This window comes from Acinetobacter sp. C15 (genome assembly GCF_013420645.1).
Classification (GTDB): domain Bacteria; phylum Pseudomonadota; class Gammaproteobacteria; order Pseudomonadales; family Moraxellaceae; genus Acinetobacter; species Acinetobacter indicus.
This window is the reverse complement of sequence record NZ_VOXR01000021.1, coordinates 1-41895: the sequence shown is the minus strand read 5'-3', so window position 1 is coordinate 41895 and position 41895 is coordinate 1. Positions and strand designations below refer to the sequence as shown.

Here is a 41895-nt window from a genome sequence, read left to right as displayed (position 1 = left end):
AAGAGTGAACCACCTGATCCCTTCCCGAACTCAGAAGTGAAACCTCTTAGCGCTGATGGTAGTGTGGGGTTACCCATGTGAGAGTAAGTCATCGCCAGCTCATTATTCAAAATCCCCCTAGCTTAAACAGCAGGGGGATTTTTTTATGCAGAAAATAAAACTAAAAGAATTATAATTTCCAGAAAGGTATCTAGGTGTTGTATTCAATAAATAGAAAATTAATATTTGGCCGTAAAAGCCGGTCTTTAAATTGTCACTGAATCATCCCAGCACTGTCATTTTTTCCTGTTTGAATAGTTTTCCCCAATTGCTATTTTTAAACTTTATGAAAAAAAGATCTCTTGGCCTTTTTATGGCCGTTGTGTTGGGCTTGAACGGATGTAATGATTCTGATGAAAAGACGCAGGTGACGCCTACACCCTTGATCAATGAGCCAACTTTGGTGGCTTTTGCAAAACTGGATGTGGCCACCTATGCAGAAGGACCAGATTCCGGTGCATATGTGACCGGTGCAAACGGAATTTTGCCGCCATTTTCTGGGCAGCCTGTGCAAGGTTTTTCGGCTGCTTTAAAAAATAATGATGGGACTTATCTGGTGATGTCTGACAATGGTTTTGGCACGCAAGATAACTCGGCTGACTATCTGCTGCGTTTGCATGTGATTCAACCGACCTTTAGAACAAAAATAGCAACTAACACTGAAGTGAAGCATTTAAGTTATGTGCAGCTGCGTGATCCGAATAAACTCATTCCCTTTTCTATTGTCCATCAAGATACTGCCGAACGTTTGTTAACCGGGGCGGATTTTGACCCGGAATCGATGCAGCGTGCACCGAATGGCGAGATCTGGATTGGGGATGAGTTTGGACCCTATTTACTGCATTTTTCTGCCGACGGTATATTGCTGAGTCCACCAATTCCATTACCGAATCCACTGAATCCGGCGCAAGAGCTGCGTTCACCTCAGAATCAGTTCAATAAAGAGCAGCTGAATTTTGTTGAACCGCTGGTACAGCGTAGTGGTGGCTTTGAGGGTATGGCGATCTCTCAAGATGGAAAATATCTGTATCCGCTGTTGGAAAAGCCATTACTGAACGATAGTTCTAATCGTTTAATCGTGTCTGAATTTGATTTGGCAAAAAAAGCCTATACAGGCAAATATTATTATTTTCCATTGCATACTAGCGCCACCGCGATTGGTGATTTTCAGCTGTATAGCCCGACTGAAGGAATTATTATTGAACGGGATGATAGTGAAAACGATCTGCTGGGCTATAAAAAGCTGATTAAAGTCACGCTCAGCGCCGCTGGTCAGAATATGCAGAGAGAAGATCTGGTCAATTTGATGGATATTGCCAATCCGGATTTACTTTATGGCACTGCGCGAGCGGGCGATATTGCGACCGGCGAGCGCTTTGGTTTTCCGTTTCAGACCATTGAAGATATTGTCATTGAAGGTCCAGACCTGATTACTGTGCTGAATGATAATAACTTCCCGAGTTCAAGTGGGCGAAATGCCAATCTGGCCGATGATAATGAAATTATTCAGATCCGTTTGCCAAAAGTATTGTTCTAAATTTATCAGCAATTACAGAAGGTCACCTCGGGTGGCCTTTCTTTATGAAAATTTTTTTGTATATTTTTTAATAAAAGCATGCTATAAAAATTAAAACAGGCATAAAAATTGCTTATAAAATGCGGTATTAAAAAAGGTGGGTAGTATGAAGTTATCAGTGGGATTAAAAGTTGCCAACTCCCTGTCATTGACACCCCAGTTGCAACAGGCCATTCGTTTACTTCAATTATCAAGTTTAGAACTTGAGCAAGAAATTCAATTACAGCTCGATAGTAATCCATTATTAGAGAAAGTTGAAGAACAGGCCGATGTTGAGAGTCTGTCAGTGGCAGATACAGATCGTGATCAAAAAGACTTAACCAATGAATTAAATGCCGATCATCTGCCAGATGATTTACCGGTCGATACCGACTGGGCTGATGTCTATACCCATCAGCCGACCAGTTTGGGTACGCCAGAATATGAAGAGCGTGAAGATAACCGTCAGGGTGTACTGGGTTTAAAAGAACATATGCTGGAGCAGATTAACCTGCTGCATTTTTCTAAAATTGACCAGCTGATTGCTTACTGCATTATTGATTCTCTGGATGATAAGGGCTTTCTGGAAAGCGATATCAGCGAGATTACTGCTTCAGTCCAGCATCTGCTCGATTCGATGGAGTATGAAGATAACATCGAAGACGATGAAGTGCTGGTGGTATTGAAACATATTCAACGGCTGGAGCCGGTGGGGGTTGGTTCGCGTCATCTGGCGGAATGTCTGTTGATCCAGCTGGAAAGTCTGCCGGCGAATACCCCATGCCGTCAGGATGCTATGCAGCTGATGACCCATTATGAGTTATTAATCAGCAATGAAATTCCAAAACTACTCAAGCAGACCGGTTTAAACACCGATCAGCTGAAATGTGCGGTCGAGTTGCTGAAAACCCTGAAACCGCATCCGGGTATGGAGTTTGAAGATAAAGAGTCGGATTATCAGATTCCAGATGTGGTGGTGATGAAGAAAAATGACAGCTGGCAGGTACAGCTGAATCCGGATGTCATGCCAAAACTCCGGGTTAACTCGTTTTATGCCAATATGATTCGTCGTGCCGATCAGAGTGATGACAATCAGTATTTACGTAACCAGATGCTGGAAGCTAAAAACTTTATCAAGAGTATTGATGAGCGGCATAAAACCTTACTCAAAGTCGCCACCTGTATTGTTGAACATCAACGTACTTTTCTGGAAATTGGCGCAGAAGGCATGAAACCCTTGGTGCTACGCGATATTGCTGAAGAGGTGGAGCTGCATGAATCTACGGTATCCCGCGTGACCACCAACAAATATATGCTGACCCCACGTGGCCTGTTTGAATTGAAATATTTCTTTTCAAGTCATGTTGGCACTACATCGGGTGGTGAAGCATCGTCAACTGCGATTCGTGCCAAGATCAAAAAACTGATTGCTGAAGAGAACTTACGTAAGCCTTTGTCTGATAACGCAATTGCTAATATTTTAAAAGAAGAGGGGATTGATGTGGCGCGACGTACGGTTGCAAAATATCGCGAATCTTTACATATTCCATCTTCTTCTGAAAGAAAAGTCTTGATCTAGTTTTGAAAATCTGCCTATTCTAGAGATTCATTATGAAAACATAATGAATCTTTTTTTCTATGAGGATGAGTCAAAATGATTGCATGAAGGTATCACTGAGCAGCAGTTCTGGTCCTGTACGTGAATCATTTTGATGATGACTCGTCTAATCCTAACGAAGGTGAGGGATAGAATTATGCAAATAACAATTCGTGGCCATCATTTATCAATTACACCTGCAATTGAAGAAAATATAAAAGCAAAGTTCGCGCAAATGACCAAACATCTGGATCAGGTCAATAGTATGCAGGTGAAGCTCAGTAAAGATCATCAGATCGATAAGCATTCTAAAAAAGGCAGTGCCAACCATATCGCAGAAGCGATTATCCGTTTACCTGGAACGGAGCTGTTTGCCCAGGCCTGTGCTGATGATATGTATACATCGATCAAGAAAATGTCAGAAAAATTAAAACGCCAATTAGACAAGCATCGCAAAATGCAGCTGGTTTATCAGCCTGTCGCGATTTAGCTGAAACAATCGGCAAAAAGAGGTTTTTAAAAAACCTCTTTTTTTATATATATAATGTATGTGACTAATGAATTATTTTTTTCATTTATAGTAAAATGACCGGTTTTACACCGTTGGTCCTATAAGAGGTCTTGTGATGAATAATGAACAGCTCGCTGAAATTTTAAAAGCTGCTTTTCCAGAGGCAGATGTAGTCGTTAGTGGGCAGGGTGGTAAATTTGATCTTCGTATTGTCGATGATCAGTTTGAAGGCAAACGTCTTGTTGCACGCCAACAGGCAGTGTATGCGCCGATTAATGCCTTGATCGCCAGCGGTGAAGTTCATGCGGTAACAATTAAAGCAATGACCAAAGAAGAATGGCGTAAAGCAAGCTTATTCGGAGCTTAATAAATTAATGGATAAATTTTTAATTCAGGGCGGTATTAAGCTCGAAGGTGAAGTGCGCATTTCTGGTGCGAAGAATGCAGCATTGCCATTACTGGCTGCCATGATTCTGGCCGATTCACCTATTACCCTGACCAATGTGCCTAATCTGAAAGATGTAAACACACTGGTTAAACTCATTGCGGGCCTCGGTATCACCATGTCTTATGAAGGCGACACGGTAGTGGCGGATACCTCGACCCTGAACAACCAGTTTGCACCGTATGAGCTCGTTAAAACCATGCGTGCATCTATTTTGGTGCTGGGTCCATTACTGGCGCGCTATGGCAGTGCACAAGTATCACTCCCGGGCGGTTGTGCAATTGGTTCGCGTCCGGTCGATCAGCATTTAAAAGCATTAGAAGCTTTAGGTGCAGAAATCCAGGTCGAAAATGGTTATGTACATGCCAAAGTCGATGGCCGCTTAAAAGGTGGCGAAGTGGTCTTTGATATGGTGACCGTGGGCGGCACTGAAAATATCTTGATGGCTGCCGTGCTGGCGGATGGTGTCACCACCATCCGGAATGCTGCACGTGAACCGGAAATCACCGATCTGGCACAAATGCTGATTAAGATGGGTGCCAAAATCGAAGGCTTGGATACCGATACTTTAGTGGTGACCGGTGTTGAAAGCCTGCACGGCTGTGAATATGCGGTAGTGGCAGACCGGATTGAAACAGGCTCTTATCTGGCGGCGGCAGCCATTACTGGTGGTAAGATTAAAACCACGCATACCGATCCGGCCCTGCTCGAATCAGTATTAGACAAATTTGAAGAGATGGGCGCAGAAGTCACCCGTGGGGATGACTGGATTGAACTGGATATGATGGGTAAACGTCCGAAAGCGGTCAGCTTCCGTACTTTGCCACACCCAGATTTCCCGACCGATATGCAGGCCCAGTTGATGGCAGTGAATGCCGTTGGTCGTGGTTTTGCCACCATCTCTGAAACGATTTTTGAAAACCGTTTTATGCATGTTCCTGAATTGGCACGTATGGGCGCCAATATTCAGGTTGAAGGCAATGATGCTGTGGTAACCGGTGTAGAAAAATTATCTGCAGCACCTGTCATGGCTACAGATTTACGTGCTTCGTTCTCTTTAGTGTTAGCAGCTCTGGCGGCTGAAGGGGAAACACTGATTGACCGTATTTATCATATTGATCGCGGTTATGAAAATGTCGAAGCGAAGTTACAAGGTTTAGGTGCCCAAATTAAGCGAGTAAGTTAATGAGCGATATGAGAAACGATGATCCAAACTTTGACGTAATGGGCAATTTTGATCATGGTTTAACTTTAGCATTAAGTAAGGGACGTATTTTAAAAGAGACACTGCCATTGCTGGAAACAGCGGGCATTAACTTACTGGAAGATCCTGAAAAATCCCGTAAGTTAATTTTTCCAACCACTCATAAACAGGTGCGTATTCTGATTTTACGTGCTTCTGATGTGCCGACCTATGTGGAAAATGGTGCAGCAGATTTAGGTGTGGCAGGTAAAGATGTCTTGATGGAACATGGTGCGCAAAATGTCTATGAACCATTAGATTTAAAAATTGCCAACTGTAAGCTGATGACAGCGGGTAAAGTTGGTATGGTTCGTCCAAAAGGCCGCTTAAAAATTGCGACCAAATATGTGAACCTGACCCGTCAATACTATGCCAGCCTAGGTGAACAGGTCGATGTGATCAAGCTCTATGGTTCGATGGAACTGGCACCGCTGGTCGGTCTGGGTGATTATATTGTCGATGTGGTCGATACCGGGAATACGTTACGTGCCAATGGTTTAGAACCACTGGAAGAAATCTGTAAAGTATCTTCCCGTTTAATCGTCAACAAAGCCAGTTTTAAACGTAAACAGGCGTTGTTAAATCCGATTATTGCCCAGTTAGAACAGGCTGTGGCTGATCGTGAACAGGCCAAACAGGCGTAAGTTGTTCAAATAAAAGACCGCTCTTAAGAGCGGTTTTTTATGGCGGTTTATGAGAACAGTCCTGTTAATACTTTTCTTCAATTTGAGCAAAAGTAATTTTCCATAAAAGTCCGTGGCCCAATGTGTGATTGATACCCACAAAAGCCCTGAAAACAGGTAAACTAATCTTTTCCATATCAACCTTGTGGGTAAATTGATGCGACGTTTATCGACTCAAGATCAGAACTTCAAGCAGGTGTTTGCTGACTTGTTGGCTTTTGAAACAGTGAGTGATCCAGAACTGTTAAAAACCGTAGACCAAATCATTGCTGATGTCCGTCAGCATGGTGATGCTCATGTTCTTAAATTAACTCAGCAGTTCGATCGACATCCCGCGCATCAATTTTCAGATCTAGAACTAACCCAAGAACAGCTTAAAGCTGCCTTTGACACATTAAACCCTGAAGTGCGTGAGGCATTAGAGCTGGCTGCAGCACGTATCCGTGAATTCCACCAGGCACAAAAGCAGGATGGCTGGACCTATGTCGATGCCTTGGGCAATACCTTAGGGCAGAAAGTCACACCACTGGACCGCGTGGGCATTTACGTGCCGGGTGGTCTGGCGTCTTATCCATCTTCAGTACTCATGAATGCTGTTCCTGCACATGTCGCGGGTGTGCCTGAAATTATCATGGTGGTTCCGGCGCCGAATGGTGAGTTGAATCCACTGGTTCTGGCGGCGGCCTATTTAGCGGGCGTGACACGTCTGTTTACCATTGGTGGTGCACAAGCGGTCGCGGCGCTGGCCTATGGTACAGAAACCATTCCATCGGTCGACAAAATTACCGGTCCAGGTAACCGTTTTGTCGCAGCAGCAAAACGTGCGGTATTTGGTCAAGTCGGTATTGATATGATTGCCGGCCCATCGGAAATTCTGGTCTATGCCGAAGGTGAGAATAATGCAGAGTGGCTGGCGATGGATTTATTGTCGCAAGCCGAGCACGACACCGTCGCGCAAGCAGTATTCATTACACCAGATGAAGAATTATTGAATGCTGTTGATGGCTGGATTGAAAAGCACCTAGAAGCATTGCCAAAAGCAGAGATCGCTCGTACCTCGATTGAAAACCGTGGTGCATTGGTATTGGTGAAGGATCGTCAGGAAGCGATTGAGTTAATTAATCAGGTGGCACCTGAACACCTGGAATTATGCATGGATGATCCGCAAGTGATGGCAGAAGATATTCGTCATGCCGGGGCAATCTTTATGGGGCGTTATACCCCTGAAGCGATTGGGGATTACTGCGCTGGTCCAAACCACGTGCTGCCAACCTCAGGTACTGCCCGTTTCTCCTCACCGCTGGGTGTGTATGATTTCCAGAAACGTTCTAGCCTGATCATGTGTTCGCAAGAAGGGGTGAAAACTCTGGCCAAAACTGCGGATGTATTGGCGCAGCAAGAGAACCTGGATGCACATGCGAGATCAGCACGTTATCGTTATCAGTAATTAAAGAAATAGAAAACCTCTCCCTAGCCCTCACTTGCGCTTCATTTTAAAGCAGTGCTTTAAAACTTGCTCAGGAGAGGGAACTTTGAGAATTTAAAAATGAATATCACCACCGAACAAATGCGTTTCTGGAGTCCGGCAGTACGTGAATTAGAACCATACGTACCGGGCGAACAACCGAAAATCCAGAACTTACTTAAACTGAATACCAATGAAAACCCGTATCCGCCATCGCCAAAAGTGGTGGAAGCGGTGCAGAAGGTACTGGCAAACTCGGCGGATGCGTTACGTTTGTATCCAGACCCGGATGCTTCCGAGTTAAAACAGGCCATTGCCAAACAGCAGCAGGTACCGGTTGAGCAGGTTTTTGTTGGCAATGGTTCTGATGAAGTGCTGGCACATATCTTTAAAGCCTTCTTTGTTCAGGATCTGCCGCTGTTGTATCCGGATATTACCTATAGTTTCTACCCGGTCTATAGCCAGTTTTTTGGGGTTAATACCCAGGTCATCCCTCTAAATGACAATTTTGAAATTGTGGTGGATGATTATAAGCAGCCAAATTGCGGCATTATTATTACCAATCCGAATGCACCAACCAGTATTGATATGGGCCTGGCTGCCATTGAGGAAGTGCTTCAAGCCAATCCAAACTCAGTTGTGGTGATTGATGAGGCCTATGTAGACTTTGGTGCCGAATCTGCGGTCAGCCTGGTGGAAAAATACGAGAATTTAGTGGTATGTCAAACCACATCTAAATCGCGTTCTTTGGCTGGTTTACGGGTCGGTTTTGCGATTGCCCAGCCACATTTAATTGCTGCGCTGGAAGCGGTAAAAAACAGTTTTAACTCTTACCCAATGGATCGTTTCGCGATTGCAGCAGCTGTCGCATCGTTTGAAGATCAGGAATACTTTGAAGCGCAGAACCAGAAAGTGATTGCGAGTCGCGAAACACTGGTGGCACAGCTGGCTGAGCTGGGTTTTAAGGTATTGCCATCAAGTGCGAACTTTATCTTTGCATCTTTACCAAGCAAAGATGCCGGTGAATTGGCAGCTGAATTGCGCGAACGTGGCATCATTGTGCGTTATTTTAACAAGCCACGGATTAACCAATTCCTTCGGATCACCATCGGTACCGATGAGCAAAACCAGCGTTTAGTGGATACCTTGAAAAATGAGATTTTGGTTTAAGTGAATCCACCCTAACCCTCCTTTGATAAAGGAGGGGACTCTTCCCTCTAGAAAAGGTGAGAAACAATGGTTCTCAAGGGGAGGGATTCATAAAAAAGCGACTCAATTGAGTCGCTTTTTTATTTATTCAGGTGTGTACCAGGTATTGAGTAAATCCAGCATCGCCGAAACCTTATCAAAACATTCCTGATATTCTGCATCACAATCAGAGGCAATGGTAATACCACCACCGGCCCATAACGAAACTTCGTGTTGATATTTTTGAATCGAGCGAATCAGAATATTCCAGGAACCGGTACCATCAAAATTAAAATAACCCATTGATCCGCAATAGGCCCCGCGTGGTGTGCCTTCCAGCTCTTCAATAATCTGCATGGCGCGAATTTTAGGGGCGCCAGTAATCGAGCCGCCCGGAAGTGCAGACAGCAATACATCTAGTGGATTGATTTCTGCTTTTAACGTCGCAGTGATTTCACTCACCATATGATGCACTTGTTTAAATGATTCAATATTAAATAACTTCGGCGTTTTTACTGAACCGGTTTCAGCATAGACACTCAGATCATTACGTAGTAAATCGACGATCATCACATTTTCAGCCTGATCTTTTTCAGAATTTTTTAAGGTCTGTTTAGATTGTTTATCTAATCGTGGATCTGTATAGCGTGGCATGGTGCCTTTAATCGGTTTGGTGAGGAGTTGCCGATGAGGCAGAAAATCAATAAATAATTCAGGTGAACAGCTGAGTAATTCAAAGTCATTTATTTTTAAATAACCGGCATAAGGAGCATGGGTTAGCGCCCAAAAATCTGTAGCGGTATCTAATAATAATCCTTCCGCAGAACCTTTAAATTCCTGGGTTAAATTAATCTGATAACAATCACCTGCAACAATATAATCCTGGACTTGATTAAAGGCCTGTTGATATTCAGTTTTATTCCAGCGTGCGGTACAGGCCTGAGTTAATTTAAATGAATTCTCCCGTTTTTGAGCCAACAAATTTTGAATATAAGTCAATAAAAATTCGGCTTGCTGCTCATCGCTGGTGAAATACCAGTGCCCATTTTCCAGAGTTAGAAAACTGTGAAATTGTCCTAGAAATAAACACGGTTGAGCTTTGCTTTGAGTATGAATGTGCTGTTGGGCGGCATAATCGTAGCTGATAAAACCGATCAGCCCGCCTTTAAAATAACTGTCGCCAATACAACCAGTTGCCTGCAAAAAGTCATCTAAAGAAGGCGCTGCTGTTTCTTCAAGATAATGATTAAAACTGTGTTGCTTAAAATACTGCCATTTATTTTGTTGAATAAGGTAGTAATGTTTTGCCGATAAGCCAATAATCGGTTGGCCATTATTTTCTAAATAAACAAGATGTGAGAGTGAACCCAGCGCTTTTAAAATTTCTGCTGGGGTATAGGGGGATTCACAAAGTACTTGTTTGTAGAAAGATGAGGTGGCCATAAATTTGGAGAAAATCAACAATAAATATCTATTTTACCTGATTCTGCGCCAAGAAAATGCTTATGACCGTTTATTGTTAACCAGTATGATCCAAACGCGTACCCAAGGTTTCCAGATGAGTCGGGAAATGCTGGTTTTTGCGGTCTTCAAAATAATGTCTTAAGGTGTGTTCCACGCTTGGGAAGGCTAGTTCTGCCCATGGAATTTCATCTTCGCTAAACAGACGCGATTCAATAGTTTCTTCACCCGCCCCAAATTGACCTTCAATCAGCTGCGCTTTAAACAGCACATAAATCTGGCCAATCCGTGGAATGTTGTACATGCAGTACAGCTGCTCAATCTCGATTTCCGCTTCTGCTTCTTCACGGGTTTCACGTGCCGCGCCTTGTTCCATGGTTTCAAACAGTTCCATATAACCGGCAGGTAGGGTCCAGAGTCCATAACGCGGTTCAATGGCACGGCGGCATAATAACACCTGATCTTCCCACAGCACCAAAGCACCGCAAATCACTTTCGGATTCACATAATGAATACTGCCACAATGGCTGCAAACACGGCGTAACTGGTGATCGCCTAAAGGAATTTTTTCCGTTGTTTTATGTCCACACGTTCCGCAAAAGTTCATATTCAGCATCAACGATAAAGTTGCTGATCAGCATAACTGAAAAAATGAACTTTGGCATCATTTCTATCCTTTTGCCCAGAATTTCAGCTATGATGAAAGTCAGGCAATCAGGATAATAAAAGATGGTAGAGCATTCATTGACACAGGAATTGCAACAGCGCTTACGCTTCTCGCGAAGTATGCGTGAGGCGCATGCGGCCGTGTTGATTGCGATTACCGATGAAGCTCAGCCGAAAGTCCTGCTGACCCGCCGCTCGGCCTATTTAAACAGCCATGCCGGTGAGGTATCTTTCCCGGGCGGCAAGCGCGATCCGCAGGATACCAGTAATATTGTGGTGGCACTGCGCGAAGCACAGGAAGAAACCGCGCTGAATCCTTTTGATGTGGAACTGATTGGCGATTTGCCAATGCAAAAATCGCGTAATGGCATGCTGGTCAAACCCATTGTCGGCCTGATTCCACCCGAGGTGCAGCTGTCAGCGCAACCGACCGAAATTGACCGTATTTTTTTCGCCTCTTTAAAAAATCTGATGGAAGCGCCGCCGGTGCCATATGAGGTGCGCTATGCCCATCAGTCCTTATATTTTCCCAGCATGCGCGTTGAAAATGAGATTGTCTGGGGATTAACTGCACGGATGCTGGTGGCTTTATTTCAGTATGGGCTGGATTATCAAAAAGAATGGCCATTTTTACTGAATTCACCGACGTTTCGATTTAAATCATCTAAATAGGGAATTTTAATGTTGTATAAATTTCAGGGCATTGCCCCAAAAGCATTACATCAACCATGGGATGGTTGGGTCGCCGAAACCGCAACGGTCATTGGTCAGGTCGAGCTGGGCCGGCAGGTGAGTATCTGGTTTGGCGCGGTGGTGCGTGGCGATAACAGCCTGATTCGTCTTGGAGATTTTAGTAATGTCCAGGAAAATGCGGTGCTGCATACCGATGCGGGTATTGAGATGCAGATTGGTAACTATGTCACTATCGGTCATCAGGCCATGTTGCATGGCTGTACCATCGGCGATAACAGCCTGATTGGTATTAACGCGGTGGTGCTGAATCATGCCGTGATTGGGAAAAACTGTATTATTGGCGCCAATGCGCTGATTCCGGAAGGCAAAGTCATCCCGGATAATTCGGTGGTGATGGGTTCTCCTGGCAAGATTGTAAAAACCCTGGATGAAGCAGGGGCAGCCCGCCTGAAACTGAGCGCCTTACATTATGCCGAGCACTTCAAGCATTTCCAGCAACTGGAAAAAGTCGAACTTTAAGATACCTAAAGGCCAGTTTGAAACTGGCTTTTTTTCTGTGTGAAAGCCGGTGAAGTTCTCGCCTAGTGTCTAGGAGTGGAGTATGATAGCGGCCAGTTTTTAAAATTTAATTTTAAGGTTGTGCATGAAGTTACTGGCATTGGAAACTGCCAATGAGCAGTGTTCCGTTTCGATTGTAAATGACACGCAGGAACTGTTTTTTCAGTTGGATGAGCGCGCCAAGGCACAAACCCAAACCATTCTCCCGATGATTGAGCAAGGTTTTGCTCAGACCGAAACGGCCACTGCCGATTTAACCGCAGTGGCCTTTAGCCGTGGCCCGGGCTCGTTCAGTGGCGTGCGGATTAATGCCGCGGTGGCACAGGCACTGGCCTGGTCACATGATCTACCGGTCATTCCAGTCTCGACCTTGCAGGCGCTGGCGCAAGCGGCTTATCGGCTAGCAGGTTTAAGCGCGGTAACAGCAGTGCTGGATGCGCGGATGAATGAAGTCTATATCGCCAGTTTCCAGTTAGATGCAGAAGGCATTATGCAGCCGGTGAGCGAAGAACAGTTATTGGGCTATAGTGATGCGGCGGCCGTAGCGCAGTCCCCATTAGTAGGCTCAGGTTCAACCTTATTGCAACAAGAACAAACACAATACAAAGACTTAAGTGCAACGGCGCAAGATATTGCTACCATTGCACGCGTATTGGCCCAACGTGAAGCATGGGTCAGTGCGGAATACGCATTACCGGTGTATTTGCGGGATAATGCTTGGAAAAAAATTCCAGAACAAGGCAAATCATAACTAGGATTTTCTATGGATTTTCTACTGCTGCTGAAAGCGGCAATTATGGGAATTGTTGAAGGAATCACAGAATTCTTACCAATTTCCAGTACCGGCCATTTAATTTTGGCTTCAGAACTGATGAACTTCTGGACCAAAGAAAAAAGTGATGTTTTTGTAATTGCCATTCAAATGGGGGCAATTGCAGCAGTGATTTATGAATACTGGACCCGGCTTTGGGGCGCAGCCACCGGCATGTTCACCGGCGAAGAAACCGGACGCCGTCTGGGCTTTGGCCTGATTCTGGCCTCGCTGCCGATTATTCTGATTGGTTTGGCTTTCGGGCAAACCGTGAAAGCGATGTTGTTTAATGATATCGCCGTGGCCATTGGCCTGATTATTGGTGGTCTGATCATTATCTGGATTGAGAAGCATCCACCTCAAGTACGGGCGCAGGAAGTTGAAGACCTGACCTATAAAGATGCGATCTGGATTGGTCTGATTCAGGTACTGTCTTTAATTCCGGGCACTTCCCGTTCGGGCGCGACCATTATTGGGGCGATGTTCCTGGGCGTATCACGTAAAGCGGCGACGGAATTCTCGTTCTTTTTGGGGATTCCGGTGATTATTGGCGCAGGCTTGCTGGATTTATATCAAAGTTATGATGTCTTCCAGACCACGCAGGACTGGACCGTACTGAGCGTCGGGATTATTGTTTCCTTTATCTCCGCATTAATCTTAATTCGCGCGCTGGTGGCCTATGTGGCCAAACGCGACTTTATGATTTTTGCCTGGTATCGTATCGTGTCAGGCCTTCTGATTTTACTCTTTGCATATACAGGCTGGACCTTATGGTAAGCGAACTTCGCTGCTATACCGAACCCGCATTTTTTGAGAAAGCACAGCACTATCAGGCTGTGCTTTCTTCACGTGGGGTTACCCTTCAAATTGATGTCATCGACAAACTGAATGCACGTTTTTTAAGACTGCATCCAGACATGGCGCTGTGCGTTGATGCCGATGGCCTGTGGCTATGTGCGCTGGGCATGAAAATGCAGCCAGACTGGCAGGCTGAAATTCCGCGTTTAAAACGCGCGTCATTAAAGTCAGAAATGCTGGCCCGTGCCTGTAACCTGGCGGAAAAACCGCAGCTGATTGATGCAACTGCAGGTCTGGGGCATGACAGTTTGCTGATGGCGCATCTGGGGGCTGAAGTAACGCTGGTAGAACGGCATCCGATTCTGTTTAGTTTATTGGAAGACAGCTACCAGCGCGCCCTACAGGACCCGTTTTTAAGCAAGGTTGCCGCACGCATCCACTTGGTCTATTCTGATTCGGCTGATTACTTAAAAGCGCAGGCAGAAGCAGGGCAGGCTGTTGATGTGGTGTATCTGGATCCGATGTTTCCACAGCGTGACCAGAACCAGCAGGCGGTAAAAAAACAGGCACAAGTCAAAAAGCAGATGCAGCTGCTGCATTTGTTATTGCCGGAACATGGTGAAATGGATTTGGGCGATGCCTTGCTACCGCTGGCGCAAAAAATCGCCAAACGTGTGGTGGTTAAGCGACCACGTCTGGCGGTATATCTGGCCGGGCAAACACCGGATCATCAATGGACCGGAGATGCCTGCCGCTTCGATGCCTACTTCCAGCAGGACGCGACCAAAGTAAACGGGTAATCGCTTCAAAACTGGGCAAAGATTTGTTATATAGTTAAAAAAGAGCATTGATAATTATGACATCAGGCATAAACTAAGTCTGCACAAAGCGAGCCACTGCTAACGACAATCTTATGATCGACTTTAAACCCTCCATCAATTTTTGGCATGATTTTAAAAGCAACCAAACAGCGGGGATGTGGTTATTTTTTGGTTCGCGCCGATCTTTACAGATTGTCCGTCCTTCCATTCTGCAACTGATTTTCTGGGGCATTTTAGGTGGTCTGGCCAATACTTTATTTAGCTGGCTCAGCGCCGGTGAAACCGGTGATTTTAACCCGCAAGGTCTGGTCAGTTATGCCTTGTGGCCGTTTATTGCCTTAATTGTCGGGATTTTCCTGTCCCAGCGCGTTGATAATCCACGCCTCATGCTGGTACCGGCTTTACTGTGGCTGGTGTTAGACACCCACATCGCCTTATTGCAAAGCCTGATCCAATATCTGGGCATGATTGATGTGTTGCCTTATGTTTTCTATGACTATCTGCCACTGATTTTTATGGTGCTGTTTGTCTGGCAGAGTCTGGCGGTGGTCTGGGTATTTTCCCGTGAGCTGAAATGGCCGTGGTGGGAACGTGCCCTGATTGTTCTGGCCACGCTGTTTACCCTGGTGGTGTGGCAGATGTCGGTCAAGAGCCAGCCAATCTGGAAAGTGGAAGAGGTCCCGCCGACGTTTAGTGAAGAAGCCTTTTATGCACAAAGCAAGGTACTGAATCAGGCGCTGGAGAAGATTCAGTATGGCGAATTTGCGCAATCACACTGGTATTTTCTGGGGGTGGCCGGAGCCAGTTATCAGGATGTGTTTATGTCCGAAGTCGAGCGGATTCGGGAACAGTTCGATACCCGCTTTGGCACTTTTGGCCGCTCGATGATTCTGGTGAATAACCCGATGACGCGTAATGTCACCCCGATTGCCTCACGCACCAGTATGGAACTGGCACTGCGCCGTATAGGCCAGCAGATGAATCCGGAAAGCGATGTGCTGTTTTTATACATGACTTCACATGGCTTGCCGAACCAGTTTGAAATGGAAAATGCGCCGCTGGAACTGCAACAGGTTGATCCAAAATGGCTGCGCGATGCGCTGGATAAATCTGGCATCCGCTGGCGCGTAATTGTGATCTCGGCCTGTTATTCGGGCAGTTTTGTTTCGGCCCTGCAAAATGACAATACTTTGGTAATTACCGCATCGGCCGCAGATCGCGCTTCATTCGGCTGTTCCAACGAAGCCGATTATACCTATTTTGGCCGGGCTTTCTTTGATCAGGCCATGCGTGAAAATAACAGCTTTGCCGAGGCTTTTGCACAGGCCAAGCTGACCGTGGCAAAATGGGAGCAGGCACAAGGTTTTGAACCATCTGAACCGCAATGGTCGATGGGCAAGAACATGCAGCTGATGTTGCCGCAACTGGAGCAGCGTTTATTCCCGCAAGCCATGGTGGCGCAGCCAAATGAAATGCCTTTAACTTTAGACAGCCCTTAAAACAGGATAAGACGATGGAATTAATACAGAACAATCGATGCTTTGATGGCGAACAGCGAATTTACCGTTTTAATTCCAGCAGCTTAAACGGGGAAAGCCGTTTCGGTATTTTTCTGCCGGCACAAGCCTTGGCGGGTCAGGACTGTCCGGCGCTTTTTTACCTGGCAGGTTTAACCTGTACCGAAGAAACTTTTGCAATTAAAGCGCATGCTCAGCGTCTGGCGGCACAGTTGGGCTTTATCCTGATTAGCCCGGACACTTCACCCCGCGGTGAGCAGGTGGCACAGGGTGATCACTGGGATATTGGGCAGGGTGCAGGTTTTTATATTAATGCAACCCAGGCACCCTGGGCAGCGCATTACCAGATGGAACAGTTTGTTGCAGAAGAGCTGTATGCGCTGGTGTGTGAACAGTTTGCGGTGCAAACCGACAGCATTGGTATTTTTGGCCACAGTATGGGCGGCCATGGCGCTTTGACCTTGGCCTTTAAATATCCGGAAAAATTTAAATCAGTTTCTGCCTTTGCACCAATTTGTGCACCAAGCCAGTGCCCGTGGGGCGAGAAAGCTTTTAGTGCCTATTTAGGTGAGGATCGTCAAGGCTGGCAAGCGCATGATGCCACTGCACTGGTCCAGCAAAAAGGCAAGCAATTTGCCGATATTTTAATTGATCAGGGCCTACAGGATCAGTTCTATAGCCAGTTGAATCCGGCGCTGTTCCAGGCCGCCTGTGCTCAGGCCGGACAGCCGCTGAGCTTACGTGAACATGCCGGCTATGATCATGGTTATTACTTTATTCAAAGTTTTATTGATGATCATCTGCAATTTCATGCAGTCCAATTACAATCCTAATATCATCCATCGCTCAGAACACCGCTTTTGACCTGTTGCAGGGTGAAGGCGGTCTGTGATTTTTTGCTTTTTTAATTTTTAACCGTGTCTTTATTTTAAAAAATAATTATAAGGCCTGATATGCAAAACCAAGATATACATCCGACTTTTACCGCAGAGGAACAGACCCAGCTGCCGCCGGCGCTTGTGCTTGATTCACCTGAACCGCAGCTGCTTGGACAGCGCCATCCCTTTCATTTTTATGGTACTGCCATGGAATATTTCGGCATCTGGATTGTCAATATTCTATTGATTATTGTCACGCTGGGACTGTATGCGCCGTGGGCCAAAGTACGCCGCTTGCGCTATTTTTATGGCAATACCGAATTTATCCAGCGCCGTTTTGACTTTACCGGTGTGCCGAGCAAGATTTTAATCGGGCGGCTGATTGCAATTGGCCTGTATCTGGCCATTTCGCTGTTATCCAACTACTCGGTACGCGCCACCCTGATTGGGGTACTAATCCTGTATCTGGCGGTACCCTGGCTGATTCGGGCCACCATCCGCTTTAATGCACGTAACAGTAAATTTGGTAACAGCCGCTTTTTCTTTTCCGGCACTAGCAAGAAAGCCTATATCGAATTTCTAAAAGGGATTCTGGTGTATATCTTGACCCTGGGCGTATTTTTCCCGGTGCTGATCTGGCTGTATAAGCGTTATTGCCTCGATCATCTCTATGCAGGGCAATTGCAGTTTAAATTGCAGGCCGACTGGCCGGCCTATATGCGCGCCATGTATGTGCCGCTGTTTCTGTTTATCGGCATGTTGGGAGCGGCAGCACTAGTACTGGCCTTGCTGGCCGATTTTTCCAGTCTGAGTGCGGTGCAGTATGTCTGGATTTTTATGGGCATCTATTTGCTGGCGGCTTTATTCATCTGGCCATTAATGCTGGCACGGATTTTTATGACCAGCTGGAACAATACTACCCTCAGTCGCAGCCAGTTTCAGACCAGTTGCAACCAGTGGCGCTATGCCTGGATTGTGCTCAGCAACTGGATTGTGAAAATTTTAACCCTCGGCCTTATGACGCCGTGGGCAGCAATCCGTTTATATCGCTATCAGGTGGAGTCTTTAAGCCTGCATTTAAATAATGATCCGGACCTGCTGATGAACCAGTTACAGGGTGATCCAAGCGCGATTGCGGAAGAAATTAGCGATATCTTTGATATTGATGTGTCTTTATAAGGAAAGCACTGATGCAACAGATGACGGTTGAAGCCGTGTTTTATGATGGTCAGAGTGCCAAGCCTTATACTGCTCAGGTATTGGCAGCCGATGCAGACAGTATCTGGGTCCAGTATGGTGAAAACTTTGCCTTGCAGCGCCGTTATCGTTATCAGGACATGTTGCTGATAGGCGCATTGGGCCGTATCCAGCCGGTGATTGAACTCCAGGATGATGCACGTCTGGAGTTTCAGCAGCCTTTACCGGACTGGTTTCAGCTGAAGCAAAAGAATATCTATCAGTCAATCTGGAAGCTGGAGCGTACCCCCAGCCTGATTCTGTTTAGTACTGTTTTTATTGTAGCGCTGGCCTTTGCCACAGTGAAGTGGGGCATTCCGTGGGCCTCGCATGTGGTGGCCAATCAGTTACCGGAAACCACCCTGAACAGTGTCGGCAATGAAGCAGAGCACTATGTGCTGGAGATGACGGGTCCAAGCCGTTTAAGTGCAGCGCGCCAGCAGGCGATTTTACAGCAGTATCAGGCCCTGGTGGCAGAAGACCGGCCGGCAAAACTGCTGTTTCGTGAAGGGAATCGGTTAGGTGCCAATGCGGTGGCGATTCCCAACAATACTATTATTCTGACCGATGAACTGGTTGAGCTGGCACAGGATGACCGGGAAATTCTGGGGGTGCTGGCACATGAGCAGGGTCATCTGGTCGAGCGGCATAGTCTGCAACAGGCGCTGGCCAGTTTAGGTTTTGGGGTAATTCTGATTGCGATTACCGGTGATGGCTCCGATTTAATGACCAGCCTGCCTCTGGCTTTGGTGGGTGCCAGTTATTCGCGTAATTTTGAAGCCGAAGCCGATCATTATGCCTTAACCACCATGCAGCACAAGCAGGTGCCAACCATCCATTATGCCAACCTGTTACAACGGCTGGCAGATGAAAGCGGCGAAAGCGAGCAGGGCAAATCAGTCTGGGATTTTCTGCAAAGCCATCCGGCCACGCAGGAGCGTATTGAAGCAGTCAAGGCCTTTGAAGCCAAGCAATCTGCCGAAGTAAAATGAGCAGATCTAAGTAGGTTTAATCGGCCTGCTGCCAGTCAGCACTTAACTGTTCCTGTCCCATGCGTTGCAGATGATCCAGTACCACCTGTTCCAGCCGGTTCAGGTCGGTGTGTTCATCTAAAGCAATAATTTCGGTATAGAGCGCATCAGGCTGAGGCTGTAACACAATGGTCGCGCTCGGCATCAAAATACGCAGTTCCTGTGCTGTTTCCTGTACTTCAAATTTGTGTTTCCAGTGGTTACCCAGGCGTTTGGCCAGACGGGCCGCTTGTGTGGTGGCAATATGACTATAACGTTTCATGAAAAATCCTGTTCAGTAAGCCTTAAGCCTAAGAGAAAAGAGCGCCCAGACAAAGCCGTGTGTTGCAACACAGCGTTGTAGATTTGCAATCTTGGCGCAGGTGGACATCTGCCGCCCCAGAGCCGGGGACAATTTGTTATAATGGCACAGTCACTCAAATACTTAGCCAGGGTCTCCCATGTCCAAGCCATATTTAATTGCGCCTTCTATTCTTTCTGCAGACTTTGCCCGTTTAGGGGAAGAAGTAGAAAAAGTGCTTGAAGCCGGTGCTGATGTTGTCCACTTTGATGTCATGGACAATCACTATGTACCCAACCTCACCTTTGGTGCAGGCGTATGTAAGGCCCTGAAAAACTATGGAATTCAAGCGCCAATTGATGTGCATTTAATGGTCTCTCCGGTGGACCGCATGATTGGCGACTTCTTGGAAGCCGGTGCCGATATTATTACCTTTCATCCGGAAGCTTCAGATCATATTGACCGTTCGCTGCAACTGATCAAGTCGGGCGGTGCCAAAGCGGGTCTGGTTTTTAACCCGGCAACACCACTGCATTATCTGGATTATGTACTGGATAAAGTCGACCAGATTTTATTGATGAGTGTGAACCCGGGCTTTGGTGGCCAGAAATTTATTCCCATGACCCTGGAAAAATTACGTCAGGCGCGTCAGATCATTGATGCTTCAGGCCGTGATATTCGCCTTGAGGTTGATGGTGGTGTTGGCCCGGCCAATATCCGTGAAATTGCCGAAGCCGGTGCCGATATGTTTGTGGCCGGTTCAGCGATTTTTGGCAAACCGGATTATAAAGCTGTGATTGATGAGATGCGTGCCGAACTGGCCAAAGTCGGTGCCGTGAATACCTAATAAAACTGGATAAGTTATCGGCACCCTGTGGATAACTTTGTGATTAACTCTATGGATATCTATGTTGATAACAGTATGGATAACCGGATTAATTTATAAACAGTTGTGCATCAATCGTTTGCCAATTAGACATAAAATGTATAAAAAGGACTCAAATGAGTCCTTTTTATTTGAGCAAAAGCCCTAAAATTCCTGCCTTTTTATTCAGCTCTGCTTAAGAGTTATACTGCACAATAAATAACTTTATTATTTTATTGATATGTAAAACAATCTTCCCGGCAGCAGCAATTTAAAATTTAAAGCATTGTGTATAACTTTGAATTTCTCTATGCTGGTTTGCACAGGCGTTTAGCTGTTTTAAGCAGCTTCAACGCTGGGGTTTGGTCTTATGGGGTGAGGAAATCCTGTTGTATACACAGCGCAGACAACCGGTGTGGTTCAGCTATCTGATGGCATTTGTCATGGGATGGAGTAGTCTTGTGCTGGCGGTTGTACAACCAGCGCATGCAGCCATGCAACTGTCTAACTCTGCCGCGATCACCAGTGCGAAATCATCCGTTTCATCACCTACACCTTGTCATGCTGAAAAGGCTGAGACTGCTCCAGTAGAACAGCATCACCCAAGCCATCACGGCGCCAGTCCATCTGTACAGTTACCCGATTGCGAGCAGGGGCATCATCCAGAGCAGCATTTAAACTGTCAGGATTGTCCACCCCTACATTGCCAGCCGGGTCTGAGCTATCTCAAGATTGCGCTCCCTGTGCTGGAACAGGCAAGCCCGACCTTTGAGTCTGAGCCGCACTTTCATCTCTATCATGCCCAGCATTTACCCGGCTACTGGCAGGAAATCCTGCGTCCACCGAAAACCTTATCCTGACTTTAAAAACTTTTCTTTTTTTATTGTTTTAAGGATAAATCATGTCAATTCAATTGCGTCAGGCCATCGTGCTTGGCTTATGTCTGTGCGCATCGTCCTGGGCGATGGCCGCAGTCCGGGAATATCATCTGTATATTGATGAGCAGCCGGTCAAGCTGACCGGAAAAACTGTCAAAAAAATAAGTGTGAATGGCCAATTCACAGCCCCCTTGCTTGAATTTGAGGAAGGTGATGAAGCGGTGATTCATGTGCATAACCAGCTTCAAAATCGCGATTCTTCCATTCACTGGCATGGTCTGTTATTGCCGGGTGTAATGGATGGCGTGCCGGGCTTTAACGGCTTTCAGGGCATTGCGCCGAAGGGACATTTTACTTATCGCTTTCAGCTACGGCAGCAGGGCACCTACTGGTATCACGCCCATTCCAAAGGTCAGGAGCAGGATGGGCTATATGGCCCGCTAGTCATTTATCCCAAAGGCAAACAGCCTGTGGCTGCGCATGAGCAGGCCGAGCGGGATTATGTGGTGATGCTGTCCGATTTTCACGCATCTTCCAGCGACACGATTTTAAATAATCTGAAAAAGTCGGCCGAGTATTATCAGAACCAGCGTGAAACCCTGGCCGATGTGTTGCAGCAGGTGAAACAGCAGGGCCTGAAACAGACCTGGCAGCAACGTTCCATGTGGAACCAGATGCGTATGCTTAGAACCGATTTGTCGGATGTCACCGGTTATCAGTTTTTAATCAATGGTAAAACGCCGGAACAGACCTGGACCGGACTGTTTCGACCAAATGAAAAAGTACGTTTACGTTTTATTAATGCTTCGGCCATGTCGTTTTTTGATGTGCGCATTCCGCAGCTCAAAATGACCGTCATCAGTGCTGATGGTCAGCCGGTACAGCCGGTGTCTGTGGATGAGTTCCGGATTGGGACAGCAGAAACCTATGATGTACTGGTGGAACCAAAAGCCGGCCATTACCAGATTGAGGCAGAATCAATTGACCGTTCAGGTTTTGCCATTGGCAGTTTGCTGCAACAGGGCATGCAACCACCGCCACTGCACATGCCAACTGCACGACCACGTGCGGTATTGACGATGGAAGATATGGGACATGCTGCTCATGGTGCAGAAAGTACTGCGCCACATGCGGTACATAGTGCGTCATCCACATCTTCGACCCTGCAGCATCCATCGATGACGCATGCTGTTGTTAAAGAAACTGAATTTTTTACAGCCACCGAAGATCATCCTGCAGCGCATCGTACACATTCATCCCATGAAACAGAAATGAAGCCAGCAGCTGCTGTACAAGGTTGGGCCAATGCCTCGACACCTGCCGGACATAAAGCACTTCGCTATGCGGACTTAAAAGCCTTAAAGCCGCAGCATGATACGCGTGCGCCGGTGCAAGAGCTGGTGATTCGTTTGGGCGGCACGATGGAACGTTATATCTGGACCATCAATGGCAAGAAATTTAGCGAGGCTGAGCCGTTGCAGGTGGCCTATGGCGAACGGATTCGGCTGAAATTTATCAATGACAGCATGATGGCGCATCCGATGCATTTGCATGGCATGTTTATGCAGCTGGAAAATGGTCAGGCCGCTGCCGACCTGCCGAATAAACATACCCTGATTGTAGCGCCTGGAAAAACCGTGAGCGCGTTATTGACCGCCGATGAGCTGGGGGAATGGGCAATCCATTGTCATCTGCTGTATCACATGAGTTCGGGCATGATGAATAAGTTAGTGGTGGCACAGGTGATGCCAGAGCAGACGGCTTCATTACCCGCAGTTCCATCTACGCTGCCAGCTGCTGTTCAGTCTTCGGGAGATGCACATGCACATCACTAATTTTGCCCGTTTCAATCTGCTGGGAGCCATGCTGTTTGCGACACCGATGTTATCGGCGCAGACGGAACATGCATCTTCTTATGTTACAGAGCATGAAGCTGTACCGCAGACGTCAGTAAAATCTGTCGATAAACATGCACAACACGAGCAGATGATGCAGGCTGAACATCAGCAACATCAGCAACATCAGCAACATCAGCAACATCAGCAACATCAGCAACATCAGCAACATCAGCAACATCAGCAACATCAGCAACATCAGCAACATCAGCACATGAGCATGCCTCATCCGGTGGAGAAGGCTGCAACGACAACAACGCATGATCACCGGCAGGAGCATGGCGGGCAGTGGTATCAGTCCAGTATGCTGGAATCGAAATGGATGCAGCATGCGGGTGGACGCGGAGTATGGCAGTCCGAGCTGGAAAGCCGGATCGGAACTGATGAGAACAAGCTGTTTTTCAAACTGCATACCGAGCAGGCCGAGTCGCAACAAGCTGAATATGAGGCACAGGTTTTATATAGCCGGATGATTTCTGATTTTTGGGATATCCAGGCTGGTGTAGCCTACCAGCAGGAGGATCAGACTTCGGCACAGCAATGGCGTGGTGTGGTTGGCCTGCATGGGGTAGCGCCGTATTTCTTTGAAACCGAGGCCTATCTGTCCCTTGCCGAAGATCAGCAGGTGCAGCTGAGTCTGGATACTGAGCGGGATTTTTTGCTGACCCAGAAACTGATTCTGGCGCCTTATTTGCAGGCCAAGCTGGTACTTTCAGATGAATCGGAACAGGCGCAGAAAACTGGTTTAAACCAGCTGCAGACCGGGCTTCAGATGCGTTATGAAATCAGCAAAAAAGTCATGCCGTTTGTAGATGTGGCCTATGGCTATCATAAAGGGCTGGCCCAGACAGCTGAGCAGGATGCGACGGAGTCGGAACAGGGCTGGCAATATGGTGCCGGATTACGGTTGAAGTTTTAAAGCATTTATCCATACACTGGATGGGCTTTGGTTCATCCTTTTGCTTGCTGGAGAAACGACCTATGCTCCAGTAAGCAATTTATTCACTTAAGTGAAAAAGTTTGAATCGCCTTATCTGGGTTGTGATTTTTAGTCCCTCTTGAGCTGAAGGTCATTCCCCTCCAACGGTGTTTTACTGGCAGGCGGCGGATTTTTGCTATACTGATACCGTAATTCTGGAGGAACGACCTCCCTTAAAGGTGCTGTCTTTAAGAAAAATCGTCAGGACGGCCTGACTCTATCTGAATAATGGAGGAGGGCGTGATGGCCTGGATCGTATTAATTTTTGCCGGTATTTTTGAAATTGTCTGGGCTTATTTTATGAAGCTTTCAGACGGTTTTACCAAGCTTACCCCAAGCATTCTGACCATTTTCTTTATGGTGCTCAGTTTTGGCCTGCTGGCCTATGCCATGCGTAGTTTGCCACTGGGCACGGCCTATACCATCTGGACCGGGATTGGCGCGGTCGGTTCTTTTCTGGTGGGTATTTTGGTACTGGGCGAGCCGGCATCGGCCATGCGTATGCTGGCGGCAGTGTTAATTATTTCCGGTCTTGTGCTGATGAAACTTTCATCGGCATAATCAAGCTAGACTAAACTGAACAGGAGAAGGAGATGAAACTTGCATTTATGTATATGCCTTCTCCGGTCGGGCGTTTAAAACTGGTGGCCACAGACAGCGCGCTGGTCGCCGTGATCTGGGACAATGAAAATCCCAAACGGGTCCGGCAGGCCGAGCTGGTAGAGCAGCTGGATCATCCGATTTTGCTGGATGCGCAACAACAGCTGAATGAATATTTTCAGGGCCAGCGTCAGACTTTTGAACTGCCTTTAGATTTTGAAGGCACAGAATTTCAGAAAAAAGTTTGGCAGGCACTGTTGAATATTCCTTTTGGCGAAACCCGCAGTTATCGGCAAATTGCTGAGCAGGTCGGCAGTCCCAAAGCGGTACGGGCTGTCGGTGCGGCCAATGGCCAAAATCCAATTTCAATTATTGCACCCTGTCATCGGGTGATTGGCAGCGGCGGTAAACTGGTTGGTTTTGCCGGTGGACTAGACAATAAAGAGATTCTGTTAAAACTGGAACAACAGCAAAAATAAATACGGATAATCTGTGGTGTTGCATCGCCCACAGCAGGCCAATAAACAGCTTAAATCAGTAAGCATCCGTTGATTAAAAAATAGATCACCAGATTGAACATCTTCAGGTAGATAGAATCTTTCTGTATCCACCTGATAACGAAAATTAAACCAGCATTATCATTCCTGAATGAAACACCGTTTTATGCTAGAGTCGGGTCAAGATCATCACCATTAAAATAAAACCGAAATACATGATGTAAATATTTTGAGTATGTTGATTTCACAGCTGTGGTGGCTGTTGCTGGTTCTGCTGGGCTTGAGCCTGCTGCGGGTGTTCCTGCCGGACTTAAAAGGCAAAATCGGGGAGTGGGCTGTTCAGCGACAGGCCAAGCAACATCTGGATGAGCGTTATATTTTACTTAATGATTTGACCTTGCCCGATCAGGATGGTGGCACCACACAAATTGATCATGTGCTCTTAAGTCCTTTTGGCGTCTTTGTGATAGAAAGCAAAAACTATAAGGGCTGGATTTTTGGCAGTGCGCGGCAAAAAATGTGGACCCAGAAAATTTATAAAAAGAGTTATAAATTCCAGAATCCCTTGCATCAGAATTACAAACATACTCAGGTGTTGAGTCATTTGCTGGCTGATCTGCTGGAGCCGGAACATTTACATTCAATAGTGGTATTTATGCCGGGCTGCGAATTTAAAACAGAGATGCCAAAGCAGGTATTTCAAGGGACAGGCTGGGTAAATTACGTACAGGAGTTCCAGACCGAAGTCATCTCCGCCATGTGCTTAAAACGTTTGCAATTACGACTGGAAAAAGAAGTACTGGACCCGTCCTGGTAAACCCGGCGCGCGCATGTGGCGCAGCTTAAATCCAGACATCATCAAGACTGAACCCAAGTATCGTGTTGAGCTGAGTCGTCTACGCTTACCAAACTCTCCTGAACTGTTGAATAAGCACTATATTTTTCTGGCTCTCAGCTTGCTAGATTGGTGGATATTAGCCAATTTTTGCCAGATGTTCAGGCCGGAACAGGAGCGTTCACGATGTCAGAGCCGTATCTACTGTATACCCCGCAGGTTGAACAGGAACAGCCGAATGAAAGCCGCTTGATTGAAGATATTATCGAGCATATGGCCCAAGCCCGACAACAGGTGTTTGACAAGCATCGCCATGCAGTCCGCGATGCGCATGCCAAATCACATGCATTTCTGAAAGGTATTTTGACCGTGCCGGTGTTGCCGCCGCATTTGGCGCAGGGAATTTTTGCCGAGCCAGGACATTATGATGTGATGGTGCGTTTATCGGCTGCGCCGGGAGATTTACGCAGTGACCAGGTGCCAGTACCGCATGGCTTTGCCTTAAAAATCCTGAATGTGCCGGGCGCACGCTTACTGGCCGATGATCCGAGTGATGGTAAAAACCAGGATATTCTGATGGTGAATATTCCGGTGCTGGCCTTTGGCACGCTGCGTAAATACCAGCAGATGCTGCCTCTGGTGACACGCGCGGAACAGGCGCCCGATCCGATGTTAAAAGGCATGCGCAGTATGGCGCGCAGTTTAAATACACTGGTGGATAAAGCCGGTTTAGAAGTACCGGTAACTTTAAAAGGCTGGGCGCGCAGTCAGAACCATATTCTGGGCGAGACCTATCACACCATGGCCGCGCTGCGTTATGGCGACTATATGGCAAAACTCAGTGTGGCGCCGGAATCGACCTCGGTACGTCAGCTGACCAATATTCCAATGCAGATTAGCCATGACTCCAGCATCCGGGATCTGGTCCGGGATTTCTTTAAGCACCATAGCGCCGATTATGTATTGCGTGCGCAATTATGTACCAGTCTGGAACGGATGCCCATTGAAGATGCCTCGGTATTATGGCCGGAAGAAGAATCTGCGCATCAGACCATTGGCACTTTGCATTTTCCCAAACAGGACAGCTATAGTCCGGAGCGGCGGGTTTATGCCGATGATGTGTTGTCGTTTAACCCGTGGCATGGCGTGCAGGCGCATCAACCTTTGGGTTCAATTATGCGGGTACGTAAACAGGCTTATGAACGTTCCGCCTCGTTCCGGCACCGGATGAATACCCAGCCGCGAGCCGAACCGCAGCAGCTGGATGATATGCCGGATTAAAGGGCTTCAGATTCAGGTCGAAAAAATACCTGCCATGGGGCAGGTATTTTTTATAGCAGGTATTTTTTATATTAAGGATTAAAAGCGTTTTGGAATCTTCTGACCATTCGGTACCGGACTTTCTGCCTGTTTTAGTACCCCAAACAGCCAGGTTTCAGCATAATTCACAGCGGCTTGCAGTTCATCACCTAGTGCTAAACGGCCGGCAATAAAGCTGGCCAGCGAGCAGCCCGAACCGTGGTATTCGCCTTCTAAACGCGGGCAACGGGTTTCTGAAATCAGTTCACCATCTATATATAAAGCATTGCGGATGTGATCCGGGGTATCTTCATGGCCGCCTTTAACCAAAACCGCCTTGGCACCCATCGCAAACAGTTTCTGGGTGGCCAGTTCCAGATCATCTTCACCGGTCAGGGCACGCAGTTCTACCGTATTCGGGGTCAGTAAGGTTGCCAGTGGAATCAGCTCGACAAAGGCCTTGACCAAAGTCGCCTGATCACCCAGAGAGCCACCGCTGTTGGCGACCAGAACCGGGTCCAGCACATAGTAATAGTCCGGATGTTCTCTCAAGAAATCTGCCAGCGCTGCAATATTGTCGGTGGTGCCGAGCATTCCCGATTTAACACAGCGAATTGGCAGATCGTTCACCACGGCATTGGCCTGGGCCAGTAGCAATGCTTTGGAAGTGGCTTCAAAGCCAAACACCTGCTGCGAGTTTTGCACCGTGAGGGCGGTACAGGCAATGGCCGCATGTGCGCCACTTTGACCAATCGCTTCAATATCAGCCTGTAAGCCTGCGCCCCCAGAGGGATCTAAACCAGAAAAGCAAAGTACCGTTGGACGCACATCCATATCCTTCAATCATGAATTTACGTTAGTATAGGCAACTTTGAATCAAGTCTCGAGTGTATTTCACGGTCGAAGGGGGAGAAAAATTCATGATTAAACATCTGCTGATTGATTTGGATGGCACCCTGACCGATCCAAAAGTGGGTATTACCACCTCGGCGCGTTATGGACTGGCAAAAATTGGTCATCCACTACCAGAATCTGAAAATATTGACTGGATTATTGGTCCGCCACTGAAAGCTTCACTGGCAAAAATTTTACAGGTTGAACCGAATGATGTGCTGGCGGAACAGGCACTGATGGGTTATCGCGAGCGTTTTGCCGTGACCGGTTTATATGAAAATAAGGTTTATCCGACTGTGGCGGAAACCTTGCAAACCTTGAAACTCCAGGGCTATCAGCTGTTTTTAGCCACGGCCAAGCCGACCATTTATGCACGGCAGATTCTGGAGCATTTTGAGCTGGAACAGTATTTTACCGGCATTTATGGGAGCGAGCTGAATGGTGATCGGACCCATAAAGATGAATTAATTGCCTATATTCTGGAGCAGGAACAGCTGCAGGCCAGCCAATGTCTTATGGTCGGCGACCGGGAATATGATGTGCTGGGGGCGCGACATAACGGGATTGAAGCGGTCGCGGTCGAATATGGTTATGGCACGATGCAAGAGCTGGATCATGCTGCACCAAAAGCCCGTATTCAGCAGTTTTCCCAGTTGCCGAATGTGGTGGCTGACTTAAATAGTGCATTGGCATCCTGTCAGGCTTAATATAAAAAATCCATTCGGCTGATGCTGTATTCATCAGCCGGTGGCTGGATTTTCCATGCGCCTAATCACATCGATGGATCTATCGACTCTCTGAAACATCAGCCTTCAATATTTAAATACAGACTTTCTTTAACTTCTTCCATTACCACATAACTGTGTGAAGAGGCTGAGGCCGGCAATTTTTTCAGTAAATCGCCAAGTAAACGCCGGTAGGCGCTCATTTCTTTGAGCCGTGCTTTAACCAGATAATCAAACTCGCCGGAAATCAGATGACACTCGAGCACTTCCGGAATATCCACCAGATCTCGCGCCACCTGATCAAACACATCGCCCGATTTGGCCGACAGTTTAATCTCCAGAAATACCAGCAGTTTCTTGTCCACCAGTTCAGGATTCAGGCGGGCATAATAGCCCATAATAATGCCATCGCGTTCCAGCCGTTTAACCCGTTCCGAACAGGGCGTGGTGGATAAATTGACCTTGGCCGCCAGCTCACTAATCGCAATCCGGCCATTGTTTTGCAGGATGTCCAAAATCATGCGATCAATCCGGTCTAATTTACGCATCTAAAAATTCCTTTATTCCAAAAAATATCCTGAAAAAATGGGCGGATTATCTGAAAATACCCACTAAAAATAGCAAAATTCACTATTGATCCGAAAATATACTAGTTAAATAAACTGGAATGTATTTGAGGTCAAGTCTATGCGTGTAATTGTGTTGGGAAGCGGTGTCATTGGGGTGACCAGCGCATATTATCTGGCGCAGCAGGGTGCAAGTGTGACGGTGCTGGATCGTCAAACCGGGCCGGCGGAAGAAACCAGCTTCGGGAATGCCGGACAGGTTTCACCGGGCTATTCAACGCCGTGGGCAGCGCCGGGGATTCCATTTAAAGCCGTGAAGTGGATGTTCCAGCATCATGCACCTTTGGCCGTGAATTTGGATGGCAGTATGTGGCAGTTACAGTGGATGGCGCAAATGCTGAAAAACTGTAATGCGCAGCACTATGCTATTAATAAAGAGCGGATGGTGCGGGTAGCCGAATATAGCCGCGATTGCCTGAGACAGTTACGCCAAGACACCGGAATCAGCTATGAAAACCGCTCTAAAGGCACGCTGCAGCTGTTCCGTAAAGATGCCCAGCTCGATGCCGTACAGCGTGACATTGAAGTATTAAAAGAAAGCGGTGTGGAATATGAGCTGTTAGACCGTGATGGTCTGGCACGGGTTGAACCGGCTTTGGCTGCGGCCAAAGATAAACTGGTTGGTGGCTTGCACTTGCCTAATGATGAAACCGGTGATTGCTATCTGTTTACCAATGCGCTGGCCAAACTGGCACAGGAGATGGGTGTCGATTTCCAGTTTAACCAGAATGTAGAAAAACTGCTGGTTGAAGGCGACGAGATTAAAGGCGTGCTGGTCAATGGCAAAGTGCTGACCGCAGACCGTTATGTGCTGGCCTTTGGCAGTTATTCACGTGAATTCCTGAAACCGCTGCATCTGGACCTGCCGGTCTATCCGGTGAAAGGTTATTCGCTGACTGTGCCAATTGTCGATCCGGCCATGGCGCCACAATCAACAGTTCTGGATGAAACTTACAAGATTGCCATTACCCGTTTTGACCAGCGGATTCGTGTCGGTGGTATGGCTGAATTAAGCGGCTTTAACCTCGGTCTGAATCAGGATCGTCGTGCCACTTTAGAAATGGTCACCAAAGATTTATTCCCGGGTGGTGATTTACCGCAGGCCAGCTTCTGGACCGGTTTACGTCCAATGACGCCAGATAGCACCCCGATTATTGGTGGCACCCGCTATAAAAACCTGTTCCTGAATACCGGTCACGGGACTTTAGGCTGGACCATGGCCTGTGGTTCGGGCAAGTTAATCAGTGATCTGGTGATGCAGCAGCAACCGGAAATTAGCACTGAAGGCTTATCGTTACAGCGTTACGCTGCTTAAGGTATTGATTCAAGGAAGAACGATGTCCAGACCAATTCAGGCGGTGGTGCATCTCGATGCACTGCGCCATAACCTGCAGATTGCCCGGCAGTATGCCGGGGACAGCCAAGTTTATGCCGTGGTCAAGGCCAATGCCTATGGTCATGGCATCGAGCGGGTCTATCCGGCTTTTCAGTCCGCCGATGGCTTTGCCTTGCTGGATCTGGCCGAGGCGCTGAGATTACGCCAGCTGGGCTGGCAGGGCGATATTCTGTTGCTGGAAGGTATTTTCTGTCTGGAAGATTTATTTGTCTGTCAGCAACATTGCTTGAGCTTTAGCATTCACAGCGCCCATCAAATTGACTGGTTACAGCAGTTCCAGCGCCAGCATCCGGAAGCACGTTTTCATGTCTATCTGAAAATGAACAGTGGCATGAACCGTCTGGGTTTTGCACCCGCCACTTACCGGGACGCCTTCGCCCAGTTACAGGCATTGGAAATTATCGCCTCTATTACCCACATGATGCATTTCTCCGATGCCGACGGCGAACGTTTTGGCGCGCCGGGCATTGACTATCAGCAGCAGTGTTTTGAACAGACCATTGCCGGCCTGCCTGGCAAGCGTTCGCTCTGTAATAGCGCGGCGCTGCTACGTCATGCGCCGGCCCTGCACAGCGATGTGATGCGTAGCGGCATCATGCTGTACGGCAGTTCCCCCGATTTTCCACAGCACACAATTCAGGACTGGAACCTGAAACCGAGCATGAGCCTGCGCAGTGAAATTATTGCTGTCCAGCAGCTGAAGGCTGGAGAAAGTATTGGCTATGGCTCCAGCTTTGTCGCCGAAAAATCCATGCGGATTGGCGTAGTGGCCTGTGGCTATGCCGATGGCTATCAGCGAATTTCTCCAAGCGGTACACCGGTACTGGTCAATTCGCAGCGCAGCCAGACGCTGGGTCGGGTCAGTATGGATATGCTGGCGGTCGATCTCAGCCATCTTCCTGACGCCGATATTGGCGCTGAAGTGGTGCTGTGGGGCTATTCCAGCAGTGGTGCCATCTTGCCGGTCGATGAGGTCAGTCAGGCAGCCGGTACCGTTGGCTATGAGCTGATGTGCGCCATCACCGCCCGGGTGCCGTTTGTGGTGCAGGCATAAAATTTTATTCAACAGGATCACAACATGAGTTCTCAAGATATTCAACGTATTCACAGCACTGAAGTGATGAGTGCGGCAACGGTATTTAATCAGGTGGTCTATCTGTCGGGTCAGATTCCGAAAACCACTGCCGGACAGGACATCACTGCGCAAACGCAAGAAGTGCTGCAGACCATTGATACGCTGCTGGCCGAAACCAATAGCGATAAAAGCCGGATTTTATCTGCGCAACTCTTTTTAAAGAATCTGTCCGATTTCCAGACCGTGAATGCGCTCTGGATTGAATGGTTGCAGGGCCATGCCACACCGGCACGCGCCACCATTCAGGCGGAACTGGTCAACCCGGACTGGCTGATTGAAATTGCAGTGACCGCTGCACAGAAATAAGCCGTCTGGTTTGGTTTTCTCTCCCAGCCACTGACGCTGCGTACAGCCCAAGATAGGATTTGTTGGGATGTACAGGACCATCATTGCAGGATGACGTATGCACAGCCTGCGCTGATGGCAGGGTCAGGGCACAATAAGGATATTGAACATGACTTCCTCTCGTCACGATGACGTTCATTCGTCGCCACATGAATTACAACGCAAACTCTCCAACCGGCATCTGCAGTTAATTGCCATTGGCGGCGCTATTGGCACCGGACTGTTTATGGGCTCCGGCAAAACCATTGCCTTGGCTGGCCCGTCCATCCTGTTTATTTATATGATTATTGGCCTGATGTTTTTCTTCCTGATGCGCGCATTGGGTGAAATCCTGCTGTCCAATCTGCACTATAAATCCTTTATTGATATGGCGCATGAGCTGATCGGGCCGGGTGCGGGCTACTATATTGGCTGGTCCTACTGGCTGGGCTGGATTCTGGTCGGAATTGCTGATCTGGCAGCCATCATCAATTATCTCGGTTTCTGGCTGCCACCAGATACCACGTTTACTCCCATGGGGCAGGCGCTGATCAGTGTTGGTTGTGTGCTGTTTGTACTGGGACTGAATTTACTGACGGTCAAGCTGTTTGGTGAAATCGAGTTCTGGTTTGCCCTGATCAAGATTCTGGCCATCTTAGGCCTGATTGGTATTGGTGGCTATATGGTCTTTAACCAGTTTGCCGCGCCAGATGGCACCACTGCCAGTTTTCAGCATGTCTGGTCACATGGTGGTATGTTTCCACAAGGCGGTAACGGTTTTCTGGCCGGTTTCCAGATTGCGCTGTTTGCCTTTGTCGGGGTGGAGCTGCTGGGCACCATGGCGGCTGAAACCAAAGATCCGGAAAAGAATTTACCCAAAGCAGTCAATGCAATTCCGACCCGGATTATCCTGTTTTATGTGCTGTCTTTATTTGTGGTGATGTCGGTGACGCCGTGGAACCAGATTCCGGCAGACCGTAGTCCGTTTGTGTCGTTGTTTTTACATGCCGGTATTCCCACCTCTGCGATTATTATGAATCTGGTGGTGTTATCTTCGGTGATGTCTTCCATGAACAGCGGTGTGTTTTCGACCAGCCGCATGCTGTTTGGCCTGGCGCGTGGCCGGCAGGCGCCACAGGCGTTGGCGACCTTGTCAAAACGGGCAGTACCGGCCAAAGGTCTGCTGTTCTCCTGTCTGTTTATTATGGCCGGTGCAGCCTTGCAGTATTTTGTGCCGAATACCGTTGAAGCCTTTACCTTGGCCAGCTCGCTGTGCGTGATTCTGTTTATTAGCATCTGGGGCATTATTATGGTGTGTTACCTGCGCTATCGTAAACTGCAGCCGCAGTTACACGCTGCTTCACGCTTTAAAATGCCGGGCGGGGTGCTGATGAGCTATGTGGTGTTGGCCTTCCTGCTGTTTGCACTGGTGATTCTCAGTCTGGAGCCGGATACGCTGAAAGCACTGCTGGTCAGTCCGTTGTGGCTGGTGATTTTAACCGTGACTTACTATGGTCTATATAAACCGCGGCTGCGTAAATACCAGCAATATGCCCAGACCGAGCAATATGCCAAGTCAGAAACCCTTCGCTAGCCCACAAAAAAGCCTCGTATCAAACGAGGCTTTTTTTATCTGTTTTTCGATGGAGTTAGAACATTGGTTTCACCACCACCAGAATCACAATTGCAAATAACAGCACTGTCGGCATTTCATTGAAAAAGCGCCAGAACTTGTGTGATTTATAATGCGCATTGCCAATCAGTTTTTGGCGGTAATAGCCACAAACCAAATGGTAAATCACCAATAAACCGACCAATGCTACTTTCAGGTAAAACCATAACGCATCGTGGTAATTGCGGGTCGCATCGCCCCAATCTACCAAAAAGTGTGCCGTGATGAGGGTGGCAATCATAGACGGCCACATAATCCCTCGGTACAACTTGCGCTCCATGATTTCAAAACGCTGATGGCTCAGTGTATCTTCACTCATGGCATGGTAAACATATAACCGTGGCAGATAGAACAGTGCAGCGAACCAGCACACCACGGCAATAATATGTAATGCTTTTACCCATAAAAAAGCATCAGAAGGTGCATCCATCGAAAATCCTATTTAGGGATTATGCATCCCATTTCTTGAAAATCAGACAAGCGTTTACGCCGCCAAAACCAAAACTGTTACTCATCACAGTATTCAATTTTGCGTCACGTTTTTCAAGTACGATATCAAAGCCTTTCGCGCCTTCATCCAGCTCGGTCACGTTGATGTTTGGCGCAATAAAGTCGTTTTGCATCATCAGGACAGAGTAGATCGCTTCCTGTACACCGGCAGCACCCAGGCTGTGACCGGTCATAGATTTGGTCGAGCTCAGGGCTGGTACCTGGCCTTCACCAAAGGCACGTTCCATGGCTTTCAGTTCAGTCACGTCACCTGCAGGGGTCGATGTACCGTGTGTGTTTACATAGTCAATCGATTCAACACCATGCTGTTTGGCTTCATCCAGCGCCATCAGGATACAGCGTGTTGCACCTTCACCGCTTGGCGCAACCATGTCAGCACCGTCCGAGTTGGCTGCATACGCCACCACTTCTGCCAGAATGTTGGCACCACGTGCTTGTGCATGTTCCAGCGATTCCAGTACCAGGAAGCCGCCGCCGCCGGCAATCACGAAACCGTCACGGTCTGCAGAATATGGACGAGAAGCGGTTTCCGGGGTGTCATTGTATTTGGCACACAGCGCACCCATCGCATCAAACAGCAGGCTTTGTGACCAGTGATCTTCTTCACCACCGCCGGCCAGCATGAGGTCCTGTTTACCCAGTTGAATCAGGTTGTAGGCATAACCAATTGCATCGGCAGAAGTTGCACATGCGCTGGTAATTGAGTGCGCAACACCTTGTAATTTAAAGGCAACGCCCAGGTTGGCCGTAATGGTGTTTGACATGTTACGTGGTACAAAGAACGGGCCAATTTTACGCGCGCCTTTTTCTTCCAGTAATTCCACCATTTCAACCACAGATGCAGTCGAGTTACCGCCTGAACCACCGGCAATACCGTAACGCGGGTTACCGGCTAAATCTTCAACTTTCAGGCCGGCATGTTCAATGGCTGCTGCTGCTGCGTTATAGGCATACATCGCACACACGCCCATGAAGCGTTTGAGACGACGGTCGATATTGTCAAAATTCTGTTCTGCAGCTGCACTGACATGGCTCTTAAAATTCAGTTCAGCATAAGTCTGGTTAAAACGTGTGCCTGAAATACCATTTTGCAAAGAGTGGGTTACATCTTCTAATGTATTACCAATGCACGAATTAATGCCCATGCCAGTGATTACAACACGTTTCATCTACAGTTCCCTTATGGTGATATTATCGGGTCCAACCCTGGAGAGTATCGGCGCAAATGCCGGTGTCCAGTGCATTTCCCAAGTTTTTCAATTGGATTCATAATAACAGAAAGAATTTTGAATTCTTATGGCAAATCCTATGCCTCTTTGGGAATGACCAGATTTGGGGAGCAGACTACGTGAACATAACCAAAAGAAACACAATAAGGTTGAGATAAACGCAGACTATACCTAGTATTTAGCAATAAATCTTAAGAAAGAAAATGAGGAGCAAGAATGACAGATTCTAATAATAAGCAATCAGGCGGATTCCTCTCGAGTGCGTTTGGAGTGGCTAAAAAGCTCAGTCATACCGGCATTGACCTGGTTCAGCATGTGGCGCCCGGTTCGACCAGCAAAGAAGAGGTGGGTAGCAGTCAGGGGCGGGTGGTGGAAGGCAGTGCCAGCCCGGTATTCGGCCGCCATTCATCGCGTTATGACAATCCGCAGCAGGTACTGAAGGCACATTTGCCGCAGGTCTCACGTCAATTGCTGGGTCGTCATTATAATAAGGTCAATAATCTTGCCCATTTTGTCGCGCCTCAGTTTTCCGACAAGGTGTCGGATTACTTCTTTCACCAGCTAAATACCTTTACCTCCAATATCAGTTCGGTCGATGCAGTTTTAGATGAAGCCGGGGTACGTGATCTAGAAGAACTGACCCAGGATGTGAACCGTTCCAAACGCATCAGCCAGGCGCTGGCAGAGCAGAATAAATGGTTGGCCTCGATTCAGGGCGCAATTACCGGGGCTACCGGCGTGATCGGAACCGCGGTAGATGTGCCGGTTTCGATGATCATGTCGTTACGTACCATCTATCAGGTTGGACGTTCGTATGGCTTTGAGCTGAATAAAGAAGAAGGCCAGGCCATTGTGCAATATATTTTCAAACAGGTTGATCTGGGCCTGATTGCCGAAAAGCAGGCGGTCTTGCTGGGCATTAAAAGCGTGCTGAACATGCTGCAAACCCATGATGTGCATCAGCTGCAGCAGCTGGTTGGTTCCAGCAATGACATGGAAGCGCTACGCAAATATCTGGTCAATGAGCAGGGCGAAATGAAATGGCAATGGATGAACTCAATGCCGAAGTTCTCGCTGTTAAGCAAATTAACCCCGGTAGCGACAGCCTCGGTCAGTGCCGCCTACAGCTGGAAGCTGGTCGAGCATGTGCACCAGAAAGCGCAGGAAGTGTTCTCGCATGCCCGTGAATATCTCATCCAGCATAAGGGTAGTCAGCTGTCCCCGGTCGATGCCTATGAAAAAGCCGCAGCCTTACTGGCACAGGTCGCACCAAAATTACTGGAACAGCCAGCTGCGGCTACACCGGCCGTCGATGAGCTGAAGCTGGATCAGGATATTGAGCTGCAGCAAAACAGCACCATCTCCAAGGTGAAAATCCAGAAAAAATCGGCAGAGGAAAAGCCGGAGCCGGAACAGATCGATCAGGATATCCAGCAGGGCCTAGAACAGCTGGCCGATAAAATGGTTGAACCGAATGCTGCGGTAGAGCCGCAAAAACCGGCAATTCCACCGGAATCGATTGAGCCGGAACCTGAAGATGATGACGAGTTTGACGACACACCACCGGCAGTGGAAGAGCCGCCAGAAACAGATACAGAACCGCAAAAAGCGGAAGCTGAGAAGCCGGTAGTGAAGAAGGTTACAAAAAAGCAAAAAGCGCAATAAGGTCCTAATACCTTAAAAAGCAGTAAAATTAGCCTTTAATGCGGAATGGTCAATATTTGCAGGTCTGTCGAATATTGACCATTTTAGTATCTTGACTTACAATTGCATGCCCTCAAAAAGTAGTATGTTTTTGGGGCTTTTTATTAACGGGAGAATTGCCACATGGCAACAACAAATCAGTTGATCCGTAAGGGTCGTACGACTTTAGTTGAAAAATCTAAAGTTCCTGCGTTGAAGGCTTGTCCACAACGTCGTGGTGTTTGTACACGTGTTTACACAACTACACCTAAAAAACCTAACTCAGCAATGCGTAAAGTTTGCCGTGTTCGCTTAACTTCAGGTTTCGAAGTTTCTAGCTATATCGGTGGTGAAGGCCATAACCTGCAAGAGCACAGTGTTGTTCTGATCCGTGGTGGTCGTGTTAAAGACTTACCAGGTGTACGTTACCATACCGTTCGTGGTTCTTTAGACTGTGCTGGCGTGAAAGATCGTAACCAGTCACGTTCTAAATACGGTACTAAACGTCCTAAGAAATAATCTTTCAAGATTAAGCTCTTAGTTCGCTAGAACTGCAATCCTTTATCGTCTCGCTTGTCTGATTTCTGCATTTATTTTGTGAATATTCAAGCGACGTATAGTAAGGCCAGCGAATGCATACGACACTTTATGCTACTGCTGGATTAACCTGAAGTGTCATATTTATAGGTAGTTTTAAAATGCCAAGACGTCGCGTAGTCGCTGCTCGTGAAATCCTTCCGGATCCTAAGTTCAGCAGCCAAACAATCGCTAAATTCATGAACCACGTAATGCAAGATGGTAAAAAATCTATTGCTGAAAGTATCGTTTACGGTGCTTTAGACCGCGTTCAAGAAAAAAACAAAGTAGACCCAGTTGAATTTTTTGAAGCTACGCTTGAAAAAGTTCGTCCTATGGTTGAAGTAAAAGCACGCCGTGTTGGTGGTGCTACTTATCAAGTTCCTATGGAAGTACGCCCATCCCGTCGTACTGCTCTAGCGATGCGTTGGTTAGTAGATGCTGCTGCTAAGCGTTCTGAAAAAACTATGGCTTTACGTCTTGCTGGTGAGTTGCTTGATGCAGCTGAAGGTAAAGGCGCAGCGGTTAAAAAACGTGAAGATGTGCACCGTATGGCTGAAGCCAACAAAGCCTTCTCTCACTACCGTTTCTAAGCGGATAAAACAGGACCTAATCAGGAGGGTGATGAATTTAGTTGTCACTAGTTTGTCATCAAAGCGCTTTAAGTTGCTATGCAGCTTAAAGCGTCCTGTTTTAAACAACAAAATTTAGGAATGCTAGAAATCATGGCACGTCAAACCCCAATTTCTCGTTACCGTAACATTGGTATCTCTGCGCACATTGACGCAGGTAAAACAACCACTTCTGAACGTATTTTGTTCTACACAGGTGAGAGCCACAAACTAGGTGAAACTCACGAAGGTTCAGCAACAACTGACTGGATGGAACAAGAGCAGGAACGTGGTATTACCATTACTTCAGCAGCTGTAACATGCTTCTGGAAAGGTATGGCTAACCAGTTCGACCAACACCGTATTAACGTAATTGACACCCCAGGACACGTTGACTTCACAATTGAAGTTGAGCGTTCTATGCGTGTTCTTGACGGTGCATGTATGGTTTACTGTGCTGTAGGTGGTGTACAACCTCAGTCTGAAACTGTATGGCGTCAAGCAAACAAATATAAAGTACCTCGTTTAGCGTTCGTTAACAAAATGGACCGTACTGGTGCAAACTTCTTCCGCGTAGTTGAACAAATGAAGACACGTTTGGGTGCTAACCCAGTGCCTATCGTTGTTCCAGTGGGCGCAGAAGACACATTCACAGGTGTTGTTGACTTAATCGAAATGAAGTCAATCATCTGGGACGAAGCTTCTCAAGGTATGAAGTTTGAATACGGCGACATTCCTGCTGATTTGCAAGATACAGCTGAAGAATGGCGTACAAACATGGTTGAAGCTGCTGCTGAAGCATCAGAAGAACTCATGGACAAATACCTGGAAGAAGGCGACCTTTCTAAAGAAGAAATCGTAGCTGGTTTACGTCAACGTACATTAGCGGGTGAAATTCAACCTGCAATGTGTGGTTCTGCATTCAAAAACAAAGGTGTTCAACGTATGTTGGACGCAGTGATTGAATTCCTTCCAGCGCCTACAGACGTAGAAGCGATCAAAGGTATCCTAGACGACAAAGACGAAACCGAAGGTTCTCGTGAAGCGTCTGACGATGCTCCGTTCTCTGCGCTTGCGTTCAAAATCATGAACGACAAATTCGTAGGTAACTTAACGTTCGTACGTGTTTACTCAGGTGTTCTGAAAGCAGGTAGCCCTGTTTACAACCCAGTGAAAATGAAACGTGAACGTATTGGCCGTATCGTACAGATGCACGCAAACGACCGTCACGACATCGAAGAAATTCGTGCGGGTGACATCGCGGCGTGTGTAGGTCTTAAAGACACGACTACGGGTGATACACTGTGTGACGAAAACAACGTAATCACACTTGAGCGTATGGAATTCCCAGAGCCAGTAATTCAATTGGCTGTTGAACCTAAGACCAAAGCTGACCAAGAAAAAATGTCAGTTGCGCTTGGCCGTTTAGCGAAAGAAGATCCATCGTTCCGCGTATTCACAGACGAAGAATCTGGTCAGACTATCATCGCTGGTATGGGTGAGCTTCACCTTGACATCATCGTTGACCGTATGAAGCGTGAATTCAACGTTGAAGCGAACATTGGTAAACCAATGGTTGCTTACCGTGAAACGATCAAGAAATCAATCGAACAAGAAGGTAAATTCGTTCGTCAAACTGGTGGTAAAGGTAAATTCGGTCACGTATACGTACGTTTAGAACCGCTTGATCCTGAAACTGGTAAAGACTACGAGTTCGCTGAAGAAGTTGTTGGTGGTGTAGTACCTAAAGAATTCTTCGGTGCGGTTGACAAAGGTATCCAAGAACGTATGAAGAATGGTGTCCTTGCTGGTTATCCAGTCGTTGGCATCAAAGCGACATTGTTCGACGGTTCTTACCACGATGTCGACTCTGACGAATTATCGTTCAAAATGGCGGGTTCTTACGCATTCCGTGACGGTTTCATGAAAGCAGATCCTGTTCTTCTTGAACCAATCATGAAAGTTGAAGTAGAAACTCCAGAAGACTACATGGGCGATATCATGGGTGACTTAAACCGTCGTCGTGGTATGGTTCAAGGTATGGACGATTTACCTGGCGGTACTAAAGCAATCCGTGCTGAAGTTCCACTGGCTGAGATGTTCGGTTACGCGACTCAAATGCGTTCTATGTCTCAAGGTCGTGCGACTTACTCTATGGAATTTGCTAAATACGCTGAAACTCCACGTAACGTGGCGGAAGGCATCATCGCTAAGTTCCAAGCTGGCGGTAAAAAAGGTGACGACGAGTAATCTTTCGATTACTATATTGCCTAACTAATTTTATAGTTAAAATCTAATGCTCATGCAGTGATCCTGCATGAGTAATCTACAAAGGAAGATGAACATGGCTAAGGCTAAGTTTGAACGTAATAAGCCACACGTTAACGTGGGCACAATCGGTCACGTTGACCATGGTAAAACAACTTTAACAGCTGCAATCGCAACTGTATGTGCACGTAAGTTTGGTGGTGAAGCGAAAGATTACGCTGCAATCGACTCTGCTCCAGAAGAAAAAGCACGTGGTATTACAATTAACACTTCTCACGTAGAATACGATTCTCCAACTCGTCACTACGCTCACGTTGACTGCCCAGGCCACGCCGACTATGTTAAAAACATGATCACTGGTGCTGCTCAGATGGATGGTGCGATTCTTGTTTGTTCAGCGACTGATGGTCCAATGCCACAAACTCGTGAACACATCCTTCTTTCTCGTCAGGTAGGTGTACCTTATATCGTTGTATTCTTAAACAAATGCGATATCGTAGACGACGAAGAGTTAATCGAATTAGTTGAAATGGAAGTTCGTGAACTTCTTTCTACTTACGACTTCCCAGGCGACGACACTCCAGTAATCCGTGGTTCTGCTCTTGCAGCACTTAACGGTGAATCAGGTCAATATGGCGAAGACGCTGTTGTAGCTCTTGTTGAAGCACTTGACACTTACATTCCAGAGCCAGTACGTGCAATCGACCAAGCATTCTTGATGCCAATCGAAGACGTATTCTCAATTTCTGGTCGTGGTACAGTTGTAACTGGCCGTGTTGAAACTGGTATCGTTAGAGTTGGTGAAGAAGTTGAAATCGTTGGTATCAAAGATACAGCGAAAACAACTGTTACTGGCGTTGAAATGTTCCGTAAGCTTCTTGACGAAGGTCGTGCTGGCGAGAACTGTGGTGTTCTTCTACGT

General features: G+C 47.2%; 42 protein-coding genes and 1 rRNA gene. 36 read left to right on the top strand and 7 right to left on the bottom strand.

The features are described from left to right. From rrf to hisC, 9 genes are all read left to right on the top strand, one after another. Positions 1–100, top strand: a 5S ribosomal RNA gene (gene rrf / locus FTT63_RS09745); the annotation flags it as partial. A 225-nt stretch (positions 101–325) separates the two neighbouring features. After that, a complete protein-coding gene (locus tag FTT63_RS09740) occupies positions 326–1576 on the top strand; it encodes an esterase-like activity of phytase family protein (protein ID WP_171521821.1) in 1251 nt (416 codons plus the stop codon). Positions 1577–1721: 145 nt separating this feature from the next. After that, positions 1722–3173 carry an RNA polymerase factor sigma-54 gene (locus FTT63_RS09735; RefSeq protein WP_180192216.1) on the top strand — a complete coding sequence of 484 codons (1452 nt, stop codon included), beginning with the start codon at positions 1722–1724 and terminating at the stop codon, positions 3171–3173. 175 nt (positions 3174–3348) lie between these two features. Next, positions 3349–3681: a ribosome hibernation-promoting factor, HPF/YfiA family gene (gene hpf, locus FTT63_RS09730; RefSeq protein WP_005179935.1), complete on the top strand. Its 333-nt coding sequence runs from the start codon at positions 3349–3351 to the stop codon at positions 3679–3681. Between the two features lie 136 nt (positions 3682–3817). Beyond that, the gene (gene ibaG / locus FTT63_RS09725) at positions 3818–4069 is read left to right on the top strand and encodes a BolA family iron metabolism protein IbaG (RefSeq protein ID WP_005179933.1); all 252 of its coding nucleotides are present in this window, start codon (positions 3818–3820) and stop codon (positions 4067–4069) included. Positions 4070–4076: 7 nt separating this feature from the next. Beyond that, positions 4077–5333, top strand: coding sequence for a UDP-N-acetylglucosamine 1-carboxyvinyltransferase (gene murA, locus FTT63_RS09720; RefSeq protein ID WP_005179929.1), 1257 nt, complete (start codon positions 4077–4079; stop codon positions 5331–5333). Further along, positions 5333–6034 carry an ATP phosphoribosyltransferase gene (gene hisG, locus FTT63_RS09715; protein ID WP_005179926.1) on the top strand — a complete coding sequence of 234 codons (702 nt, stop codon included), beginning with the start codon at positions 5333–5335 and terminating at the stop codon, positions 6032–6034. The genes murA and hisG overlap by 1 nt, the downstream gene beginning before the upstream one ends. 196 nt (positions 6035–6230) lie before the next feature. Continuing rightward, entirely contained in the window at positions 6231–7520 is a 1290-nt protein-coding gene (gene hisD, locus FTT63_RS09710) for a histidinol dehydrogenase (protein ID WP_216073609.1), read from the top strand. 99 nt (positions 7521–7619) lie between these two features. Continuing rightward, complete coding sequence (gene hisC / locus FTT63_RS09705) at positions 7620–8708, top strand: histidinol-phosphate transaminase (RefSeq protein WP_180192215.1); 1089 nt, start codon at positions 7620–7622, stop codon at positions 8706–8708. A 123-nt stretch (positions 8709–8831) separates the two neighbouring features. Here hisC and FTT63_RS09700 read toward each other — a convergent pair whose 3' ends face one another. Further along, a complete protein-coding gene (locus tag FTT63_RS09700; RefSeq protein ID WP_163141278.1) occupies positions 8832–10169 on the bottom strand; it encodes an anthranilate synthase component I family protein in 1338 nt (445 codons plus the stop codon). 76 nt (positions 10170–10245) lie between these two features. Next, positions 10246–10794, bottom strand: a complete 549-nt coding sequence (locus FTT63_RS09695; protein ID WP_104470910.1) for an NUDIX hydrolase — start codon at positions 10792–10794, stop codon at positions 10246–10248. Positions 10795–10916: 122 nt separating this feature from the next. On the opposite strand from FTT63_RS09695, the gene FTT63_RS09690 reads away from it, so the two are divergent. The 9 genes from FTT63_RS09690 (at position 10917) to FTT63_RS09650 (ending at position 19157) form a co-directional block, all read left to right on the top strand. After that, on the top strand, positions 10917–11525 hold the full coding sequence (locus FTT63_RS09690) for a CoA pyrophosphatase (RefSeq protein ID WP_005179902.1): 609 nt from the start codon (positions 10917–10919) through the stop codon (positions 11523–11525). Between the two features lie 12 nt (positions 11526–11537). Further along, the gene (locus FTT63_RS09685) at positions 11538–12065 is read left to right on the top strand and encodes a gamma carbonic anhydrase family protein (protein WP_163143421.1); all 528 of its coding nucleotides are present in this window, start codon (positions 11538–11540) and stop codon (positions 12063–12065) included. Between the two features lie 124 nt (positions 12066–12189). Further along, positions 12190–12855, top strand: a complete 666-nt coding sequence (tsaB, locus tag FTT63_RS09680; protein ID WP_005179899.1) for a tRNA (adenosine(37)-N6)-threonylcarbamoyltransferase complex dimerization subunit type 1 TsaB — start codon at positions 12190–12192, stop codon at positions 12853–12855. 12 nt (positions 12856–12867) lie between these two features. Beyond that, positions 12868–13692 carry an undecaprenyl-diphosphate phosphatase gene (locus FTT63_RS09675; RefSeq protein WP_163141281.1) on the top strand — a complete coding sequence of 275 codons (825 nt, stop codon included), beginning with the start codon at positions 12868–12870 and terminating at the stop codon, positions 13690–13692. Beyond that, on the top strand, positions 13686–14513 hold the full coding sequence (locus FTT63_RS09670; protein WP_127798808.1) for a class I SAM-dependent methyltransferase: 828 nt from the start codon (positions 13686–13688) through the stop codon (positions 14511–14513). The genes FTT63_RS09675 and FTT63_RS09670 overlap by 7 nt, the downstream gene beginning before the upstream one ends. Positions 14514–14626: 113 nt before the next feature. After that, positions 14627–16033, top strand: a complete 1407-nt coding sequence (locus FTT63_RS09665; protein ID WP_127798806.1) for a C13 family peptidase — start codon at positions 14627–14629, stop codon at positions 16031–16033. A gap of 14 nt (positions 16034–16047) precedes the next feature. Beyond that, entirely contained in the window at positions 16048–16884 is an 837-nt protein-coding gene (gene fghA / locus FTT63_RS09660) for an S-formylglutathione hydrolase (RefSeq protein ID WP_075175595.1), read from the top strand. Positions 16885–17004: 120 nt separating this feature from the next. Continuing rightward, positions 17005–18108 (top strand): YjgN family protein, encoded by a 1104-nt coding sequence (locus tag FTT63_RS09655; protein ID WP_127798804.1) that lies wholly within the window; start codon positions 17005–17007, stop codon positions 18106–18108. A gap of 11 nt (positions 18109–18119) precedes the next feature. Beyond that, the gene (locus tag FTT63_RS09650) at positions 18120–19157 is read left to right on the top strand and encodes a M48 family metallopeptidase (RefSeq protein WP_104484568.1); all 1038 of its coding nucleotides are present in this window, start codon (positions 18120–18122) and stop codon (positions 19155–19157) included. A gap of 16 nt (positions 19158–19173) precedes the next feature. On the opposite strand, the gene FTT63_RS09645 is transcribed toward FTT63_RS09650, so the two are convergent. After that, on the bottom strand, positions 19174–19458 hold the full coding sequence (locus tag FTT63_RS09645) for a DUF2218 domain-containing protein (protein ID WP_127798802.1): 285 nt from the start codon (positions 19456–19458) through the stop codon (positions 19174–19176). 178 nt (positions 19459–19636) lie between these two features. Between FTT63_RS09645 and rpe the strand changes: the two genes are divergently transcribed. From rpe to FTT63_RS09605, 8 genes are all read left to right on the top strand, one after another. After that, a complete protein-coding gene (rpe, locus tag FTT63_RS09640; protein ID WP_075175405.1) occupies positions 19637–20323 on the top strand; it encodes a ribulose-phosphate 3-epimerase in 687 nt (228 codons plus the stop codon). A gap of 407 nt (positions 20324–20730) precedes the next feature. Continuing rightward, entirely contained in the window at positions 20731–21201 is a 471-nt protein-coding gene (locus tag FTT63_RS09635; RefSeq protein ID WP_180192214.1) for a hypothetical protein, read from the top strand. A gap of 41 nt (positions 21202–21242) precedes the next feature. Next, a complete protein-coding gene (locus tag FTT63_RS09630) occupies positions 21243–23054 on the top strand; it encodes a copper resistance system multicopper oxidase (RefSeq protein WP_163141284.1) in 1812 nt (603 codons plus the stop codon). Continuing rightward, positions 23041–24033, top strand: a complete 993-nt coding sequence (locus tag FTT63_RS09625; RefSeq protein WP_180192213.1) for a copper resistance protein B — start codon at positions 23041–23043, stop codon at positions 24031–24033. The genes FTT63_RS09630 and FTT63_RS09625 overlap by 14 nt, the downstream gene beginning before the upstream one ends. A gap of 303 nt (positions 24034–24336) precedes the next feature. Then, entirely contained in the window at positions 24337–24654 is a 318-nt protein-coding gene (gene sugE, locus FTT63_RS09620) for a quaternary ammonium compound efflux SMR transporter SugE (RefSeq protein ID WP_104472520.1), read from the top strand. A gap of 32 nt (positions 24655–24686) precedes the next feature. Continuing rightward, complete coding sequence (locus tag FTT63_RS09615) at positions 24687–25172, top strand: methylated-DNA--[protein]-cysteine S-methyltransferase (protein WP_005179878.1); 486 nt, start codon at positions 24687–24689, stop codon at positions 25170–25172. Positions 25173–25425: 253 nt separating this feature from the next. After that, positions 25426–26007, top strand: coding sequence for a nuclease-related domain-containing protein (locus FTT63_RS09610; RefSeq protein ID WP_218954003.1), 582 nt, complete (start codon positions 25426–25428; stop codon positions 26005–26007). A gap of 204 nt (positions 26008–26211) precedes the next feature. After that, positions 26212–27306 carry a catalase family protein gene (locus FTT63_RS09605; RefSeq protein WP_163141290.1) on the top strand — a complete coding sequence of 365 codons (1095 nt, stop codon included), beginning with the start codon at positions 26212–26214 and terminating at the stop codon, positions 27304–27306. Between the two features lie 78 nt (positions 27307–27384). On the opposite strand, the gene FTT63_RS09600 is transcribed toward FTT63_RS09605, so the two are convergent. Then, complete coding sequence (locus tag FTT63_RS09600; RefSeq protein WP_016659477.1) at positions 27385–28152, bottom strand: hydroxymethylpyrimidine/phosphomethylpyrimidine kinase; 768 nt, start codon at positions 28150–28152, stop codon at positions 27385–27387. Between the two features lie 92 nt (positions 28153–28244). Between FTT63_RS09600 and FTT63_RS09595 the strand changes: the two genes are divergently transcribed. Continuing rightward, positions 28245–28925: an HAD-IA family hydrolase gene (locus FTT63_RS09595; protein ID WP_045795528.1), complete on the top strand. Its 681-nt coding sequence runs from the start codon at positions 28245–28247 to the stop codon at positions 28923–28925. A 98-nt stretch (positions 28926–29023) separates the two neighbouring features. Here the strand turns inward: FTT63_RS09595 and FTT63_RS09590 are convergent, their stop codons facing one another. After that, a complete protein-coding gene (locus FTT63_RS09590; protein WP_005179867.1) occupies positions 29024–29491 on the bottom strand; it encodes an Lrp/AsnC ligand binding domain-containing protein in 468 nt (155 codons plus the stop codon). Positions 29492–29630: 139 nt separating this feature from the next. On the opposite strand from FTT63_RS09590, the gene FTT63_RS09585 reads away from it, so the two are divergent. From FTT63_RS09585 to FTT63_RS09570, 4 genes are all read left to right on the top strand, one after another. Then, positions 29631–30884, top strand: coding sequence for a D-amino acid dehydrogenase (locus FTT63_RS09585; RefSeq protein WP_075167990.1), 1254 nt, complete (start codon positions 29631–29633; stop codon positions 30882–30884). Between the two features lie 22 nt (positions 30885–30906). After that, positions 30907–32019, top strand: coding sequence for an alanine racemase (gene alr / locus FTT63_RS09580; protein WP_163141293.1), 1113 nt, complete (start codon positions 30907–30909; stop codon positions 32017–32019). 24 nt (positions 32020–32043) lie between these two features. After that, the gene (locus FTT63_RS09575; RefSeq protein ID WP_005179861.1) at positions 32044–32406 is read left to right on the top strand and encodes a RidA family protein; all 363 of its coding nucleotides are present in this window, start codon (positions 32044–32046) and stop codon (positions 32404–32406) included. A gap of 148 nt (positions 32407–32554) precedes the next feature. Next, complete coding sequence (locus FTT63_RS09570; protein ID WP_016659472.1) at positions 32555–34018, top strand: amino acid permease; 1464 nt, start codon at positions 32555–32557, stop codon at positions 34016–34018. A gap of 55 nt (positions 34019–34073) precedes the next feature. Here the strand turns inward: FTT63_RS09570 and hemJ are convergent, their stop codons facing one another. Together hemJ and FTT63_RS09560 are read right to left on the bottom strand one after the other, a co-directional pair. Beyond that, positions 34074–34526, bottom strand: coding sequence for a protoporphyrinogen oxidase HemJ (gene hemJ, locus FTT63_RS09565; RefSeq protein WP_163141296.1), 453 nt, complete (start codon positions 34524–34526; stop codon positions 34074–34076). A gap of 19 nt (positions 34527–34545) precedes the next feature. Beyond that, positions 34546–35775, bottom strand: a complete 1230-nt coding sequence (locus FTT63_RS09560) for a beta-ketoacyl synthase N-terminal-like domain-containing protein (protein ID WP_005179853.1) — start codon at positions 35773–35775, stop codon at positions 34546–34548. Positions 35776–36051: 276 nt separating this feature from the next. Between FTT63_RS09560 and FTT63_RS09555 the strand changes: the two genes are divergently transcribed. The 5 genes from FTT63_RS09555 to tuf all read left to right on the top strand — a co-directional run. Beyond that, entirely contained in the window at positions 36052–37500 is a 1449-nt protein-coding gene (locus tag FTT63_RS09555) for an EcsC family protein (RefSeq protein WP_163141299.1), read from the top strand. Positions 37501–37662: 162 nt separating this feature from the next. After that, positions 37663–38037: a 30S ribosomal protein S12 gene (gene rpsL, locus FTT63_RS09550; protein WP_002050319.1), complete on the top strand. Its 375-nt coding sequence runs from the start codon at positions 37663–37665 to the stop codon at positions 38035–38037. A gap of 179 nt (positions 38038–38216) precedes the next feature. After that, positions 38217–38687, top strand: a complete 471-nt coding sequence (gene rpsG / locus FTT63_RS09545) for a 30S ribosomal protein S7 (RefSeq protein ID WP_005179845.1) — start codon at positions 38217–38219, stop codon at positions 38685–38687. Positions 38688–38819: 132 nt separating this feature from the next. Next, on the top strand, positions 38820–40955 hold the full coding sequence (gene fusA / locus FTT63_RS09540; RefSeq protein WP_104470922.1) for an elongation factor G: 2136 nt from the start codon (positions 38820–38822) through the stop codon (positions 40953–40955). Positions 40956–41049: 94 nt separating this feature from the next. Beyond that, positions 41050–41895: elongation factor Tu (gene tuf / locus FTT63_RS09535; protein ID WP_180192212.1), on the top strand; the 846-nt coding region annotated here is incomplete at its 3' end.

Bases quoted from the DNA above. Each gene is read 5' to 3' on its own strand.
- FTT63_RS09740 (WP_171521821.1), top strand. From the start codon at position 326: ATGAAAAAAAGATCTCTTGGCCTTTTTATGGCCGTTGTGTTGGGCTTG.
- FTT63_RS09735 (WP_180192216.1), top strand. From the start codon at position 1,722: ATGAAGTTATCAGTGGGATTAAAAGTTGCCAACTCCCTGTCATTGACA.
- hpf (WP_005179935.1), top strand. From the start codon at position 3,349: ATGCAAATAACAATTCGTGGCCATCATTTATCAATTACACCTGCAATT.
- ibaG (WP_005179933.1), top strand. From the start codon at position 3,818: ATGAATAATGAACAGCTCGCTGAAATTTTAAAAGCTGCTTTTCCAGAG.
- murA (WP_005179929.1), top strand. From the start codon at position 4,077: ATGGATAAATTTTTAATTCAGGGCGGTATTAAGCTCGAAGGTGAAGTG.
- hisG (WP_005179926.1), top strand. From the start codon at position 5,333: ATGAGCGATATGAGAAACGATGATCCAAACTTTGACGTAATGGGCAAT.
- hisD (WP_216073609.1), top strand. From the start codon at position 6,231: ATGCGACGTTTATCGACTCAAGATCAGAACTTCAAGCAGGTGTTTGCT.
- hisC (WP_180192215.1), top strand. From the start codon at position 7,620: ATGAATATCACCACCGAACAAATGCGTTTCTGGAGTCCGGCAGTACGT.
- FTT63_RS09700 (WP_163141278.1), bottom strand. From the start codon at position 10,169: ATGGCCACCTCATCTTTCTACAAACAAGTACTTTGTGAATCCCCCTAT.
- FTT63_RS09695 (WP_104470910.1), bottom strand. From the start codon at position 10,794: ATGAACTTTTGCGGAACGTGTGGACATAAAACAACGGAAAAAATTCCT.
- FTT63_RS09690 (WP_005179902.1), top strand. From the start codon at position 10,917: ATGGTAGAGCATTCATTGACACAGGAATTGCAACAGCGCTTACGCTTC.
- tsaB (WP_005179899.1), top strand. From the start codon at position 12,190: ATGAAGTTACTGGCATTGGAAACTGCCAATGAGCAGTGTTCCGTTTCG.
- FTT63_RS09675 (WP_163141281.1), top strand. From the start codon at position 12,868: ATGGATTTTCTACTGCTGCTGAAAGCGGCAATTATGGGAATTGTTGAA.
- FTT63_RS09670 (WP_127798808.1), top strand. From the start codon at position 13,686: ATGGTAAGCGAACTTCGCTGCTATACCGAACCCGCATTTTTTGAGAAA.
- FTT63_RS09665 (WP_127798806.1), top strand. From the start codon at position 14,627: ATGATCGACTTTAAACCCTCCATCAATTTTTGGCATGATTTTAAAAGC.
- fghA (WP_075175595.1), top strand. From the start codon at position 16,048: ATGGAATTAATACAGAACAATCGATGCTTTGATGGCGAACAGCGAATT.
- FTT63_RS09655 (WP_127798804.1), top strand. From the start codon at position 17,005: ATGCAAAACCAAGATATACATCCGACTTTTACCGCAGAGGAACAGACC.
- FTT63_RS09650 (WP_104484568.1), top strand. From the start codon at position 18,120: ATGCAACAGATGACGGTTGAAGCCGTGTTTTATGATGGTCAGAGTGCC.
- FTT63_RS09645 (WP_127798802.1), bottom strand. From the start codon at position 19,458: ATGAAACGTTATAGTCATATTGCCACCACACAAGCGGCCCGTCTGGCC.
- rpe (WP_075175405.1), top strand. From the start codon at position 19,637: ATGTCCAAGCCATATTTAATTGCGCCTTCTATTCTTTCTGCAGACTTT.
- FTT63_RS09630 (WP_163141284.1), top strand. From the start codon at position 21,243: ATGTCAATTCAATTGCGTCAGGCCATCGTGCTTGGCTTATGTCTGTGC.
- FTT63_RS09625 (WP_180192213.1), top strand. From the start codon at position 23,041: ATGCACATCACTAATTTTGCCCGTTTCAATCTGCTGGGAGCCATGCTG.
- sugE (WP_104472520.1), top strand. From the start codon at position 24,337: ATGGCCTGGATCGTATTAATTTTTGCCGGTATTTTTGAAATTGTCTGG.
- FTT63_RS09615 (WP_005179878.1), top strand. From the start codon at position 24,687: ATGAAACTTGCATTTATGTATATGCCTTCTCCGGTCGGGCGTTTAAAA.
- FTT63_RS09610 (WP_218954003.1), top strand. From the start codon at position 25,426: ATGTTGATTTCACAGCTGTGGTGGCTGTTGCTGGTTCTGCTGGGCTTG.
- FTT63_RS09605 (WP_163141290.1), top strand. From the start codon at position 26,212: ATGTCAGAGCCGTATCTACTGTATACCCCGCAGGTTGAACAGGAACAG.
- FTT63_RS09595 (WP_045795528.1), top strand. From the start codon at position 28,245: ATGATTAAACATCTGCTGATTGATTTGGATGGCACCCTGACCGATCCA.
- FTT63_RS09590 (WP_005179867.1), bottom strand. From the start codon at position 29,491: ATGCGTAAATTAGACCGGATTGATCGCATGATTTTGGACATCCTGCAA.
- FTT63_RS09585 (WP_075167990.1), top strand. From the start codon at position 29,631: ATGCGTGTAATTGTGTTGGGAAGCGGTGTCATTGGGGTGACCAGCGCA.
- alr (WP_163141293.1), top strand. From the start codon at position 30,907: ATGTCCAGACCAATTCAGGCGGTGGTGCATCTCGATGCACTGCGCCAT.
- FTT63_RS09575 (WP_005179861.1), top strand. From the start codon at position 32,044: ATGAGTTCTCAAGATATTCAACGTATTCACAGCACTGAAGTGATGAGT.
- FTT63_RS09570 (WP_016659472.1), top strand. From the start codon at position 32,555: ATGACTTCCTCTCGTCACGATGACGTTCATTCGTCGCCACATGAATTA.
- hemJ (WP_163141296.1), bottom strand. From the start codon at position 34,526: ATGGATGCACCTTCTGATGCTTTTTTATGGGTAAAAGCATTACATATT.
- FTT63_RS09560 (WP_005179853.1), bottom strand. From the start codon at position 35,775: ATGAAACGTGTTGTAATCACTGGCATGGGCATTAATTCGTGCATTGGT.
- FTT63_RS09555 (WP_163141299.1), top strand. From the start codon at position 36,052: ATGACAGATTCTAATAATAAGCAATCAGGCGGATTCCTCTCGAGTGCG.
- rpsL (WP_002050319.1), top strand. From the start codon at position 37,663: ATGGCAACAACAAATCAGTTGATCCGTAAGGGTCGTACGACTTTAGTT.
- rpsG (WP_005179845.1), top strand. From the start codon at position 38,217: ATGCCAAGACGTCGCGTAGTCGCTGCTCGTGAAATCCTTCCGGATCCT.
- fusA (WP_104470922.1), top strand. From the start codon at position 38,820: ATGGCACGTCAAACCCCAATTTCTCGTTACCGTAACATTGGTATCTCT.